At 56.5% G+C, this 56,988-nt stretch carries 52 protein-coding genes and 2 pseudogenes (1 of these 54 only partly in view); 29 read left to right on the plus strand and 25 right to left on the minus strand.

The features are described 5' to 3' along the window. The first annotated feature begins 560 nt into the window (after window positions 1-560). The 4 genes from ACR0BF_RS15690 (at window position 561) to ACR0BF_RS15705 (ending at window position 2,958) form a co-directional block, all read left to right on the plus strand. Window positions 561-1,318, plus strand: a protein-coding gene (locus ACR0BF_RS15690; RefSeq protein ID WP_480625278.1) for an IS5 family transposase whose coding sequence is annotated in 2 segments (ribosomal slippage) — window positions 561-885 and window positions 885-1,318 — 759 coding nt in all. Because the reading frame shifts where the segments join, the coding sequence is not laid out codon by codon here. Between the two features lie 155 nt (window positions 1,319-1,473). Continuing rightward, complete coding sequence (locus tag ACR0BF_RS15695) at window positions 1,474-1,923, plus strand: phasin family protein (protein WP_480625279.1); 450 nt, start codon at window positions 1,474-1,476, stop codon at window positions 1,921-1,923. A gap of 57 nt (window positions 1,924-1,980) precedes the next feature. Further along, entirely contained in the window at window positions 1,981-2,388 is a 408-nt protein-coding gene (locus ACR0BF_RS15700) for a universal stress protein (RefSeq protein ID WP_209508050.1), read from the plus strand. Window positions 2,389-2,502: 114 nt separating this feature from the next. Beyond that, complete coding sequence (locus tag ACR0BF_RS15705) at window positions 2,503-2,958, plus strand: hypothetical protein (protein WP_480520140.1); 456 nt, start codon at window positions 2,503-2,505, stop codon at window positions 2,956-2,958. A 143-nt stretch (window positions 2,959-3,101) separates the two neighbouring features. Here the strand turns inward: ACR0BF_RS15705 and ACR0BF_RS15710 are convergent. The 4 genes and pseudogenes from ACR0BF_RS15710 to ACR0BF_RS15725 all read right to left on the minus strand — a co-directional run bounded on the left by ACR0BF_RS15710 (window position 3,102) and on the right by ACR0BF_RS15725 (window position 6,986). Next, window positions 3,102-4,373: pseudogene (locus tag ACR0BF_RS15710) on the minus strand (IS3 family transposase). 52 nt (window positions 4,374-4,425) lie between these two features. Beyond that, a pseudogene (locus ACR0BF_RS15715) lies at window positions 4,426-4,587 on the minus strand (transposase); the annotation flags it as partial. A gap of 178 nt (window positions 4,588-4,765) precedes the next feature. Then, entirely contained in the window at window positions 4,766-6,055 is a 1,290-nt protein-coding gene (locus ACR0BF_RS15720; RefSeq protein WP_480474648.1) for a nucleotide disphospho-sugar-binding domain-containing protein, read from the minus strand. Window positions 6,056-6,062: 7 nt separating this feature from the next. Further along, entirely contained in the window at window positions 6,063-6,986 is a 924-nt protein-coding gene (locus ACR0BF_RS15725; protein ID WP_480474650.1) for a GntR family transcriptional regulator, read from the minus strand. Window positions 6,987-7,164: 178 nt separating this feature from the next. Here ACR0BF_RS15725 and ACR0BF_RS15730 point away from each other — a divergent pair, with 178 nt between their 5' ends. The 8 genes from ACR0BF_RS15730 to ACR0BF_RS15765 all read left to right on the plus strand — a co-directional run bounded on the left by ACR0BF_RS15730 (window position 7,165) and on the right by ACR0BF_RS15765 (window position 14,574). Then, the gene (locus ACR0BF_RS15730; protein ID WP_480606425.1) at window positions 7,165-8,235 is read left to right on the plus strand and encodes a polyamine ABC transporter substrate-binding protein; all 1,071 of its coding nucleotides are present in this window, start codon (window positions 7,165-7,167) and stop codon (window positions 8,233-8,235) included. A gap of 78 nt (window positions 8,236-8,313) precedes the next feature. Next, window positions 8,314-9,168 (plus strand): ABC transporter permease, encoded by an 855-nt coding sequence (locus ACR0BF_RS15735; RefSeq protein ID WP_480606428.1) that lies wholly within the window; start codon window positions 8,314-8,316, stop codon window positions 9,166-9,168. Next, window positions 9,168-9,950 (plus strand): ABC transporter permease, encoded by a 783-nt coding sequence (locus ACR0BF_RS15740; protein WP_480520132.1) that lies wholly within the window; start codon window positions 9,168-9,170, stop codon window positions 9,948-9,950. The genes ACR0BF_RS15735 and ACR0BF_RS15740 overlap by 1 nt, the downstream gene beginning before the upstream one ends. 44 nt (window positions 9,951-9,994) lie before the next feature. Next, entirely contained in the window at window positions 9,995-11,008 is a 1,014-nt protein-coding gene (locus ACR0BF_RS15745; RefSeq protein ID WP_480625280.1) for an ABC transporter ATP-binding protein, read from the plus strand. A gap of 24 nt (window positions 11,009-11,032) precedes the next feature. Further along, on the plus strand, window positions 11,033-12,319 hold the full coding sequence (locus tag ACR0BF_RS15750; protein ID WP_480474660.1) for a glycosyltransferase: 1,287 nt from the start codon (window positions 11,033-11,035) through the stop codon (window positions 12,317-12,319). Continuing rightward, window positions 12,316-12,681: a cupin domain-containing protein gene (locus ACR0BF_RS15755; protein ID WP_480625281.1), complete on the plus strand. Its 366-nt coding sequence runs from the start codon at window positions 12,316-12,318 to the stop codon at window positions 12,679-12,681. Before ACR0BF_RS15750 ends, ACR0BF_RS15755 begins: the two co-directional genes overlap by 4 nt. Beyond that, on the plus strand, window positions 12,678-13,022 hold the full coding sequence (locus ACR0BF_RS15760) for a cupin domain-containing protein (protein ID WP_480474664.1): 345 nt from the start codon (window positions 12,678-12,680) through the stop codon (window positions 13,020-13,022). The genes ACR0BF_RS15755 and ACR0BF_RS15760 overlap by 4 nt, the downstream gene beginning before the upstream one ends. A 34-nt stretch (window positions 13,023-13,056) precedes the next feature. Then, window positions 13,057-14,574, plus strand: a complete 1,518-nt coding sequence (locus ACR0BF_RS15765) for an aldehyde dehydrogenase family protein (protein ID WP_480625282.1) — start codon at window positions 13,057-13,059, stop codon at window positions 14,572-14,574. Between the two features lie 410 nt (window positions 14,575-14,984). Here ACR0BF_RS15765 and ACR0BF_RS15770 read toward each other — a convergent pair whose 3' ends face one another. Beyond that, window positions 14,985-15,863, minus strand: a complete 879-nt coding sequence (locus tag ACR0BF_RS15770; RefSeq protein ID WP_480625283.1) for a LysR family transcriptional regulator — start codon at window positions 15,861-15,863, stop codon at window positions 14,985-14,987. Window positions 15,864-15,959: 96 nt separating this feature from the next. On the opposite strand from ACR0BF_RS15770, the gene ACR0BF_RS15775 reads away from it, so the two are divergent. Next, complete coding sequence (locus ACR0BF_RS15775; RefSeq protein ID WP_480625284.1) at window positions 15,960-17,267, plus strand: aminotransferase class I/II-fold pyridoxal phosphate-dependent enzyme; 1,308 nt, start codon at window positions 15,960-15,962, stop codon at window positions 17,265-17,267. Between the two features lie 41 nt (window positions 17,268-17,308). Here ACR0BF_RS15775 and ACR0BF_RS15780 read toward each other — a convergent pair whose 3' ends face one another. The 5 genes from ACR0BF_RS15780 to ACR0BF_RS15800 are packed head-to-tail and all read right to left on the minus strand — an operon-like array spanning window position 17,309 to window position 23,075. Further along, window positions 17,309-18,328: an Ldh family oxidoreductase gene (locus ACR0BF_RS15780; RefSeq protein ID WP_480606446.1), complete on the minus strand. Its 1,020-nt coding sequence runs from the start codon at window positions 18,326-18,328 to the stop codon at window positions 17,309-17,311. A gap of 11 nt (window positions 18,329-18,339) precedes the next feature. Next, window positions 18,340-18,969: a DUF3726 domain-containing protein gene (locus ACR0BF_RS15785; protein ID WP_480555326.1), complete on the minus strand. Its 630-nt coding sequence runs from the start codon at window positions 18,967-18,969 to the stop codon at window positions 18,340-18,342. Then, the gene (locus tag ACR0BF_RS15790) at window positions 18,966-20,654 is read right to left on the minus strand and encodes a hypothetical protein (RefSeq protein WP_480625285.1); all 1,689 of its coding nucleotides are present in this window, start codon (window positions 20,652-20,654) and stop codon (window positions 18,966-18,968) included. The genes ACR0BF_RS15785 and ACR0BF_RS15790 overlap by 4 nt, the downstream gene beginning before the upstream one ends. Window positions 20,655-20,658: 4 nt before the next feature. Further along, complete coding sequence (locus tag ACR0BF_RS15795; protein ID WP_480625286.1) at window positions 20,659-21,633, minus strand: membrane dipeptidase; 975 nt, start codon at window positions 21,631-21,633, stop codon at window positions 20,659-20,661. Further along, window positions 21,633-23,075, minus strand: a complete 1,443-nt coding sequence (locus tag ACR0BF_RS15800; RefSeq protein ID WP_480474675.1) for an aldehyde dehydrogenase family protein — start codon at window positions 23,073-23,075, stop codon at window positions 21,633-21,635. The genes ACR0BF_RS15795 and ACR0BF_RS15800 overlap by 1 nt, the downstream gene beginning before the upstream one ends. A 103-nt stretch (window positions 23,076-23,178) precedes the next feature. On the opposite strand from ACR0BF_RS15800, the gene ACR0BF_RS15805 reads away from it, so the two are divergent. The 3 genes from ACR0BF_RS15805 to ACR0BF_RS15815 all read left to right on the plus strand — a co-directional run bounded on the left by ACR0BF_RS15805 (window position 23,179) and on the right by ACR0BF_RS15815 (window position 28,640). Continuing rightward, entirely contained in the window at window positions 23,179-24,084 is a 906-nt protein-coding gene (locus ACR0BF_RS15805; RefSeq protein ID WP_480474676.1) for a LysR family transcriptional regulator, read from the plus strand. 96 nt (window positions 24,085-24,180) lie between these two features. Then, window positions 24,181-27,456, plus strand: a complete 3,276-nt coding sequence (locus ACR0BF_RS15810; protein WP_480625287.1) for an ATP-binding protein — start codon at window positions 24,181-24,183, stop codon at window positions 27,454-27,456. A 20-nt stretch (window positions 27,457-27,476) separates the two neighbouring features. Next, a complete protein-coding gene (locus ACR0BF_RS15815) occupies window positions 27,477-28,640 on the plus strand; it encodes a hypothetical protein (RefSeq protein WP_480474678.1) in 1,164 nt (387 codons plus the stop codon). Here the strand turns inward: ACR0BF_RS15815 and ACR0BF_RS15820 are convergent. Both ACR0BF_RS15820 and ACR0BF_RS15825 read right to left on the minus strand, forming a co-directional pair. Continuing rightward, on the minus strand, window positions 28,637-32,236 hold the full coding sequence (locus ACR0BF_RS15820) for a flavoprotein (RefSeq protein WP_480555318.1): 3,600 nt from the start codon (window positions 32,234-32,236) through the stop codon (window positions 28,637-28,639). The two genes, ACR0BF_RS15815 and ACR0BF_RS15820, sit on opposite strands and share 4 nt — an antisense overlap. Window positions 32,237-32,554: 318 nt before the next feature. Then, entirely contained in the window at window positions 32,555-34,132 is a 1,578-nt protein-coding gene (locus tag ACR0BF_RS15825; RefSeq protein ID WP_480625288.1) for a DUF5928 domain-containing protein, read from the minus strand. Window positions 34,133-34,275: 143 nt separating this feature from the next. Here ACR0BF_RS15825 and ACR0BF_RS15830 point away from each other — a divergent pair, with 143 nt between their 5' ends. Further along, on the plus strand, window positions 34,276-35,094 hold the full coding sequence (locus ACR0BF_RS15830; RefSeq protein WP_209599235.1) for a sulfotransferase family protein: 819 nt from the start codon (window positions 34,276-34,278) through the stop codon (window positions 35,092-35,094). A 128-nt stretch (window positions 35,095-35,222) separates the two neighbouring features. Here ACR0BF_RS15830 and ilvD read toward each other — a convergent pair whose 3' ends face one another. Then, entirely contained in the window at window positions 35,223-37,055 is a 1,833-nt protein-coding gene (gene ilvD / locus ACR0BF_RS15835; RefSeq protein ID WP_480520104.1) for a dihydroxy-acid dehydratase, read from the minus strand. Between the two features lie 108 nt (window positions 37,056-37,163). On the opposite strand from ilvD, the gene ACR0BF_RS15840 reads away from it, so the two are divergent. From ACR0BF_RS15840 to ACR0BF_RS15855, 4 genes are all read left to right on the plus strand, one after another. Next, complete coding sequence (locus tag ACR0BF_RS15840) at window positions 37,164-37,727, plus strand: helix-turn-helix domain-containing protein (RefSeq protein ID WP_480625289.1); 564 nt, start codon at window positions 37,164-37,166, stop codon at window positions 37,725-37,727. Next, window positions 37,724-37,993 (plus strand): CBU_0592 family membrane protein, encoded by a 270-nt coding sequence (locus ACR0BF_RS15845; RefSeq protein ID WP_480520100.1) that lies wholly within the window; start codon window positions 37,724-37,726, stop codon window positions 37,991-37,993. Before ACR0BF_RS15840 ends, ACR0BF_RS15845 begins: the two co-directional genes overlap by 4 nt. A gap of 93 nt (window positions 37,994-38,086) precedes the next feature. Then, entirely contained in the window at window positions 38,087-38,941 is an 855-nt protein-coding gene (gene sseA / locus ACR0BF_RS15850; RefSeq protein ID WP_480488175.1) for a 3-mercaptopyruvate sulfurtransferase, read from the plus strand. After that, window positions 38,941-40,125: an amino acid aminotransferase gene (locus ACR0BF_RS15855; protein ID WP_480625290.1), complete on the plus strand. Its 1,185-nt coding sequence runs from the start codon at window positions 38,941-38,943 to the stop codon at window positions 40,123-40,125. The genes sseA and ACR0BF_RS15855 overlap by 1 nt, the downstream gene beginning before the upstream one ends. A gap of 72 nt (window positions 40,126-40,197) precedes the next feature. Here the strand turns inward: ACR0BF_RS15855 and ACR0BF_RS15860 are convergent, their stop codons facing one another. Together ACR0BF_RS15860 and ACR0BF_RS15865 are read right to left on the minus strand one after the other, a co-directional pair. Further along, entirely contained in the window at window positions 40,198-41,523 is a 1,326-nt protein-coding gene (locus tag ACR0BF_RS15860; protein WP_480474686.1) for an ammonium transporter, read from the minus strand. Between the two features lie 33 nt (window positions 41,524-41,556). Further along, complete coding sequence (locus ACR0BF_RS15865; protein ID WP_117871083.1) at window positions 41,557-41,895, minus strand: P-II family nitrogen regulator; 339 nt, start codon at window positions 41,893-41,895, stop codon at window positions 41,557-41,559. A gap of 259 nt (window positions 41,896-42,154) precedes the next feature. Between ACR0BF_RS15865 and ACR0BF_RS15870 the strand changes: the two genes are divergently transcribed. Further along, window positions 42,155-44,317 (plus strand): transglycosylase domain-containing protein, encoded by a 2,163-nt coding sequence (locus tag ACR0BF_RS15870; RefSeq protein WP_480625291.1) that lies wholly within the window; start codon window positions 42,155-42,157, stop codon window positions 44,315-44,317. Window positions 44,318-44,393: 76 nt separating this feature from the next. Here ACR0BF_RS15870 and leuB read toward each other — a convergent pair whose 3' ends face one another. Then, the gene (gene leuB, locus ACR0BF_RS15875) at window positions 44,394-45,497 is read right to left on the minus strand and encodes a 3-isopropylmalate dehydrogenase (RefSeq protein ID WP_480555310.1); all 1,104 of its coding nucleotides are present in this window, start codon (window positions 45,495-45,497) and stop codon (window positions 44,394-44,396) included. A gap of 91 nt (window positions 45,498-45,588) precedes the next feature. On the opposite strand from leuB, the gene ACR0BF_RS15880 reads away from it, so the two are divergent. Next, a complete protein-coding gene (locus ACR0BF_RS15880; protein ID WP_480474688.1) occupies window positions 45,589-46,116 on the plus strand; it encodes a redoxin domain-containing protein in 528 nt (175 codons plus the stop codon). Between the two features lie 3 nt (window positions 46,117-46,119). Here the strand turns inward: ACR0BF_RS15880 and ACR0BF_RS15885 are convergent, their stop codons facing one another. Beyond that, window positions 46,120-47,013, minus strand: coding sequence for a LysR family transcriptional regulator (locus ACR0BF_RS15885; protein ID WP_480494501.1), 894 nt, complete (start codon window positions 47,011-47,013; stop codon window positions 46,120-46,122). An 84-nt stretch (window positions 47,014-47,097) separates the two neighbouring features. Between ACR0BF_RS15885 and ACR0BF_RS15890 the strand changes: the two genes are divergently transcribed. Continuing rightward, window positions 47,098-48,000: a Rossmann-fold NAD(P)-binding domain-containing protein gene (locus ACR0BF_RS15890; RefSeq protein WP_480625292.1), complete on the plus strand. Its 903-nt coding sequence runs from the start codon at window positions 47,098-47,100 to the stop codon at window positions 47,998-48,000. Here the strand turns inward: ACR0BF_RS15890 and ACR0BF_RS15895 are convergent. Beyond that, on the minus strand, window positions 47,997-49,025 hold the full coding sequence (locus tag ACR0BF_RS15895) for an endonuclease/exonuclease/phosphatase family protein (RefSeq protein ID WP_480625293.1): 1,029 nt from the start codon (window positions 49,023-49,025) through the stop codon (window positions 47,997-47,999). The genes ACR0BF_RS15890 and ACR0BF_RS15895 overlap by 4 nt on opposite strands. After that, window positions 49,022-49,852, minus strand: a complete 831-nt coding sequence (locus tag ACR0BF_RS15900; protein WP_480606478.1) for a hypothetical protein — start codon at window positions 49,850-49,852, stop codon at window positions 49,022-49,024. The genes ACR0BF_RS15895 and ACR0BF_RS15900 overlap by 4 nt, the downstream gene beginning before the upstream one ends. A gap of 104 nt (window positions 49,853-49,956) precedes the next feature. On the opposite strand from ACR0BF_RS15900, the gene ACR0BF_RS15905 reads away from it, so the two are divergent. After that, window positions 49,957-50,160 (plus strand): hypothetical protein, encoded by a 204-nt coding sequence (locus ACR0BF_RS15905; RefSeq protein ID WP_480474697.1) that lies wholly within the window; start codon window positions 49,957-49,959, stop codon window positions 50,158-50,160. A 24-nt stretch (window positions 50,161-50,184) separates the two neighbouring features. Here the strand turns inward: ACR0BF_RS15905 and leuD are convergent, their stop codons facing one another. The 4 genes from leuD to ACR0BF_RS15925 are packed head-to-tail and all read right to left on the minus strand — an operon-like array spanning window position 50,185 to window position 52,954. After that, window positions 50,185-50,790 (minus strand): 3-isopropylmalate dehydratase small subunit, encoded by a 606-nt coding sequence (leuD, locus tag ACR0BF_RS15910; protein WP_480625294.1) that lies wholly within the window; start codon window positions 50,788-50,790, stop codon window positions 50,185-50,187. Between the two features lie 41 nt (window positions 50,791-50,831). Continuing rightward, window positions 50,832-51,374 carry an HdeD family acid-resistance protein gene (locus ACR0BF_RS15915; protein ID WP_480520084.1) on the minus strand — a complete coding sequence of 181 codons (543 nt, stop codon included), beginning with the start codon at window positions 51,372-51,374 and terminating at the stop codon, window positions 50,832-50,834. A 37-nt stretch (window positions 51,375-51,411) separates the two neighbouring features. Beyond that, window positions 51,412-52,815 (minus strand): 3-isopropylmalate dehydratase large subunit, encoded by a 1,404-nt coding sequence (leuC, locus tag ACR0BF_RS15920; RefSeq protein WP_480474700.1) that lies wholly within the window; start codon window positions 52,813-52,815, stop codon window positions 51,412-51,414. Window positions 52,816-52,858: 43 nt separating this feature from the next. Continuing rightward, window positions 52,859-52,954: an isopropylmalate isomerase gene (locus ACR0BF_RS15925; protein WP_245220657.1), complete on the minus strand. Its 96-nt coding sequence runs from the start codon at window positions 52,952-52,954 to the stop codon at window positions 52,859-52,861. A gap of 115 nt (window positions 52,955-53,069) precedes the next feature. On the opposite strand from ACR0BF_RS15925, the gene ACR0BF_RS15930 reads away from it, so the two are divergent. The 4 genes from ACR0BF_RS15930 to ACR0BF_RS15945 all read left to right on the plus strand — a co-directional run bounded on the left by ACR0BF_RS15930 (window position 53,070) and on the right by ACR0BF_RS15945 (window position 55,948). Further along, window positions 53,070-54,422, plus strand: a complete 1,353-nt coding sequence (locus ACR0BF_RS15930; protein WP_480555305.1) for a mechanosensitive ion channel family protein — start codon at window positions 53,070-53,072, stop codon at window positions 54,420-54,422. A 164-nt stretch (window positions 54,423-54,586) separates the two neighbouring features. After that, window positions 54,587-54,946 (plus strand): ribosome silencing factor, encoded by a 360-nt coding sequence (gene rsfS / locus ACR0BF_RS15935; protein ID WP_480625295.1) that lies wholly within the window; start codon window positions 54,587-54,589, stop codon window positions 54,944-54,946. 44 nt (window positions 54,947-54,990) lie between these two features. Continuing rightward, window positions 54,991-55,461, plus strand: coding sequence for a 23S rRNA (pseudouridine(1915)-N(3))-methyltransferase RlmH (gene rlmH / locus ACR0BF_RS15940; RefSeq protein ID WP_480520078.1), 471 nt, complete (start codon window positions 54,991-54,993; stop codon window positions 55,459-55,461). 1 nt (window position 55,462) lies between these two features. Then, entirely contained in the window at window positions 55,463-55,948 is a 486-nt protein-coding gene (locus tag ACR0BF_RS15945; RefSeq protein ID WP_480520076.1) for a flavodoxin family protein, read from the plus strand. A gap of 3 nt (window positions 55,949-55,951) precedes the next feature. On the opposite strand, the gene ACR0BF_RS15950 is transcribed toward ACR0BF_RS15945, so the two are convergent. Together ACR0BF_RS15950 and ACR0BF_RS15955 are read right to left on the minus strand one after the other, a co-directional pair. After that, the gene (locus tag ACR0BF_RS15950) at window positions 55,952-56,299 is read right to left on the minus strand and encodes a hypothetical protein (protein WP_480625318.1); all 348 of its coding nucleotides are present in this window, start codon (window positions 56,297-56,299) and stop codon (window positions 55,952-55,954) included. Between the two features lie 35 nt (window positions 56,300-56,334). Then, window positions 56,335-56,988 carry the 3' portion of a DUF599 domain-containing protein gene (locus ACR0BF_RS15955; RefSeq protein ID WP_480606580.1) on the minus strand. Its footprint extends 57 nt past the window's final position, so 654 of the gene's 711 nt are visible here — the last part of the coding sequence; the start codon falls outside the window, past its right edge — the gene reads right to left on this strand; it ends in the stop codon at window positions 56,335-56,337.

Raw genomic sequence — 56,988 nt, forward strand, 5'->3', positions numbered from 1 at the left:
GGCAATGACCTCACGAGGGTAGCGAAAGCCCTTCAGACGCGGCATGCTGGATGGAATGTTCATTCATTGCATTTAGTCGTCGTCGAAATGCCAGACAACTTGGCAATACCGCAGTTAGTCCAGCCGACACGATAAGAAAGGTCGCAATTACAATCGATATCGAAATCGTCAGAATGGCACGGCCATGCCGAACCAAGTTCTCTCGGGTTAAAGATCCTCCAAGAAGAAACGCGACCATCGTCAAGGCCACAATGGATACCTCGTCGAACCAAATGGCAACGTCGAGTGGGATCAACCCCATCCCGGCGTTCCCTGCGATCAGACCGAGGAAAAGTAAGGTTGTAACACGAGGAAGATGCGTGGCCCTGCCAAGCTGGTCGGCCGCCAATCCGGCAAGGAAGAGGACACCAAGGGTAATCAGAAAGCCGGCAACGTGCATAGAAAACCAAGCGTTAAGTTCATGTCTAGACTACTCTAACTCCAACTCCGCCTACTAGGGTCAGGATGCATTGATTTCCCGAGTGCTGCGTGATTCACGGCTCCGAAAACAGAGCGGTGACATGAGCAGTCTTTTCTGGCTGACCGACGCACAGATGGCGTGTCTGAAACCCTACTTTCCAAAGTCGCACGGTAAGCCAAGGGTCGACGACAGGCGGATTCTGAGCGGGATAATTTTCATCAACCGCAATGGGTTAAGGTGGCGCGACGCTCCTGAAGCCTATGGTCCACACAAGACGCTTTATAGCCGTTGGAAGCGCTGGAGCGAAAAGGGCATATTCGCGCGGATGATGGTGGGGCTAGCTGCCGAGCACGGCGAACAGAAGACAGTCATGATCGACGCGACCTACCTGAAGGCACATCGAACAGCGACCAGCATGGCCGCTAAAAAGGGGGGCGCGGTCGCCTGATTGGCCGGACCAAAGGTGGTATGAACACCAAGCTTCACGCCATTTGCGACAGCCAGGGACGACCGCTCGACCTCTTCATCACCGCCGGACAGGTCAGTGACTATATCGGCGCACGGGCATTGCTGGGCGGTTTGCCAAAGGTCGAATGGCTGCTCGGAGACCGAGGCTACGACGCCGGCTGGTTCAGAGATGCGTTGAAAGACAAAGGGATACGCGCCTGCATCCCTGGACGAAAACAGCGCAAGAAGATCGTGAAATACGACAAGCGCGGATACAAACGGCGCAACCGCATTGAGATCATGTTCGGCAGGCTCAAAGACTGGAGACGCGTGGCAACCCGCTACGACAGGTGTCCCAAGGTCTTCCTCTCGGCCATCGCGCTCGCAGCCGTCGTCATCTTCTGGTTATGAATCCTGACCCTAGGAACCGATGTCGGAGAGATTGCGAGTGTCCCGTCGCAGCTTTAGCCGAAGGTCCTAAAAATAAGGGATATTGATCTGTATTAAGGCGAAAGCGCGCCGCAGGTGGCAAAATAGCTCATTCAGAAAATGCGGAGGAATTTTCGATGCCGACAAAGAAATCCAACACAAATAGCCCGACCTCACTTTTGGATGTTTTCAAGCAAATGCAGCCGCCCATTTCTGGCAATCCGGCCTTCGGTGCCCAGATCGAACAATTTTGGGACGCGCAAGAGAAATTGCTCGAAGAAACCGAGGCCTTTGCGCAGCATTGGTTCGAACGGCGTCATGAGGCGGTCCGGACGGCTCTAAAAGCTGCACGCAATGTGTCTTCCGCGAACCCGTCCGATCCTTCTAAAGCCTTTCAGAGCATGGCGGAGTGGCAGCGCCATTCGACGGAGCGGTTGGTTGCTGACGCTCAGGAATGGTTCGAAACCGTGTCCCGTTGTGCATCTTATGTCGCTGAAACCGAAGTTGAAGCTGTTGAGAAAACAGTTGATGATGTTGTAGCCGCTACAAACGGCGCGGGGAAATCTTCAAAGTCTGAGCCTGTGTAGGTTTCCTGCTGCCGAGGAACCAAACTGGAATCATTGGAGCAGTAGATAGGAGGTCAAATGTACAAGAATATCCTGATCCCGGTTGCTCTGGACCAAGAATACGACACACAAGCGTCGTTTGAAGCCGCGCGCCAATTGGCTGATGCGGACGCTGTATTCACTGTGATACACGTCCAAGAGCCAATTCCGGCGTATGTAGGGTCTCAGATTCCCAGCGAAGTACTTGCCAATACGCGGCATGAAATCCTGGAAAACCTGCATCAAACTGCTTCTGAAATTCCAGGCGCGAAGGCTCGGCTCATCTCTGGGCACGCGGGTAGGGCTATTGTAGACTTCGCAAATGAGAGCGACGCGGATTGCATCGTCTTGGTTTCGCACAAGCCTGGTTTTGAGGACATATTCTTAGGTTCCACTGCGAACAGAGTCGTGCATCACGCAAGGTGTTCGGTTCACGTAATTCGTTGATCCAAGGTTAGCGACACAACCATATAACTGTATTCTACCGTAGGCTACATCCTATCATCCCGAACCAAACGCCATCTCCATTTTTGTATCGATAACCAAAAATGGAGTTGGGAAATGTCACAGTTTCGGAAACTGATTTCTCTTAGAGGAACGTATCCCTCCACTACAGCATCTACTCAAGATCTCTTTTTGCGTGCAGCTGACTTCGCAAGACGCAAAGACCACCCACTGTGGATCGATGTGAATGGCGTTTCGAAGGCATACGTTGCATTTGAGCAGGCTCTTGAAGATGCATTGATCAATGCAGCCTGCGAGACAAATGAAACTAGCCCAGAGAGATTACGCAAATTCTTCGGCGATTTCGTTTCGAAATTTGCCTTGGCTTGCCCTCGCGGGGAAGAGTTTTTGCCCGACATCGCTCGCGTCCTTTTTAAAGATAGCGAACTTAAAAATTCATTGGCTGCAACAGCTATATTGAAAGTTCGCGGCCGCGATTGCCAATTTCAGGAAGACTTTCATAGCGCCGGGCGCCAAGTCTATGGGGGCTACGATCCGCAGTTCGGACAGTGACGCAAGCGATGCAGTCTCTGGAACTACCTGCAAGTTACGTCGATTTATGGGTCATAATTTTATTGAAGTCGTTACTTGTGCGTTTCCAGACGGTTCAAAAGGGCTGAACCGCCTCGGTTTTCCCGGAGACCGATTACTCTGTTTCAGGCGGCTTTATCGGACTCATTGCACTGTTCATAGAATGTCTCCTCGGCTTCTACTGGCGAGATGTTTCCGATGGGTTGCAGCAGGCGGCGGTTGTTGAACCAGTCGACTCATTTGAGGGTTCCCCATTCGACAGCATCGGCGGTTTTCCACAGCCCTAACCGGTGGATGACCTCGGCTTTGAACAGGCCGATGATCGTCTCGGCCAGAGCATTGTCGTAACTGTCGCCGGCGCTACCGACCGAGGGCTCTATCCCGGCCTCGGCCAGCCGCTCGGTATAGCGGATCGACACATATTGGCTGCCCAGGTCGCTGTGATGGATGAGATCGTCACCTAGTCGCCGTTCATAGAGCGCCTGTTCGAGGGCATCCAACACGAACAGGGTCTGCGGGGAACGTGACGCTCGCCAGCCAACGATCCGGTTGGCGAAGGTGTTGATCACGAAGGCCACATAGACAAATCCCTGCCAGGTCGAGACATAGGTGAAGTCACTGACCCGGAGCGTGTTTGGGGCCGGTGCCCGGAATTGCCGGTTCACCTTGCCGCGCGGGCATGGCAGTGCCTTGCCCGGCCGCGTTGTTTTCTGGGCCTTGCCGCGAACAACGCCCTGTATGCCCAACTGTCGCATCAGCCGTTCCACCGTGCAGCGTTCCACATCGAAGCTTTCGCGGCGCATCTTATGCCAGACCTTGCGCACCCCGTAGACCTTGAAGTTCTGATCCCACACCCTGTGCACTTCGCGCCGCAGGACGGCATCCCGTTTGGCGCGGTCAGATGCACGATCCGGATCACGGACAACGGCCAGATGGTCGTAGAAGGTCGAAGGGGCGATCGGCAAAACCCGGCAGATCGGCTCGACCCAATACTCGGCCCGGTGATCGCCCCCTCTCGGGACATTGCGTCCCGCAATGCCTAGCCGGGCAGTGGATATACCCGATCATCGTTTCAGTGGGCGGTCGAGCTCCGCCTGAGCAAGATACGCGCTGGCCTTTTTTAGGATCTCATTGGCCTGACGCAGCTCCCGCACTTCGCGTTCCAGTTCCTTGATCCTGGTCCGCTCTTCCGACGTCACACCATCCCGGCGGCCAAGGTCAGTTTCCTCCTGCTGAACCCAACGCCGCAATGTGTCCCGGCCACAGCCGATCTTCGGCGCAATCGCCTTGATCGCTGCCGCCTGACTCTCATAGCTGCCTTGATTGTCGAGCACCATCCGCACGGCCCTTGCGCGTGTCTCAGGTGAATAGTGGTTCGCTCTGTTGTCTCTTTCCATGGCTCCAATCCTTCCTCGATTTGGAGCCTCCGGAAAACTCGGAGCGGTTCAACGGTCGGCCAGTCGAATTATAGAACAGAACAAGGTGTCGACGGATATCAGACAGTTCGACGAACCGGTCTATACCTCGAAGAATATGGTCTTGCGGAACATGATCCTCAATCGAGAACTCGTAGAACTGTGACCCTTGTGTTTGCTGCCTTGGCCCCTTCATCGCTCATTCTCCCGTTCAGTACGGAAACTGAATCAGCGACTTGTGCGTCAATCAACGAAGAGTTTTTCGCCAGAATAAGCCCAAAACCGACACTTTAGGTTCAGTGACTACGAGTTCGTTGCGATGTTCCCTTCCATCCTTAATTACAAAACGGATGACCGACGGGACAAAACTAGATTCAGTTAGGTTTTACACAATCCAGAATTTTCTGAGCAGCTAACTGAACCGACTTTCTCAACCGCATGAACTCTGAGTTCGCAGCCAGCCGGGCCTTTAGCTCCGCGTCCCCAAGTAGTCGGTTAATCGCATTCTCCAACTGCTCCGGCGTCCAATCCCACCGATTTAACCTGAGTCCGACACTGGTTTCAACTGCTCGCTGGGCGTTATCGTGCCCGTCCCAGCAATAGGGGAGGATCAGCGACGGGGCCCCGAAATACAGCGCTTCGCAAAAGCTGTTGTTACCGCCGTGGTGAATAAACAGATCGCATTGTTCAACCACGGAAGGCTGCGGGAACCATTCCTGCAGATGAACATTGTCTGGTACTCTGGAATAGGCATCGATCTGGGCCCCGACATTGACCAGAAACCTCATGTCCATTGTCTTGAATACGTCGAACAGGCTTTCAAAGAATGTGACATCCATAGCACCCAGGCTACCAAAACTCACATACACCAGAGGCCCGTCGTTACGGGGCATCTGAGGTACACGGTAGGGACCTTCTTGGCGTACGCAGCCTTCGAGGAAGGTGAATTGTCCAGGACTCAGCGCCTGATCACGATCGTGGCGAATTATCGATGGCGCCAAAAGAAGGTTTTGATGCGGTGATGTTTCTAGGAACTCACCATTAGGCAATAGCTCAAGTCCCCGATCCTGGCGAAATTTGTTGTAGCGAGCATGAATTGGGCCAAGGGTCTCCAGGTACTGGTCCCGGAATGCCGCGCACCCGGCCACGTCAGATGCCGGCAGGCCGGACAGGTACGGCGGTAGGCAGTTGTCTGGCAACTCGGTTTCCGCGCATGAAATGACCCTGACCCATGGGCGCTCGGATCGTACGATGGCTGGGAACATGATGACGTTGTCGAGAACGACGACATCCGGGTTGATCCGCTCTAGCGCCGTTTCCAACCCCTGCTCAACCGATTCCGCAGTCTCGACGATTGCGCTCCAAACGGGCTCTACATAGGTGGCCAGTTGGTCAGTTGGGAGCATGCTAAAATGCGGTAGGTGATGACTCAGGAATTCCTGCCAATAGGTCTGGGTTTCCTCTTCTGTCAACTTTGATTGAACTGGGACGGCGAACTCGTCAAAACCGTAATCTGCGAATACGCCACCAAAGCCACCGTGGGTCAGGAAAACGGGGAGTGCGCCCATTGCGCGAAGCTCCTGAGCGATCCCCACACAATTCAGTGCAGCCCCAAAACTAGCTTCAGGGAAAAAAGCGATTAAAGGTGCTTCCTCGCGGTTCATCATTCACTCATCGGATTGACCCGCGGGTCGCTTGGACAAGCGCCGGCGCGCCACGATTGGCGACGCTGGGTCTTTGGTTCATTGAAAGCCGCAAATGAACCCTCATCTGATCCGCCGCAAGATCGAAATGACCCTGCTCGATGAAATCAAGTATGCGCAGATGTTCCTCAAGCGCCTGCCTCATCCGAAAGTCGATCATACCGAACGATCCGCCTGGCAGGTGGCGCAACCCATGATGGGCAATGAGAGCAGAAGCTAGATACTGGTTGCCGGACGAACGAGCGATAAGCTTGTGAAAGGCAAGATCCGCGTCTTGGAATTCCTGGCTGTTGAAGGAGTTTTCCGACTGCGCCAGAAGCGCTTCGGTTTGGGTGCGGACCAGATCGGCGCGCTTGGTGTCCAACTTGAAACCGTCGGACAGAATGGCCTGCGGTTCCAGTATTAGACGAAATTCGTAGCTCTCAATCCGTCCTGAACGGTCTCCGGGCATGCGAGTGAACACCCAGGATTGGCCTTCGGCTTTCTGAATCACGCCTTGGGCTAGGAGAGCTTCGAGCGCACGCTGTGCAGCGCTGCGGGAAACTGAATATCGCCGGATCAGGTCTGTGACATTGATGGCGCCGTCCAGGCGTCGGGCTCCGCGATCTCGTAGGATGTCACCAGCGAGATCGGCACCTGCTCCAACCGAATGCTGGTTGAGTATCGAATGCCCCTTTTCGGGTTCGCATTCTAGGACAAACCCACCTTCTGCCGCTTTGCGTGCCATCCCCTCTTTTTCCAGTAGCCTCAATGCGGATCTAACTGGAGTGCGAGAGACGCTGCACGAATCAGCGAGGGTTTTTTCCACCAGCCTGTCGCCCTGATGCAAGTCGAGATCCATCGCAACGTCCAGTATTTTTTGAGCAAGTTTCAAGTGTTTGCTTGGCGACATAACAAGGCGGCTTTCGTCATTCTTAATTAATATACAATAAAAACGGTACTTTAAATGTCTTCATCGGGCCACACAAAAATGATTCAAAAAATTGTTGAGTTTTATTTAATCAAAAAATACCGTGATTGCATCACATATCTCGCCCCAGAAGCGAGCGCGGATGTCAAGGGAGGAAGACATGACCAGCAAGTTCACCAATTCGTTCCGTTTGCCATTTGCTTGGCTCACAGCCGGGGCGGTCTGCGCTCTCAGCGTATTCGCCGGAGCGGCCCAAGCAGAAAAAATCGTGATCTCGAACTGGGACGGTTACATGCCGCCGGACCTGCTGGAGAATTTCACCAAGGAAACCGGTATCGAGGCCGAGCTTTCGGTGCATGGCACCAACGAAGAAATCATGGGCAAAGTCGTAGCCGGTGGGGGCAAGGGCTATGACGTTCTTTTCGTCTCGTCGCCATTTGCCGAAGCATTAAACAACTTGGGGCTGGTGGCTGCTATCGACCACGATAAGGTTCCGAATGCGTCCAACTTGTATGACGAAGCTAAAGAACTGGCTCATGATCCGGGCAACAACTATTCAATGCCATACGCTTGGGGCACGACGGGCTTATGCTACCGGTCAGACCTGATGGCAGAGCCGACTTCGTGGAATGATCTGCTCAAACCCTCTGACGACCTGAAAGGCAAAGTGACAATGCTCTCGACGGATCGTTGGCTGATGGGAGCTGCCGCGCTAGCCCTCGGAAAGTCGCTGAACGATACGTCGGATGAGACGTTGGCGGCTGCAAAGGACCTGCTGGTTGCGGCGAAGCAGGATCTGCTGGCCTACGACGATGCAACTTTTTATCTGAAGTTGGTATCGGGCGAGGCAACGATGGTTCACGCCTGGGATGGCTGGTGTAACTACGGCATTGGTGAGAACGCAGACATCAAGTATACGATCCCATCAGAAGGATCGGATCTGTGGGTAGATGCGCTAGTCATCACGGATGCATCTGAAAACAAAGACGCGGCGCATGCCTTTGTGAACTATGTCTTGGGCGCGGATGTCGGTGTCTGGGTTGCCAGTAATATCCTTTACAAAACGCCGAACAAGGCTGCGATGGCGGCGCTGGACCCGTCCTTGATCGAAACCTTCCCGAACATGGGAATGTCGCCTGCAGACCTTACCAAGTACGAGCAGTTGCGCGATCTCGGCAATGGCCAGAAACCCTTTGCACGTACCGTGACCGAAATTATGGCCGCACAATAAGTGATCAAACCCTGAGCAAAACCCGACCCGAACAAAGGGTCGGGCCGATACGATATCACTCCACAGATTGCCAAGTATATGACCAATCGACTGAAATCGGTGATCTTGCTGGGGCCGGGCCTGGGTTGGCTTGCGCTTCTTATGGTGGTGCCGTGTGGTCTTATTTTTACCTATGCGTTCTTTGAACGCGGTATCTATGGCGGCATCGACTACGTCTTTACGTTTGAAAATTTTGTGCGGGCCGCCGACCCACTATACCTCGGAATCTTCCTGCGCTCGGCCAAGATTGCATTTCTGGCCACCATAATCGCGATCCTCATCGCCTATCCGGCGGCCTATGCCATCACGCTGGCGCCGCGGCGTTGGCAGACCGGTTTGCTGATCTTGGTGATCCTGCCGTTCTGGTCCAACTACCTAATCCGCACTTACGCCTGGATCGTGATGCTGAACCGCGAGGGCTTGATCAATAATACTCTCCAGGGGGCAGGCTTGATCGATGAGCCGCTGTCTCTGCTTTATAACAATTTCGCGGTGATCGTTGGACTTGTCTACAACTACACCCCCTTTGTGGTTCTGGCGATCTATTCATCGCTGAACCGCATAAATGTCGAAACCATAGAAGCCTCGGAAGATCTTGGAGCGCCCGCTTGGATCACTTTCTACCGGGTGATACTGCCACAGACCGTTCCCGGCATCGCGGCAGGTGGTGTTTTTGTTTTTGTGCTGTCGATCGGTAATTTCATAACGCCCGATTTGCTTGGTGGCGGGCGACTTCAGATGGTTGGAAACCTGATCTATGACCAGTTCCTGAGCGCCCGCGACTGGCCGTTCGGAGCAACGCTGTCGATGTTCCTGATTGCGATTATGATGGGGCTTTTGTTCGCACAGGCGGTATTGGCCAATCGCGCAGCGGGACAGAGAGGGCAGGACTGATGCGGGGCCGATCCAACATGGGCCTGAAGCTGCACCTGGTATTGTTTTATACCTTTCTCTATGTGCCGATCCTTGTGCTCATGGCGCTAAGCTTTAACCGGGCCGGACTTCCAACTGTATGGACCGGGTTTTCGTTGGAATGGTACGGCAAGTTGTTTGCCGCGGATCCAATACTGTCGGCGGCGCGCAACACGCTAATCGTGGCCTTAATCTCGACCGTTCTGGCGACATTAATCGGCACGCTTTTGGCGGTCGGTGTCGAAACACGGCGTAATTCTTCAGTTCTAGACGCGGTTCTGTTCGCGCCGATGATCATCCCGGACATAGTTTTGGCCATCGCGCTGTTGTCCTTTTTCACTCTGCTCAACATGACGCTCGGGCTTCATTCGATCATTCTGAGCCATGTCGTGTTCAACATTGCGTTCGTTGTCGCCGTGGTGCGAACGCGGATGCGCAATTTCGACCATTCGATACTTGAGGCCAGTGCCGACCTTGGGGCCAGCGAATTCACCACCTTTCGTCGCATTCTGCTGCCCGCCATCGCGCCGGGGGTTATTGCTGGGGCGCTGCTGTCTTTCACCCTGTCTGTGGACGAATTCATTATTGCCTTTTTCACCGCCGGTGCCGGGCAATCCTCGACCACGTTGCCGATGCAGATCTACGCAATGATCCGATTTGGCGTCACGCCGGAAATCAACGCGATGGCTACCATCGTCATGTTTGTATCGTTCACGCTGGTCTTCTTCGCGCAGCGTGCCGACAAAGAGGTTTTCAGCCGATGAACCAAGCGATTCAACTCAGGAATATAACCAAGAGATACGGTTTGGTGACTGCGATCGACAACGTTTCGCTGGATATTCGCGACAACGAATTTTTTGCACTTCTGGGCCCATCGGGTTGCGGCAAGACCACACTGTTGCGGACGCTGGCCGGGTTCGAAACACCACAGGAAGGACAGGTAATCGTTGCCGGGCAGGACGTGACAAATATACGCCCCAGCAGGCGGCCCCTGAACCTGATGTTCCAGTCCTATGCCTTGTTTCCGCACATGAGCGTCGAAAAAAACATCGCCTATGGGTTAGAAATGGAGAAATTGCCCAAGGACGAAATCGCAACGCGAGTGGCCGAGGTTCTCGAAAGTGCGAAACTTTCGGGCTTCGCAGGGCGCAAGCCGGATCAGCTTTCCGGTGGGCAGCGACAGCGGGTTGCTTTGGCGCGCGCGCTGATCAAAAGGCCAAAGGTCCTGTTGCTGGATGAGCCCCTTTCAGCTCTGGACAAGAAACTGCGAGAAGAGATGCAGCTGGAGCTCAAACGGTTGCAGCACGAGGTAGGGATTACATTTCTGATTGTGACCCATGACCAGGAAGAGGCCTTGGTCATGGCCGACCGGATCGCTGTCTTGCATGACGGTAAGCTAGCGCAGGTCGGTACTCCTCACGAGCTCTACGAACAACCCGGATCGCGCTTTGTTGCAGATTTTATCGGCGTGATGAACTTTCTGGACGGAAACGCCGTCGACGGCGGTGTCGATGTCGACGGGGCGGGAATGCTGAGGGGTGTTTCCGAGCTGCGCGGTGCTGCCACAATTGCTGTGCGCCCGGAACGGGTCAACCTGATGCAGACCGCCCCTCAAGATGGACGCAACTGCCTTCCCGGCATTGTCGAAGAAGTCGCCTATCACGGGTCAGACCTGGGTGTGTATGTACGCGTTCGCGGCGGGAGGAGCATCCTTTCCGCCCGAGTGCCCGCCAGCCAAGCCGACCGTGAAAGTATCCAGCCGGGTCAGGATGTCCACTGCGTATGGGACGCCAAACATTCCCGCATCCTGCCCAACTGCTAAGCCAAATCTAACCGGAGACCTACAATGTCACAGAAAACCATCGCCTTCTTCCCCGAAGCTGCCTTTGGCCCTGCGCTGAATTCGGTTGGCATCGCGCAGGCCTGCGAGAAACTGGGCCATAAGGCCGTATTTCTAAGCGATCCCGGCTTTGTCGAGGTATATGAAGGTTATGGGTTTGAGGCGCATCCTGTTGCCCTGTCCGAGCCGATGGAACCCGAGGCGATGGCAAAGTTTTGGGAAGATTTCATCAACGGTCACATCCCAAATTTTCGCAAAAGCCCGATTGACCAGATCGATAACTACGTAAAGGATTGCTGGGAGGCGATCGTCGACAGCGCGAAATGGGCGCAAAAAGATCTGCCCGAGGTACTGGCAAAAATCAAACCAGATATGATCTGCGTGGATAATGTCATTATGTTCCCAGCCATCAAGCAGTTCGGCGTACCGTGGGTGCGGATCATCTCATGTTCCGAAAACGAAATCCCAGACCCGATTGTGCCGCCGCACTTATCGGGCTGCCGGGTGGATGACCGCGAGGGCATGGAGGCCTATGAGGCAAAGTTCCACGAGGTGATCAAGCCGATCCACGACGACTACAATGCGTTCCTGGCCAGATGCAACGAAGACGCCTATCCGATCGGAGAGTTTTTCGAAGCGTCGCCCACAATGAACCTTCTGCTTTATCCCGAGCCGGCAAAGTACGAAAGGCAGAACCCACTGGACCCGAACAGATTCCAGTATCTCGAAGGTTGCGTACGCGAAGAAGAACCCTTTGAGGTGCCAACGTTTAAGTCCAACAATGACAAACCACTTCTCTATGTATCTTTCGGGTCGCTTGGCGCAGGTGACACCGACCTGCTAAAGAGGATCATTTCGACCATTTCCAAGTTGCCCTACCGGGCGCTCGTAAATGTCGGGGATTACATGGACGAATACACAGACATTCCCGACAACGTGCACATACAGAGCTGGTATCCCCAGCCTTCAGTAATTCCGCAGGTTGACGCGGTGATACATCATGGCGGTAACAACTCGTTCACCGAGTGCCTGTATTTTGGCAAAGCAGCAATCATCATGCCCTATGTCTGGGACGGCCACGATAACGCCACTCGTGTTCAGGAAACAGGCCACGGGTTCGGGTTTCACCGATACGACTGGACCGATGATGAATTGGCTTTTGCCCTCGACAAATGTATCAACGATCCAGGAATGCAGGCGAAGATGGCGGCAACCTCTGCTCACATGCAGTCACGGCATGGCCCGACCAAGGCAGCTGGCATTCTCGACGACATCCTGAAAGCTGCGGAATGAGCAGCGCCCCGCATCTTTCCGAAATCTCGACCCGCACCGACCTTACGGACTGGGGATTACAGCCGGACATGATTGAAGGCCAGTCGCATTCATCGGGCTTGCTGGTTCACAAAGGCCCGGACAATCGGCCGGAGATCGGCGCATGGGTCTGTACTCCAGGCCGTTGGCGCCTAACGATCCCGCGTGACGAGTTTTGCTATTTTGTGCAGGGCCGCGCGGTGTATCAGTCGGATGCAGGCGAAAGCATCGAAGTTACGCCCGGAACGGCCGTACTATTCCCCGCCGGTTGGGTAGGGGAATGCACGGTCGTGGAAACATTGCGCAACACTTACTACCTAACGGATCGCGAACCTGAATCATGACCACGCCAAGTATGCAAAACCCGCTCCAGCAGACTGACCTTGTCGATTGGGGGGTAATCCCGACGATGATTGAAGGGCAATCCCGCACGTCGGGAAAGCTGATCCACAAGGGGCCTGACGGCCGGTCCGAATGCGGCCTTTGGGTCTGCACTCCCGGTAAGTGGGAATGTCACGTCACCAAGGACGAGTTCTGCCACTTTCTGGAAGGCCGCTGTACCTATGTCCATGAAAACGGAGAGGTAATTGAGATTACGCCCGATACGGCGGCCTTTTTTCCGCAGGACTGGAAAGGCGTATGCACTGTCCACGAGACGGTCAAGAAAGTGTACATGATCCGCTAACGGCGCAATGCCTTTTAAACAAGGGGGCTGCCCAATGCGTGACCCGTTCAAATCCAGCTACTACCTAAACCCTCGGCATGTCCCATTGGAGGGTAGTGGGACCACGCTGGTCAACCCGTCTACCTTGCAGCCCGTCGGGGTTTTTGGTGAACCGTCGCCGCAGATCGTGGACCAGGTTCTGGATCGGGTCAATGCGGCGCAAAGGAAATGGTCTGCAACGGACTGCAAGTCTCGCGCGCGGGTATTGCATCAGATCGCCAACGAGATCGAAAGCGGCGACATGACTGAGGTCGCCCTTTTGATGACATTGGAAACGGGCAAACCTTACCCTGAATCGATCGGCGAGATTGCGAATATCCCGCCGGTTTTCCGGTACTATGCCGAGATGGCGCGCAATGACGCGGGCAAGATCGCGGGCACCATGCAAACTGGATCTTTTCAGTATCAGACATACGAGCCCTACGGCGTGTCCGTGCATGTGGTTCCATATAATTTCCCCCTCATTCTTGGCTGCTGGTCGATGGCCGCATCACTTGCGGCAGGTAACGGTGTTGTGTTGAAAGCCTCACCCGCAGGAACTTTGTGCACGATGGCGTTCATGGAGTTTTTTCAGGCGCTGCCACAAGATCTTATTGCTTGCGTGCCGGGCGGGGCAGACGTGGGTAAACAGTTGATTGCCAGCCCCAAAACCCATGTGGTCGCCTTTACAGGGTCCGTGCCGACAGGTCGTGCAGTCGCAGTGGCCGCAGCAGAGAGTCTAAAACCGGCAATTATCGAGGCTGGCGGGAGCGATCCACTTATCGTCAGTAAACACGCCGACATCGCGGTCGCTGCTGCCGGAGCAGTGACTGCTGCCTTTTTGCAGTCGGGTCAGGTTTGCACATCGTCTGAACGGATTTTTGTGGTCGATGATGTATATGACGATTTTGTCGACGAGTTCGTGGCCAGAACCCGGAAACTGCGCATCGGCGACGGCATGGGGGTGGCGGAAATTGGACCTCTGGCCTCCAAGGAAGCGCGAGATAAGGTCGTGCGGCTGGTGCGCGATGCAACGGAGAAAGGCGCGGTGGTTGAAGTAGGAGGCTGTATCCCGGATGATGCAGGGCCAGGTTGGTTTTTCGAACCAACGATCCTGACCGGCGTGACGGCGGACATGTTGCTAACTCAGGAAGAGGTCTTTGGGCCGGTCGCTTCGGTCATTCGGGTTAGCGACTTTGACCAAGCACTTGAACTGGCAAACGCGTCGCAGTTCGGCCTTGGCGGATGCCTGTTTACCAGCGACTTGGAGGAGGCATTTCAGGGGGTGAATGAACTACAGGTGGGGATGGTTTGGGTCAACAACCCGCTGGTGGACAACGATGCCTTGCCTTTTGGCGGTATCAAGAATTCTGGACTTGGACGCACGCTAGGCCTTCAGGGACTCGAGGCATTCAGGCGATCCAAGATGGTCGTGATCGACCCGAAGGCGAAGGAGGCGGACTGGTGGTATCCATATCCCGACGACTGGTTCTATTCAGATGACGTACAAGGCGGGAGAAAGCACACCGGCTAGGGTGATCGGTGCGACCTGATCGACTCTACAACGGATGATGAGCTAACGGCAGGATTGTCCCGCCAACCGGAACTGCAAAGTCTATTTTAGAATGTCCAGTTCGGGTAGTCCGCGGCCCTCCGGCACAAGCGGGCCAATGGCTGAAAAATCCGCAAGACATCTTCAGCGCTTTTCTACTGTGGGTCTGCCATCCGTCCCAATAAGGTCATTTATCTAAACAACCGGGGCATGTGTACTGGTTGTCCGTTAGATTAATAGTTCCTCTGACATTCGACATAGGCCAAATCCGGCTCCCGCAACCGGGTCGAATAATCTCAACACAGGCCGTTCAGACTACAATTGATCCACTCGATCAATTGCTTAACGTCCTCATCTCGTCAGCCTCATAACCCGAAAGTCAGTGGCTTCGGTCAACGGGACAACCAGGCGACAATCTGGTCCGTTTCCGGTCTCCTGCGCGTGCGTTGTGGCATTTGAATCACCAGTCCTCGGTTGGTTCGAAACGACTTGGTATGCGCAACGATCAGCTCGCCCGTGGCCAGGGCGTCTTCGATCAGGCACAGGTGTCCCATCAGTATTCCTGCGCCCGCCTTGGCTTCCTCTACGGCCAGACTGTAGAGGGAGAATTGAGCACCACCTTCGGCATTATGCAGGTCATAGCCAGAGTGCTGGGCCCATTTGGTCCAATCTTCACTCCACACCAGATCGTGCAGCAACGGTAAATCCCGAAAACCGTTTGCGCCGCATATTTGGTCCTTAAGCGTCGGGGCACAAACCGGCACGATCTCGTCCGGGCAAACAACCACCTGATTTGCCGTGTCGTTCGGTGGAGCGAAGAAGATTGACAGGTCGAACAGTTCGCGCCCAAGGCTCGGCGGCGCTTCCAGCGCTGTGACGGAAAAACTGATGTCGGGAAAATGAGATCGGATCTGGCGTAGCCTTTTGGGGAGCCAGAGTTGAGCAATGGCCGGCAAGGCAGCGATATGAAAATCTGCATTGGGTTTAAGGTTGCGCAGCGCCTGGGTCGCGTCGGCCAATTGGTCAAAAGCCCGGGTAAATCCAGCAACCAGCGATTGCCCCTCGGGCGTGAGTTCTACGCCTTGTGCGTTGCGTCGGAAAAGGGGTGCACCGGCCCAGCTTTCCAGCGTTTTGATGTGTTGCGAGATGGCGCCCGGTGTGACGTTCAACTCTTCGGCCGCGGCGACAAAGCTGATGTGGCGCGCCGCCGCCTCGAAAGCGCGCATTGCGTTCAGTGGGGGCCCTTTGGGGCGCTTTGGGGAAACGCTCATCATCATAGCCTTAGTTTTTCTACGCCAAGAAATAACAATTCTGCTTTGCGAAGTCACGCAGCAGCGGCCACAGTGGAAGAAACAGGAGGATGTCAGATGACACTTGCACATAGAGACTGGGTGCCCGCCGCAAGCGAAACGCTGGTTCAGAGTATCTCAACAAAGACAGCATCAGCATCGTCCGGCGACCTACTGGGCCGGATCGCGCATCTGGCAGAGAAAAACCGCCGCATTCACGAGAAAGAGTGTTTCAACCTTAACCCCGCGACAAATGTCATGAACCCCAAGGCCGAGGCGCTTTTGTCGTCGGGTATCGGATCCCGGCCATCGCTGGGCTATCCCGGTGACAAATATGAAATGGGGCTGGAAGCAATCGAAGAAATTGAAGTCATCGCGGCCGAGCTTTGTGCAGAGGTCTTTGATGCCCGATTTGCAGAGGTTCGCGTGCCGTCGGGCGCAATTGCAAATCTTTATGGTTTCATGGCGACTTGTAACCCAGGGGATACAATCATCGCTCCGCCTGCAACGATCGGCGGCCATGTGACCCATCATACTGCGGGCTGTGCAGGGCTGTTCGGGCTACGCACGATCGAGGCCCCGGTTAACACAAAAGGTTACACCGTCGATCTGGACCAGCTGCGCGATCTGGCGCGGGTTGAGCGCGCCAAGCTGATTACGATCGGTGGAAGTCTGAACCTTTTTGAACACCCTGTTGCCGAGGTGCGGGCCATTGCGGACGAAGTTGGCGCGAAAGTCATGTTCGATGCCGCGCATCAGTGCGGGATAATCGCGGGGCGTGCATGGTCGAACCCGTTGAATGAGGGCGCGCATTTCATGACCATGAGCACCTATAAAAGCCTTGGTGGACCAGCAGGTGGATTGATCGTGTCGAATGATGTCGACATCGCCAAAGCATTGGATGCCATTGCTTTTCCCGGGATGACGGCCAATTTCGATGCCGCCAAAACGGCTGCGCTTGCGGTTACGATGCTGGATTGGAAAGATTTTGGCCAGGCGTACGCAAACGAGATGATTGCACTGTCAAAAGCACTTGCCGCCGCGTTGGATGCGCGGGGCGTTCGCGTTTATGCGGGTGCGGAAGGCTTCACCAATTCGCATCAGTTCGCGGTTCTGGCAGAGCCCTATGGCGGAGGGCAGGCCGCATCAAAGAAACTTCGCGAAAGCGGGTTCCTTGCGTGCGGCATCGGATTGCCTGTCAAGCCGATTGAAGGGGACTTGAATGGGTTGCGGATCGGCACTCCTGAATTGGTTCGCTGGGGCATGACCTCTCAAGATGCCGAGCGCCTCGCCGATTTGATCAGGCGAGGACTGGACGGCGAGCCTGTTGCTTTGGAAGCCTCTGCCTGGCGCAGTGAATTCGACACGCTGCATTTCGTGAACTAGGCGCAAGCGGCCACCACAATCGCCCGGTCTGGTGGCTGCTCTTAACTGTTTTCCTGAATAATCGCCTCAATTCTGGCCAATGAAGCAGAGTTGACGGCGACACCTTTTTGACCTGCCGCAAAGCGACATGCACGGCGCCCATCTCCGGGCAAGTGCGCGCCGTCCTGATTTCTGATCGACGCGACCAAGTCCGAAATTGCGTTTGAAAACAGTCCATTTGACGAAACCGCAGGGTCAATAGCGATGAAGAACTGCCCGGTTTTCGGTGGACCCCCGACCGTCCCCGAGAACGGAGAGGCATGCAGCCCAAGTGTAGACCCCGTCAAAGCGGCCGCCATGATTTCAGTCAGCAAAGCGATACCCACACCTTTGTATCCGCCGGATGGGGCCATGCTTCCTTTCAGACCGACATTCGGGTCTGTTGTCGGGTTTCCATCCGGGTCCAGCGCCCAGCCGACCGGAATGGCTTTGCCTTCTCTGGCGTGTTTCATCACTTCGCTTTTGGCGATGGTGCTGGCGCTCTGGTCGATCAGCAACGCGGGTTGTCCGTCTGGACCCGGTACCGCAACAGAGAACGGGTTGGTGCCGACAACGGGCTTCGATCCACCCGAAGGAGCAATGGATGCAGGTGCATTGGTGAATCCAAGACCAACCAGGCCCGCCTGCGCCAGTCGATACGTGTGATAACCCAACACACCGCAATTGTAGCTGTTGGTGATCGCAAGGGCCGCGATGCCCTGTTCGCGTGCCGCCGTGATCAATGCTTCGAAGCCCAGGTCAATGGCTGCATGTGCGAACCCGGTCGCAGCGTCTACACGGATAAGGCCGGGGCGCGGGGTTTCCAGCGTCGGTACTGCCTGACCGTCGACCTTCCCGCATTGTACATGTTCACAGTAGATCGGGATATAAGCCAGACCATGACTGGCCACCCCATCTGCTTCGGTTGCCGCCGTGGCCACGGCCAGAGGGCGCGCGTTTTCTTCACTTGTGCCAGCGGCAACCAACGCGGTGAAGGACAGCTTTTCGATTTCGGCAAGCGACAGGGTTTGGGTCTCGGTCATCTGATGATCCTTCAGTCATTGTCCGACAGGCCGGAACCAGCGCCAAGCAGTCGGGATTCTTCAGTTGCAGGGGCATATGTACGGTGCGCCATGGAGTTGAGAATCTGCCACACCTCTGCATTTGGGGCGGCACGGCTTTGCAGAGGACGACTGTTTTGAATGTGGCCGCCCTCAGTTATCTCAACATGATCAGCGCGGTCTAAATTGCAGTCTGCGCAGCTTAAATGAACACCATCAGTTATCGCAGCATACCCGTCAAAGGTGACTTTTACTGTCGTTCCCAGTTTTTTGGCCCCCGCAGCGACAAAGGGCAGCAACAGCAGCGGTGCCGCGAGATTTGAAATCGAAATGGTGCCTTGGGACAGGACGGTCGGTGAATCCGATATCGCAGCTCCGGTCATCAGGGGGCACAGGTCTTGTTGGCCAACCCATACTCCGTTCTGAAGCACAGGAATGTGGCGTTCCAGACAGGGCGCATATTCACGTTTGAGCAGTTGGGCCAGAATGGCGGGCCCGTCGAACCCTTGGCCGTTTAGCCACCGGGTGGCTTTCGCAGCCTCTTCCGCCACGCCCCAGGCATATCCGGCCCCACGGGTTGCGCGTTTGGCTGTTGCTTCGACTTCGTTCAATGAAAAGGTCATTGCGCAACCTCCGGATAAACCCACAAATCTGCGTTCGCGGTATTTAGCTCATCGGGGTAGGGGGCGCCGGCATACATGCAGATGCGGACCCAGCGATCTGAACGAGGGTCGAAATGCGTTGCGCCAAAGAAGGATAGTTTTGCGCGCAACATATCGATGGGCATCACATTCGCGCCGATTGTGTTGTCATGGATCTCACCATATGGCGCGACACGGCTGATTTGTGCGCGGCGTACGGTGTGGCGGTGCTCAGGGTGGCGCATAAGAAACTCTGCTATCGGCGCATCATCCGGCCACTCTTGCAAAGCCTTGAAAGCCATCGCCGCATCACGCGCGGGCGCGAGCGGTTGTTCATAGTCTGCAATCGGTTCTTCAAACCGTTCACCCAGTCGGGGTTCCAGTTTCTCTTCCGAAACGTACCAGGCCCGCGCGCAGTTTTTCGGATCACTCCAATCAAGGTCCAGCGCCCAGTCAAAGCTTTGGCGGATCAAGTCGCGCACATCGGATACCCGCATCGCTCCATCAATCACCTGTGCAGCCGCATTTGTGTCCGCCATGCAGCTGGACAGCCCGTCCACGACATCTCCGTAAGGCTCAAGGATCAGCGAGGCCAGCAACTCCTGGCCTTCTTCGCTGAGCGCAGTTTCCGACCATCGGATCATGCGATCCCACGGATGGTCTCGTGTCAGGTCGTCTGTAGCCAGAAATACGTCGATCGAATTCAGGTCGTCCTTTAGCGCAGCGAGTTTTTCAACCTGTATCGGGTGTTCAGATTGCCACCACGTGATTGACTGTTTGCTGCGCGCGAAAACGTCGCGAAAGACACGCGCGTCTTTTCCGGTTGCTGTCTCAATTGACCGCACGCGCGAGATGGCCTCTTCCCGCGCCATGATCCAGTTGTTGAACAGAACGGGATGGTTCACGATGAACGGCGCCATTCCCAAACCTGTGGAATTGCCGATGCCCAGCCAGCGTGCGATTTCAGGATCAAGCGCGGCGGTCTGACCCCCGCCTTTGACCTGTGCCATAAATTGCACCAGATCGCGTACAAAAACTCGGGTCAGATAGACTGACAGCATTTCGATCTGGAAGGGACCACTGACCTCATTCCGGTCCGCCGTTTTCTCACGATCCGCAGCGCCGAATTTGCCCGACCCATAAACAGCCGTGGTCCTCATCAGATAGCCGACCTGATAAATCTGTTCCAGGTCCGGTTGCTGGCCCGCAGCCAGACGATCCACCACATGAGCCCAGAGTCGCACGGAACGGTTGGCGCGTGACAGTGACAATTCGGTTTCGCTGACACGCCCTGCCTCTTGCAGCGGTACGTTCAGGGACAGGCGATCTATGTCTTCTGGCGTGGGGATGCCATCGAACAGCGCAAAGGTGGCGTCCCACGCTTCGGCAATAACCCGGTCTGACCGTTGATCGGCAGGCAGGTCATGGGCAAAGGCGACCAGCGAATAGGCGCGATCGGGGCCTTGCGCGGTATAGACCGCATGCCCGACACCTTTGTCGTCAATTTCAAATGCAGGGCGCGAAAATCTCCAGTTTTCATCGGCCATGCGGCGTGTCAGTTGCCGCATAAAGCTGAGCCGACATTGGTGTAGTGATCCCAGTCGTGACAGTCGCATGACCATAGCGGGGTCACGTCTGGCGATCTCTGTCTGCGCGTGTGGTTCCATTTGGTTACCTTTGTGGGACGAAGTTCTCGGCAAAGAACCGATACCAGTTCCTGCCCATGATCCCGGCCACTTCGTCATCGTTCAGGCCGGTCGCGCGTAACCCTTGTTCGATGTTTCCAAAGTCTCGGTTGTCCTGAAACCAGCCCGGCATTGGTGGAAACCCCGGGGCCGAGGCCGAGCCTTCGCCATAGTCGATTTCTTTTGTCCACCGCCCCACACGCATCCATTCAACGATGCTGTCAGGCTGATCCTGGCACAGGTCAGTGCCGATCCCCAGATGTTCGGCCCCATATTTGTCCGCAGTGCGGGCGATCATCTCGCAAAAGCTCTCCAGAGTGCAGTCGGACTTGTCCTTCAGGTGGTGAGGGTAGACCGAAAAACCCAGCATCCCACCGTTTTCAGTCACGGCGCGGATGACATCATCTCGCTTGTTGCGCAGGGCCGGGGACCATTCGTGCGGATTGGCATGTGTGATTGCGATGGGCCGGTCCGAAATCTCAGCCGCTTCGATTGTGGACCGGTCTGCCGAATGGCTCATATCCACCACAAGGCCCACGCGGTTCATCTCTTTGATCACCTGCTTGCCCATTCTGGTTATGCCGGTGTCTTCGGCCTCATAACAACCGGTCGCAAGCAGGGATTGGTTGTTATAGGTCAGTTGCATGAACCGCGCGCCCAAATCATGCAGAATTTCAACCAGCCCGATATCGTCTTCAATGGGCGACGGGTTCTGAAACCCGAAAAACACTGCGGTCCGGCCCGTTTTACGGGCTGAGTCTATATCGCTGGCCCACCGGCCCTTCATGATCAGATCTGGGTACTGCTCAAACCAACGGTTCCATTTCTCGAAATTCAGAACCGTTTCGCGAAAGTTCTCATGATAGGAGATGGTGACATGGATCGCGTCCACGCCCCCTTCGCGCAGCTGGCGGAAGATCTTCTCCGACCAGTTGGTATATTGCAGGCCGTCGATCCGCATCAGACCGGGCCTGCGCTGATATAGGCGGTTTTGACGGTTGTATAGAACTCGGCTGCCGCCTTGCCTTGTTCGCGCGGTCCGTACGAGCTGTCGCCCCGGCCACCGAATGGTACGTGGTAATCGGTGCCAGCGGTGGGCAGGTTAACCGTCACCACGCCGGTGCGCGCGTTGCGGCGGAAATGGGTGGCGCGGGCCAGTGATTTGGTCACGATGCCTGAGGTCAGGCCGAAATTGGTGTCGTTGACCACGCTCAGCGCCTCGTCATAGCTGCCGACCTTGATGACGGATGTAAGCGGTGCGAACATTTCTTCGCGATTGATGCGCATGTCGTTGGTGGTGTTCAGGAACACGCCCGGCGACATGTAGAACCCGTCATGGGGCATCTCCAGGCGCTGACCGCCACAGGCCAGCTCGGCCCCTTCGGATTTGCCCAGGTCGACATAGGTGAGGTTTTCATTCAATTGCTGCTGACTGACGACGGGACCCATCTGCACGCCCGCTTCCAGCGCGTGACCCACTTTCATTGCCTGCGCACCGGCAACCAGTTTCTCGACAAAGGCATCATGGATGCCCGCGTGAACTACCAGACGCGACGAGGCGGTGCATTTCTGACCGGTGCCACCAAAGGCCCCGCCCAGAGCCAGCGTCACCGCCAGATCCAGATCGGCGTCGTCCATCACGGCCAGCGCGTTTTTAGACCCCATCTCCATTTGCACTTTGGTCAGGTTCTGGATTGCTGCGGCGGCGATACCTTTGCCTACGGGCACCGATCCGGTGAAGGAAATCGCATTGACCTTGGGGCTTTCCACCAGACGTTGCCCAACCGAACGGCCCGAGCCCATCACAAGGCTGAACAGACCTTTCGGGATATCCTGCCGTTCGATGATTTCAGTCAGGGCCACAGCCGAGGCGGGGGTGATGTTGGCGGGTTTCCACACAACCGCGTTGCCATAGCACAACGCCGGGGCAATCTTCCACGAGGCCGTTGCAGTGGGGAAGTTCCACGGGCTGATGATTGCGACAACGCCAACGGCTTCGCGGCGCACATCCACTTCGATATCGGGGCGTACGGAATCGGCGTTTTCACCGATCTGGCGCAGACACTCGGCAGCGTAATACGTGAAGAACTGACCGGCCCGGTAAACCTCACCCTTGCCTTCGGCCAGCGGCTTGCCTTCTTCGCGGCTCAGCAATGTACCCAGTTCTTCGGCGCGGGCCATCAGTTCGTTGCCGATGGCGTTCAGGACGGCCTGTTTCCGCTCCAACCCGTAGGCAGCCCATTCGGTCTGCGCGACGCGCGCCTGATCCAAAGTCGCCTCAAGCTGATCGGCGCTGGCCTGTGTGAACATGCCAACCAGATCGCTTAAATCCGAAGGATTGCGGTTTTCAATTTCGCTTTCGCCCGCCAGCCATTCGCCGGCAATCAGGTTCAGTTTGGTCACGTCAGGCCCCAAATTCGCAAATTTCGATTTGGGTAAGGATGGAACTTTCGACTAACATCAGTCAAACTCAAATAACTTTAGTAAACTTCAGAAAGTTTGAAGTATGGCGATGAAAGTCGAGATGCTGCGGTGTTTTTGTACCGTGGCCCAAACCGGAAACCTTGCCGAGGCTGCCAGCCGTCTGGGTCGGACACAATCCGCCGTCTCAATGATGCTGAAACAGTTTGAAGATCATCTGGGCAAGAAACTGTTTGAAGGTGAACGGAAAAATCACCTGTCGCCGCTGGGTCAGCAGGTTCTGGACCTTGCGCTCAAACAGGTGCGCGATTTTGATCAGACTGTTCTGAACATAGAAATGGCGGCGCAGGCGGAACATGGGTTGATCCGTATCGTATCCGTGCCGTCTGTGGGGGCTTTGGTCTTTCCCGCCTTGCTGGGACATATGGCTTCACGCTTTCCCGGATTGAAGATCGAGTTGCGAGACGGGGATTCGCAACAGGTTCTGGACGCCGTTGCCGGGGATAAGGCGGATATCGGCATTGCATCCGGCCATCATCCCCTGAACGGGGTCAGTACCGAGCCTCTGTTTCAGGATCAGTTCGGACTCGTTGCAGCTTCTGATCATCCGCTTATGACACAGGCCAAACCGCCCGAAATCCGTGACCTGATGGCGGCACCCTTCGTGCGAAACGCCTTGTGCGACATCATTGAATCATCCTCGTTCAAAAAGATTCTGGACCGGGCCGAGGTTACTATTCACAACACGCACTCGCTGATCACAACGGTCAGGGCAGGCCAGTGGATCACGGTCCTGCCGCAGACCGTCGCGCAATTCATCCCGGACGCGGTCGCCTTTCGCCCGATTTCAGATTTGCCGGACAAGCGAGAGGTATATCTTTACCGTCGGGAAAGAGCCCGCTTCCGCGAGATCACCCAGGCCTGCTGTTCGTATATCCTGTCGAGCGGTTTCGGAAACACTGGCTTGGTGCAGGAGCCAGTTTTGGATTAACCCTGCTCAAAAACACAAATTAATTAGGTTCTAGCAGACTCGAAGCGGCTCACATGCTAGGTTCCAGGATGAAGCGGGGGACTTCAGAGGGGCAACATGTCTCAGGACCTTAGGGGCTGGCTGAGCGCAATTGGATTAAACGAGTACGCGCAGGCCTTCGCAGACAACAAAATCGATTTCTCCATCCTGCCTGATTTGACGGCCGAGGATTTGATCGAAATTGGGGTGACGGCCGTCGGTGATCGGCGGCGGCTGCTGCGCGCCATAGAACAGATTGATACCAGCCAAACATCAGCAGAGCCTGAACCTGCTGCACAGCTCGAGCCCGCGCGCCGACAGGTTACAGTGATGTTTGCCGATCTTACCGCATTCACGAAACTATCCAGTGAGCTGGATGCAGAAGATCTGCATGCGCTGCTGAATCAATTCTTCAGCAAAGTGGACAATGTCGTCGAAAAGTATGGTGGTCGTATAGACAAGCATATTGGCGATGCGGTCATGGCCGTTTTCGGAGCGCCGATTTCACATACCAATGACACCGAAAGGGCGGCGCGTGCTGCTGCCGAGATACATGCAGTTCTACCGACTTTGTCACCACCGCTTTCCTGCCACATCGGTATTGCGTCAGGTCAGGTCATTGCCAGTACGACCGGAAGTCAGTCGCATACAGAATACACTGTCACAGGGGATGGGGTAAATCTGGCGTCCCGTCTGACGGATATTTCCGCAGGCGGCGAGACTCTGGTTTCACATGACATTCAGCGCGCGTTGGGACCGCTATTCGTTGGCGAATCCCTTGGTGTGAAGGCCATCAAAGGGCTGAATGATCCCGTTGAAATTTGGCGTCTGGATCGATTGGCCCGGAACATTCGCACACGGCGTCATAAGTTCATCGGGCGCGAGCGGGAGTTGTCGGTGTTCTCGGCCACATTTGACCGATGCAAACGTCACGGCAAGGGCGAAGTCCATGTGATTCTGGGTGAGCCCGGGATCGGGAAAACCCATTTGTCCGAGCAAGTCGCTGAACTGGCATCCGGACAGTCCTACACGATCCACAACGGTGTCGTGATGGATTTCGGCGCGCGCGAAGGGCATTCAGCCATTCAGATGGTCGCCCGCAGCATTCTGGGTCTTGACCCGTCGGATGGCGCGAAAACGGGTGCCGCAGCGGCCAGGGACGCAATCGCCAGGGGCTGGGTGAGCCCCGCGAACGCCGCGCACCTCAACGCGCTGCTTGAGCTGGAGCAGGACTCCGGTCTGGCCGAGGTGTTTGCGGTGATGGACAACAAGACCCGCTTGCGCGGAAGGCGGCAGGTCATTGAAGAGTTGCTGTCGGCCAGCAGCCGGGAAGCCCCCCTGCTGATCCAGATCGAGGACATCCACTGGGCCTCGCCCGAGATCCTGGTGACCTGCTCTCATATTGCGGCGGCGACGCGGAATATCCCTTGCGTGTTGATGATGACCAGCCGGGCTGAAGGCGACCCGATTGACCGGGACTGGCAAATGGCAACCGATGGCGCGCCGGTGTCCAAGATGGAACTGGCGCCGATGGGCGAGGAACAGGCCAGACTGTTGGTCGAAGAATTCACGGCCATCGACCCCGAGTTGCTGGAAACCTGTGTCAAACGCGCCGGGGGCAATCCGCTGTTTCTTGAACAGTTGTTGCGCAATACAGATGTACTTACCCAACAAAGCGTGCCCGGCAGTATTCAGGGGATCGTTCAGTCCCGACTGGATACACTGGATCGAACCAGCCGCGCCGCCATTCAGGCAGCATCGGTACTGGGGCAACGGTTCTCGGCAGAAGTGCTGAACTTCATTCTGGGTGAAGGGCATCTGGATACGACCAGCCTGATCCGATCCGCGCTGGTCCGAGAGGCAGGGCCTGACCTCATGTTTGCCCATGCGCTGATCCGGGATGGATCCTATGCAACGTTGGTCAAATCCGAGCGTGCGCGCCTGCACAGACAGGCCGCCAAGTGGTTCGAGGATCGCGATGCGACCCTATGCGCGCAGCATCTGGACCGGGCTGGGGCGAATAACGCCGCACAGGCGTATCTGGACGCGGCGGAGAAACTGATCCAGGCCTTCAGATTTGGCGATGCCAGCCCATTGATCGAACGCGCTCTGGAACTGCCGTCCCCCGCAGGTGTCCGGTTCGATCTGCTTTGCGCTCGGGCTGAGACGCACAGGCTTCAGGGTCTGTCTGGCGACGCACTGCGAGAATTTCAGGAAGCTGCTCGCGTTGCCGAAACCGATGAGCAAATCAGCCGCGCGCATATCGGGCTCGCGCAGGCTGCGCGGCAAGCCAGCCTGTATCAGGACGCGCTGGAGGCACTCGATATGGCTGAAACCGCCGCCGAGCGTTGCGGGTCAGAGCGGGATGTGGCGCAGATCAATTATGTGCGCGGTAATGTCTTTTTCCCTCTGGGTCGGGACAAGGAAGCGCTAAGCGCCAATGAACGCGCCCTGACGCTTGCCCGCAAACTTGGATCTGCCCGCCTCGAGGTTGGGGCGCTAAGCGGATTTGGTGATGCAAACTTCATGAAAGCCACCATGAAGACAGCGACAGGCTTTTATATGCAAGCTGTTGAACGAGCGCGCGAAAAAGGGCTGGTCCGCGATCTGGCCGCCAATCTGCACAATCTCAGCGTCGCGCGCAGTTACACCGGGGACGTAGCACAGGGCAAGGCGGACGCCATTGAGGCCATCGAAGTCTCGCAAACGTATTTTGCCTTTGTTCCGGAATGCGTTGCACAGACCTGCCTTGGCGTGGCCGAGACCTTTTTGGGCAACCTTGATCAGGCACTGGAAGCGTTCAGTGTTTCAGCTGAAATTGCGGAACGCGTCGGTGCAAAACGCCTAGAGGCGCAGGCCCTTGAACATCTGGCGCGAACGCAGGTTTATGCCGGAAAGTTGGACCACGGTCGGGAAACAGGTCGTCGCGCGGTTGAAATCGCGCTTGAACATGGGCGGAACTTTGTAGGGCCCAAGGCCTTGTCGGCCCTGGCAATGGCCGAGGCCAACCCTGATGAGCAAACGCGCTTGTTGAACCTGGGGTCTGAGATCATTTCCGAGGGATGTGTGGGTCACAGTCACCTTCACTTTTACTCGGACGCCTGCGCCGTCATGCTGGCGCGCGGCGATTGGGACGCAGCACTTGAATATGCGGATGGGCTTGCAGCCTTCACGACCACCGAGCCTTTGCCAATGGTCGATTTATCCATTTGTCAAACACGACTTTTGGCTGAAAGCGGACAGCAGAACATTCCGCCAATACAACACGGGGGGTATGCCGATCTGGCAACGCAGTTTGCCGCTATGGGTATCACGCAATCCCTTCTGGGTTCAGTGGGGTTTCTGGCTGATTAGGTGACACGGCAGGAGGCTGAATGAGCGTTGAAAGAAAGGTGTGGCTGATTTCTGGCTTGTTGACCCTTGGGCTTGGGGGTCTCTTGCTCAAACTTTGGATCGAACTGAATCATTTTGAGGGTGATCCCACTCAACTTCCGGATCAGGCATCAGTGGACGCGTATCTGGAAAAACTGGATGCCGTGCCGGATTACCGCGTTAAAACGGGGATCTTCTTAAAATCATTCAGCTTTCTTGGTGCCAGCGACGTGCAGGTCACCGGTTACGTCTGGCAGCGCTACATCACAGGTGTTCATGATGAGATCCGTCCGGCCGAGGGTGAGATCGGTTTCCTTCTGCCGGAAGCGGTCGATACAGCAAACGGACTGATCGAAGAGGCCTATCGGCTGCCGCAACAAGATGGGTTGCTGATCGGGTGGTATTTTGAACAAACCCTTCGGCAGAGTTTTGACTACACCCGCTACCCCTTTGATCACAAAACGGTCTGGGTGCGCTTCTGGCCCGCATCTTTTGACATCAATGTTGCGCTGGTTCCTGACTTTGAGGCTTATTCCGCGACTGGCCCGGATGATATTTTCGGCATCGACAGTCAGATCGTGATGGGTACGTGGGAACGTGAGAACACCTATTTCGACTATAAGTTGTCAAGCCTGGATACTACGTTGGGCATCGCTCAGAACGCCTATCAAACCAACATGCCCGAGCTGCATTATAACTTTGTCATCAAACGAAATTTCGCAAACGCGTTCATCGTGCACATGGTCCCGCTGCTTGTCGTGACAATGCTGCTGTTTGGGGCGCTGATGACCGTCACGCGCCGCGAGGGGCTGGCCGATCGGCATGACTTCAGCACGTCCAGTGTAATCGGAACCTGCTCGGTTCTGTTTTTCGTGATCCTGTTGGCCCATGTGCAGCTGCGTGAAGGGTTCGCAGGTTCTCCTGTGATCTATATGGAGTCGTTCTTTTTCCTGATGTACTTCATGCTGCTGGCAGTTTCGGTCAATACATACCTGTTTGCGTCCGACGTTGAGACGTCGTTGCGGATCATCCACTATCGGGACAACCTTATTCCCAAGGCCGGGTTCTGGCCGTTCGTCCTGCTTTGTATGGTGGTGATCACGGCCTATAATCTCAGTTCCAAGGAAAGCCCGAAACCGCCACCAGTCAGCACAGCGGAAAACTAGATAGCCGGCTCGAATCCGGGCTTGGGTTCACCCTGCGCCATATCCAGTGTGTAGTCGCTGATAACATCTGATTTTCCGTCACGCCAGTTTTGCATGTACTTTTCAGGATCGGCGATCACATAGGCGTAGGCGGGTTTCATCACCCCATCCAAGATCACGTTGATCTTCTTGCGGATATAGACGTTCTTGGACGACCCCGGACCATGATAACCTTCCAGCTTATCCAGCTCGTGCAGGCCCGATTCCGTCACCCGGTAAACCTCTCCGCTTACTTGTTTGCCCATGCCCTGCTGATCGACAAGGGTCGCCATTCGGTGCAGGAAGCCACAGTTCGGATTGTCGCAGAACGGTTCATTTGGAACGATCAGGGGCATTGGTTGCCGCGTGCGGGCAGGCCCGACAAAGTCATTCAAGACCCGGCTGTGTGCCTCATGGTTCGGGAACCCCTGTTTCAGGGAGCCGTATGTGAAATACAGATAGGTGGGTTCCTGAACGGCAATAAAGGTTTCGTCACGGCCCTGTTCCGCGTCTTTTATCTTAAGGTTGTGGTCTCGCGCCCAAGCATCCAGCATGGTCCGTATCTCGGGCGGGATATCCATGCCCTGAACAAATTTAATGCACGAGGTTGCATCCATGCCTTTGGCGCGCAACAGGATGTCGACCATCCTTGGGGCTTTGTTCATCACAGCCACATGCAATGCCGTGAAACCGTGATCGTTGACGATATTGACGTCGATATCGCGGTCGATCAAATCCTGTGCCGCTTCATAATCTGGCTTGCCCAGATCGTGACCGCCTTCGTTCAATTCGCCTTCGCCGCCAGCCGCATAATGCAGCAATGAATCGCCGTGGGCTTCGTCAACAATATTGATACCTACGACACCTTCATCGATGGCGCGGAACACACGTTTCCATTCATTGATGTCATCGGCGGCGGCAGCCTCCCGGGCCCATTTGCACACGCGGTATTTCTGGTCGTCCAGTTCTTCGAATGCCTCGCCCAGTGCTTCCATGATCTGGTCAGGCGTGGCCATCATACCAATCCCCATCCGGCCGTTGGACAGGCGGCCCTCCCGTGGGCCTATGAAATCGATGCCCAGTGTCTTCAGCCTTGCGACATTGTTCTGGGTGGTGATGTTGTTCCACATATTCGTGTTACAGGCCGGGCACAGGATCACGGGCTTCTTCTGGTACTGCCACGCCACAAAGACAGAGGTCAGAAGGTTATCGGCGATCCCGTTTGCCACCTTTCCCATGGTGTTGCAGGTGATGGGTGCGACGATCACGCAATCGGCCCAGTCACAAAGCGCCAGATGCGACGCACGCACTGGCATGTCGAATTCCATGTAACGGAAATTCCATTCATCATCGTCGCGGTAATAGTCGTTATGGGTGATCTTGGCGTCGATCCGTTCAGCGCCGAAGTCCCGAAAAAACTTTTCAGCCGAAGTGGAAGGGATCAGTTTGACATTGTGTCCGGCGTCGACGATGCGCTCAACAAGTTCTGGTATCTTGTCTGCCGCCGATGACCCGCAGGCACAAAGCAGCACGTTGCGTTTGCCGCTGCTTACCTCGTTCATCACACCTTTGGGATAGCCGAACATGTTCTTATTCAGGCTGGGTGTCTCTTCAAGCTTAGAAACGGGAAGACCTGCTTCGATCATGCGGTCCTGAAGGTGACCTGCCTTGATCATGTCCACAATGTCTTCCAGCTTTTCGCCTTTGCTGATGCACTGGCCTTGGAAAAACAGGTAGGGAACTTTGGGTTTTTCACCTAAAGATATCAGCTGACGTCGCATCTTTATCGCGTTGGGGTCGCGACCGCCCACATCCACCTGCTTTACGCTGGTCGCACCGATGTTCGAAAGAACACTTCTGAGCATGTAGGACCACGGGTCTTCATCTTCATAAAACAGAACCATGGGGTTGTTCCGGATAATGCTGGCGACATCGCCGGGATCTTCGGGCGGCTCAACTGTTTCGATCACCAGCAAAGCCGGGTCCTCCAGATCGCGCAAGCCGCGGAAGATGTTGCCACGAGGGGCTTGCCAGACCTGTGACGTTGCGGGGCTCATGTCGACGATCGTCACAAGGTCGGCTGCTTCATCATATGCGATACACAGGCACCAGAATTCTTCGAGCAACGCGGTTTCCCGGTAAACGTTTACCGGCGGGCGGATGGCTTCGATCCCGGTTACCCGATTAAAGTCGATATTGATCATCAGGTGACGGTCCGTGTTGGCGTCCAGGCCCTGTAGTTGCATCTTGAACCAGTCTTCGGGGGTAAGGATCGATGTGTCCTCGCGCGTTCCGAAACTGCGAAGTGAACTGCTCAGGTGTATGTTTTCAGCCGCGTTCAGATATTTCTGGGCCATGTTGTGCATGTCCGCGGCCGTGGCCACCCGTGAGACAACATCCGTGAAAGAGGCTTCGGTGGCCCGCAGCAGCTCGTCTTCGTCCACCTTGTCATCGCCGTGAATGGCCAGGCTTTCCACCAACACACCTAAGGAGTTCATGTTCGGAGTGGCGCGGCGGAACAGGTTGCGCCGTTTCTTGGGGTCTTTTGCCAGATAGAGCGTGCTGTCGACATAGTTGCATCGTTGCTTGAATGTCTTCAGATGCGTCTTGACCGCGGCACGCGCCGAGAAGCGCAAAATGCCACGCGACCGCATCGAGGTTCCGTCACGGTCCGACATCGCCTTCCAAAGCCGGTCTGCGGTTGTAACCCAAAGTTTGCCGTATTTTTCAGGATGTACGTCCATCATGTGCACCAGCCCAGTGCTTGGGTTGCACTTGGCGATGACGGCAAAATGCCCGCCCGGCATATTCGCTTTGCCATGGGCGACGCCGACCTGAAAATTCGCCACCAGAATATCATTGTCACCACCCAGCCGGTTGGATTCGTCAATCGCATCCAGCAACAGCTGCACGTTTGTCGTGTCCTCGTCCATGAAATAGGCCTGAACCTGAACACTGTCCCGCAAGCCCTGCGAATGAATGTAGGTACAGGCGACGTCAAACAGCTCACCCAGTGAGATACCGTCATTGACGACGAAAGACGAAGGCAGCGCGCATTCACGGAAAATGTCGTTCACTTCGCAACTGAAGCCCAACGCGGACATGCTGAGGGCGGCAGCCGTCACGCTGCAACAATTGATCGGCTGCTGGAAGTTCTGCAATTGAACACTGACCAGATCGCCGAACATCGTGGCGAAGCAGGGTTGCCGGATTTCCTCTGGTATCTGACGCCAGTTCTCGCTGGACAGAAAAGCCACCCGCGATCCGTCCAGCGCGAGCGCTTCGAGGCTGACGGGAATGTCTGATATCTGAAGGTGCTCTTCATAGAAATAGTCACCGACATCCGCGCTGGCCAAAGGATTACCGTTCTGCCGCAGCTGAACCACACCGCGCAGAACAACATACATGCCGCTTGCTGGCAGAACTGTGTTGTCGGTCACCTCGATACATTCGAAATGACGGTTGATGACTGACGGGTCGGCAATCTTGGCCTCGCCCGGCAGAACCTTGTATATCAGGTTCCAGTCTGCGTCATTTGGGATATATGATCTGGATGTTTCAATTTGATCTATAAGCACAACTGTTCCCCCCGGAGTTGCGTTTCAAATGTCTAATTGCGGCCAGCAGGGGCTTTCGGGTTTTCGATGCGCAGATACCCGTCATTCAGAATTAAGGACGCGTCTGTTTTTGCCTTTCACTGGCCAGGGCCGGCCTGCCAAAGAGAAAAAGTATAAGCAAATTGGCCCAATTGGCTGCACAGTATCCGATTTTTGAATAAAAATCACGATGGCAGTGATGTTGGGTTTTAGGCTGTCCTTTCCGACAGGCAAATATGCGGTGCACCCAATGCAGCAAAGGGGGCCGAAAAGCTGTCGGATGTCAGGCTGACTTTCCGTTTAGTCGGCGAACAGGTAGTCCAGCCGCATCACCGCGTCGGCCTTTTCTTTGTCCACCCCAAGAAATTCGGATATGACAGCTATGTTTTCGGCGCGCTGGGCGGTTTCCCGCAGTCGCAGGTAATTGTCCAAACCGGCGGCACGGATTTGTTGGGACTCGTAACTCAGGTCGTTGCGAAGTGTCGGCAGCAGATGGGAAACAGTCTCAACCGGGCTGTTGTCACCCGCCAATCCGACGCGCCGCGCGTGGCCAATCAGGTATTCGTCCGAGTATTCGCATTCGATCTCAAGCACATGGGTTTTGGCCTGATCACCGCTGAAATCCTGAACAACGTCCAGATTGGCCGGGTCGAGGCACAGAACCAACTGGTCTGATCCGAAACTTTCGAAAAGCATTCGTACAACGGCCCGCCGATGGCGCGAGCGCTTGGTCAGCGTCGTTTCAATACCGCCCAGATCAGGCAGTTGGGTATCCCCTTCGTTAAACAGGTATTCGACGCAGGGGATATCTGTTTCAGACGCGATCTGATCGACCAGCCTTTTGGCGACATGCCACTTTTTGCACACGATCACAAACAGCTCTCGGTCGGGGCCCAGAACACTTCCGGCCTCCCAGAAGCGTTGCCTGAACCGGTGCCCGATGCGCCCCCGGCCAGCCAGAAACGCATAAAGGCTACGCCCCTCGTTCGAGATGGGAAAGTCGATGCCCTCACTCGCATAAAGTGAGCCGAGACGCTCTTTCAGCTCATGCGCCTCTGGGCTGATCTTGCGGGCAAACAAATAGTCCTGACCCAGAAGCATGTCATAGTGATCGTTGTAGAACGTGACGGGCATTCCATAATCCGAAAACATCAGAAATGTCGGTGTACGGTTTTCGATTTCACCCTTCGGGATCAGGTGGCGTACCAGCGTTTGAAAGAAGGTTTCATCGGGTATCCAGGTGGTTGCAAAAAACCGGATCACGTCCCTGCGCTGTCGCAGGAAGTCCAGAATCATCTCGACCGTTCGGCGGCGAAGACACCACCATTGGCTGCCGATCATAACCTGAAGGTCTTCGGGAATCTGCCGCGTCAGCCCAAAACGCCTCTGCGTTTCATAGGCAGTGTAGAACAGTTTTGGCTGGGTGCGTTCATTGAAATAATGGCGATAGATCAACCGATCTTCTTTCATGCCGGTCTTGATCCAGTCACTTTCGAAAAAGTCGTGGCATTCGATGAAATCCTTGTCGTGATCATCCAGAAACCGATGAGTGTATTCTGCGGTTTTGATCGCCATGCAATCACCGGACAGCATGTAAAAATGCGTGGCGCGGGGGAAGGTTTCGACGGCAGCCTGCAAGGCGTTCAGCGTGGCCTGCACCAGCGACCATTCTCCCCAGCCGCATTTGATGCGCCTTTTAGCAAAGGTCACGTTCGGATTTTGATCCAGCGCGGAACGAATGCGCCCGTAACCTTCGGCGCTGGCACGGGCGTCAAAGTGGATGGCCATGCAATCGCCCGCAGCGGTCAGCTGTTCGGCCTGTGCAATGATTGCATCAGGGTCCTTATGGCATAGCAATATATAGGCAATCTTCGCCATCGAGGTTAGGTAATTTCCGTTTCTGCCCGGTTTCAACCGTGATACTGAGGATGAGCGATTGAATAAACAGAATAATTTTGGTTCCTTGTTATCAAAAGCTGGCATATCGGTTTGAGACCAGACCAGCGTAGGAGGCACAGCAGATGGGTTTTCCCGGTACCTGGATGACCGAGAGCGAAAGCATGGTGTACCGCGTTGTGCCAAAATGCGCCTGCTCGACCATTGGGCAGATCATGTATTATTCGGATCACGGTCAGTTCTTTGACGGTGACATCCATGACGCCAAGGATGGCATGCACAAATGGGCCTTTGATCAGAGCCAGGACCTGATTTCCAAAAATGTGCGCGATCACGCCTCGTATTCCTTTACCTGTGTGCGCAACCCGTACACGCGTATTCTGAGCTCGTTTTTCGACAAGATCTGCGGGATCCAGCGCAACGGCAAACGGTATCGTGGCAATCTGGTGCCGACGCTGATCTACAATTACGGGATCGAGGTGGGCGGTGACGATGGCAAGGGAGAGTTTGACCAAATCGCCAGCTTTCGCCGGTTCCTGCTGTTTGCGCGTGATACCATCCGCTGGCGGCGTCCGATGGACCCGGACATTCACTGGTCAGCCATGTCTGGTCACGTGTCGACCTTCATCGTGAACGGTGGTCGTTATGATCGGATCTTCTGGACCGAAGCGTTCAACGACGGGATGCAGGGTGTCTTGGACAATACAAAGCTGAAGCATTCTGTTTCGCTGTCCGAAATACCCCGGTTCAACGAATCCGAAGGCCACGGACCCAAGCGCGCGCATCCGGTTGAAGACTATTTCGACGACCTGTCGATGCATCTGGTCTATGAGATCTACAAGCAGGATTTTGAGCTGTTCAAATACGATTTCGAAAACCCGGCCAACAAGATGCCGATTGGCGAAATCGATCTGGATGAAATTCACGCCAAACTGGGCGATTGATCCTTAGGCAGGATGACCCGTCCATCGTCAACGTTTCTTGCGAAACATTTAATCTGGTTGCGCCCGGGTGCGCCTGTGCATGATCGACTTACCGGTCTGCCGCGTCAGCAGACCGGTAATCTATCAGTTTAGACCTGACGCACGGCTCCTTTCGCCGCGCTGGTGGTCAGTTTCGCATAGGCCTTCAGCGCAGTAGACACCTTGCGTTTGCGCGGCGCAGCAGGCACCCAGCCCTTTGCGTCCTGTGCTTCGCGCCGGGCCGCAAGCTCTTCATCTGAGACGGCCAGATGGATCGAGCGGTTGGGGATGTCGATTTCAATCGTGTCGCCATTCTGTACCAGACCAATCTCTCCGCCTTCGGCCGCCTCGGGCGAGACATGGCCGATCGACAGACCGGAAGTGCCGCCCGAAAACCGCCCGTCGGTCAGCAGGGCGCAGGCTTTGCCAAGACCCTTCGACTTCAGGTAAGACGTTGGGTACAGCATTTCCTGCATACCCGGACCGCCACGCGGGCCTTCATAGCGGATCACCACAACATCGCCCTCTTTCACCTTGCCGGTGAGAATGTCGCTAACAGCCTGATCCTGGCTTTCGCATACATAGGCCGAGCCGGTGAATTGCAGGATATTGGCATCCACACCAGCGGTTTTCACGATACAGCCGTCGCGGGCAATGTTGCCGAACAGAACCGCCAGACCGCCATCCTGACTGAATGCGTGTTCCTTGGACCGGATCACGCCGCCTTGGCGATCGGTGTCTAGTTCCTTGAACCGGTTCGACTGGCTGAACGCCTGTGTGGTGCGAACTCCGCCGGGGGCGGCCTTGAACAGCTCCTGTGCTTTGGGATTGTTGGCGATGGTGATGTCCCAGTTGGCAATCGCCTCGCCCATCGTGGCCGAATGCACTGTGCTGCATTCGTTGTGCAGCAGGCCCGCGCGGCTGAGCTCACCCAGGATCGAGAAGATACCACCGGCACGGTGGACGTCTTCCATATGCACGTTCTCGGTATTGGGAGCGACTTTGCAGAGGCAGGGAACACGACGGCTGAGGCGGTCCATATCGGCCATGGTGAAGTCAACTTCACCCTCATGCGCGATGGCCAGCAGGTGCAGCACCGTGTTGGTCGATCCACCCATGGCGATATCAAGGCTCATGGCGTTTTCGAACGCTTCAAAGGTGGCAATCTCACGGGGCAGAAAGCCTTTTTCGTCCAGATCGTAATGGCGCTTGGTGATCTCGACGATGCGGCGGCCAGCCTCAAGGAACAGCTCTTTGCGGTCTGCGTGTGTCGCCAGAGTCGACCCATTGCCCGGCAGGGCTAGGCCCAGCGCTTCGGCCAGACAATTCATCGAGTTCGCGGTGAACATGCCCGAGCATGAGCCACACGTGGGGCAGGCGTTTTCTTCGATGTGCTGAACCTGTTCGTCAGTGAACTTGTCATCTGCGGCGGCGACCATAGCGTCCACAAGGTCAATCTTCTTGGCTTCCAGATCGGCGATGTCGATCTTGCCCGCTTCCATCGGACCGCCCGAAACGAAAATGGCCGGGATGTTCAGACGCATGGCGGCCATCAGCATACCCGGGGTAATCTTGTCGCAGTTCGAAATGCAGACCATAGCGTCCGCACAATGGGCGTTGACCATATATTCGACCGAATCTGCGATCACTTCGCGTGAGGGCAGCGAATACAGCATTCCGTCATGGCCCATGGCGATGCCGTCATCCACAGCGATCGTGTTGAACTCTTTCGCCACACCACCTGCTGCTTCGACCTCGCGCGCGACCATCTGGCCCAGGTCCTTCAGATGCACGTGACCCGGCACAAACTGGGTGAACGAGTTGACGATGGCGATGATAGGTTTGCCGAAATCGTCATCACCCATACCTGTGGCCCGCCAAAGGCCGCGTGCGCCAGCCATATTGCGGCCATGGGTAGAGGTTCTGGATCGGTACAATGGCATGATGCTGTTTTCCCTGTTGCCTCGGGTTGCATAATTCGGGGTTCGTACGTTATAGCGCACGTAGCACATGTGCGTTATAACGTACAAGGTAAATCGCAGAGCGCGGGTATGGCTATGGACGACATTACGCTGAAATTACGGGATGTGCGGGCAGCCTCGGGGTTGAGCCTGTCCAGAGTCGCCGAAATGACCGGTGTCAGCAAAGCCATGCTGGGCCAGATTGAACGCGGCGAATCAAGCCCAACGATCGCCACGCTTTGGAAAATCGCCAAGGGCTTTCAGATACCGCTCAGCGGGTTGATCGACACGACTCTGGGCGATCCATCGGTCTTTCAGACTGTAACCTTTCCCGGCAGTATCGAGGTCAAGATTGTCTTTCCCTTCGATCCCGCGCTGGGTGCCGAGACCTTTCATGTGAACCTTGCCGCGAACCAAAGCCACGAATCCCCGGCTCATGCCGCCGGGGTGACCGAGGAAGTATTTGTCCTCAGCGGCACTTTGGAAATTCTGCGTGGCGAGGATTGGGTGCCCTTGCAGGCCGGGCAGGGGTTGCGCTTTGCTGCGGACCTGCCGCACGGGTATCGCGCCGGTTCGCAGGGGGCCGCGTTTCTGAATATGCATCACTATGCGCAACACACTGAATCTCCTGAAAACGGCACGGCCCAGACATGACGGCTATTTTTGACACGCTTACCATCGTGGATGCCATCGGCTCATTCGGGGCGCTGATCGTGGTGGCCGCGTATTTCGCGACGCAGATGCGGATGATGAATTCCGATGATCTGGCCTTTCCGATGTTCAACCTGCTGGGGTCTGTCTTGATCGTCTTTTCGCTGCTTGAGAATTTCAATCTGGCCTCGATGCTGATCGAAGGGTTCTGGATTGTGATCAGTGTCATCGGCATCATCCAGCATTTCCGCCTGCGCAAGGCGCGATAAATCCAGCGGTTAACAAGCGCTAGCGCTATCCAGCCTTGAACGCCCATGCCACGGGGTATAGGGAAACCCCAAGCTCGCTTAGGGGAGGCTTTGATGCAGGACGATCCAAAAACCCTCGTATCCACCGAATGGCTGGCCGCGCATATGAAAGACCCGGATCTGCGGATTCTGGACGGGTCGTGGTATTTGCCCGCGCAAAACCGTGATGCCAAGGCCGAATATGATGCCGGGCATATCCCCGGAGCACGGTTCTTTGATATTGATGAGATATCAGATCACCGTTCCGACTTGCCTCATATGGCGCCACCGGTCGAAAAATTCATGTCACGCCTGCGGGCCATGGGTGTCGGTGATGGTCATCAGGTTGTGGTTTATGATGGTGCCGGGCTGATGTCCGCAGCGCGCGTTTGGTGGCTGTTCCGTCTGATGGGTCAGGAAAACATCGCGGTTCTGGATGGGGGTTTGCCAAAATGGCAGGCCGAGGGGCGCGAGATCGAGGATCTGCCTCCGGTCATTCGCGACCGCCACATGACCGTTCGCGTGCAAAACCAGCTTGTCCGGGACGTCACGCAAGTTTCCGCCGCCGCCAAGCTGGCGGATCACGAAATCATCGATGCCCGCTCGGCCGACCGATTTGCCGGAACCGCACCCGAGCCGCGCGAAGGGCTGCGTTCGGGCCATATTCCGGGCTCGCGGAATGTGCCCTTTGGGCAGTTGTTGAACGCCAACGGAACAATGAAGTCGCCCGAGGACTGCCGCGCCATATTCGAGGCTGCAGGCGTCGATCTGTCTAAGCCGGCTATCACCTCTTGCGGTTCGGGTGTCACGGCCGCCATTCTCAGCCTTGCGTTGGAACGCATGGGCAAGAAAGACCACTCGCTTTATGACGGCTCCTGGGCTGAATGGGGTGCCTTCCCGACCCTGCCCGTCGCAACCGGAGAGAACTGATGTTCGAGAACCTGAAACCGCAGCCCGCCGACAAGATTCTGGCGCTGATGCAGATGTACCGCGAAGACCCGCGCGATCAGAAAATCGATCTGGGTGTTGGTGTCTACAAGAATGCCGAAGGCGTGACGCCGGTGATGCGCGCGGTGAAAGCCGCCGAACAGCGTATCTGGGAAGAGCAGGAAACCAAGGCCTATACCGGTCTGGCCGGTGATCCGGCCTATGCGGATGCGATGATCGGATTGATCTTGGGTACTTCTGTGCCACGCGGCAACATCGCCGCAGTGGCGACACCCGGAGGCACCGGTGCCTGCCGTCAGGCGTTCGAGTTGATCCGGATGGCGAACTCTTCGGCACGCGTGTTTGTGTCGAACCCGACCTGGCCCAACCACCTGTCGATCCTGAATTATCTGGGGATGGAAACGGTTCAGTATCGTTACTTCGATGAAGAGACCCGGGGCGTCGATTTCGACGGGCTGATCGCAGACCTGAAAACCGCCAAAGCGGGTGACGTGGTTTTGCTGCATGGCTGCTGCCATAATCCGACCGGTGCCAATCTGAACATGGTGCAATGGCAGGAGGTCGTGAACCTGATCAATGCGCTGGGCCTCGTTGCGATGATCGACATTGCCTATCAGGGTTTCGGTGACGGTCTGGAAGAGGATGCGCAAGGCGTGCGGCTGGTGGCCTCATCGGTCAAGGAATGCCTGATTGCGGCGTCATGTTCGAAGAATTTCGGCGTCTATCGTGAGCGCACCGGGTTGCTGATGGCCGTCAGTGACAACGCGGCTGAAACCGCATTGAATCAGGCCACACTGGCGTTTTTGAATCGCCAGAACTACTCCTTCCCGCCGGACCACGGCGCGCGCGTGGTGACGACCATTCTTATGGATGAGGCGTTGCGGGCAGACTGGGCAACTGAGCTGGAAGAGGTTCGCCTCTCCATGCTGGGCCTGCGCCAGCAACTGGCTGACGAGTTGCAGCGTCAGGCCGGATCCGACCGGTTTGGGTTCATCGCCCAGCACCGCGGCATGTTCTCACGCCTTGGGGCGGCACCGGAACTGGTCGAGAAACTGCGCGTTGAACACGGTATCTACATGGTCGGTGACAGTCGACTGAACATTGCCGGGCTGAACGCAGTGACTGTGCCGATTTTGGCCAAAGCAATTGTGGATGTCGGGGTTTAGACGCCGACGCGACATTCGAAACGAAAACCCGGGCGCGAACGCCCGGGTTTTTTTGTCAGGTGAAGGCAAGGCTTAGCCTTTCGAGAATTCGGGATATGCTTCCATTCCCAGTTCAGCCATGTCGAGGCCGTTGATCTCATCCTCTTCGCTGACACGAATGCCGACGGTGGATTTCAGGATTGTCCACAGGAACAGTGCGCCGACAAAGGTGAAAACGCCGTATGCGGCGATGCCCAGTAGCTGCGCGCCCAGACTCGCGTCACCGTAGAAGACGACGGCGATGGTACCCCAGATGCCACAGAACAGGTGAACCGGGATGGCACCGACAACATCATCGATCTTGAACTTGTCCAGCATCGGGACCGCGAAGACCACGATGATACCACCCACGGCACCGATCCACAGGGCACCGAACAGGGTCGGGGCCAGCGGCTCGGCCGTGATCGAGACCAGACCCGCCAGCGCGCCGTTCAGCACCATCGTCAGGTCGGGCTTCTTGTACAGGACTTGGGTCAGGACCAGCGCTGCAACCGAGCCCGAAGCAGCCGCCATGTTGGTGTTGGCGAAGATGCGTGACACGTCCGATACATCGCCCACGGTTCCCATCGCCAGTTGCGAGCCGCCGTTGAACCCGAACCAGCCCAGCCACAGGATGAACGTCCCCAGGGTTGCCAGCGCCAGGTTAGAGCCGGGCATCGGGTGAACTTTGCCATCTTTGTACTTGCCGATCCGCGGGCCTAAGATAAGGGCCCCTGCCAGCGCAGCCCAGCCACCGACCGAGTGTACGATGGTCGAACCGGCAAAGTCCGAGAAGCCCTTGGCATCCAACCAGCCGCCACCCCATTTCCACGAACCGGAAATCGGGTACATGATGCCTGTCAGCACGATGACGAAGATCAGAAAGGGCCAAAGCTTGATCCGTTCCGCCACGGCGCCCGACACGATGGACGCAGTCGCGGCCACGAACACAAGCTGGAAGAAGAAGTCCGAACCGACCGAAGCATAGTCCAGTGCCGCATCCGCCGGCGCAACACCAACCGCATCAAGCGTTGTGGTCGAGAAGAACGGGCCAAGCCAGCCCGTGATGGACCAGCCGTCGCCGGGATACATCAGATTGAACCCGATCAGCCAGTACATGATTGCGGCAAATGAAAACAATGCCACGTTCTTGATCATCTGCATGGCAACGTTCTTGGATCGTACTAGACCGCCTTCCAGCATGGCAAAACCTGCGGCCATGAAGAAAACAAGAAAGCCCGCCATCAGAAACAGCAGCGTGGTAAAGATATACTGGGTGTGCTGTGCCGCTTCGCCGGTTGCGGCGGCCTCTTGCGCAAGACCCATCTGCGGCAGCGCAACAATGGCGGCGGCAGGGATGAGAGATTTCATCAGGTTCATTGTCAGTCCTCGAATGATTGTGAATGGGCGCGCTTACAGCGCGTCCTCGTTGGTTTCCCCGGTACGCACACGCAGCGCCTGTTCGACATCGAGGACAAAAATCTTGCCGTCACCGATCTTGCCGGTCTTGGCGGTTTTGGTGATCGTCTCGACGATCTGGTCGGCCATTGTCGCAGGCACCACGATCTCAAGCTTGATCTTGGGCACGAAGTTCACCGCATATTCGGCCCCACGATAGATTTCGGTGTGACCGGACTGCGAGCCGAAGCCCTTGATCTCGGTTACCATCATGCCGCGCACGCCAGCCTCGGTCAGAGCTTCGCGCACCTCCTCCAGCTTGAACGGCTTGATTGTCGCAATGATCAGTTTCACGTCTTTCCCCTCTGGTTGTCCGGTGGGACCGGCTTGTTTGCACCTGCAGAAAAAAAGCGCGCCGCGACGCAGTAAGAAACGCTTTCGGGGTCAAAACCTGCCGGGAAGTAATGCAAAGTTGCACATTTTTTGCACAACTTGGGCATTGTGCCCAATAAATGAGCGCTATAGAGAGGGGAAATTCCGGAAATTCGGACCTCTACATACTGCGGTTGTCGAGGTATGGTGACCAAAAAGTATAACCGGGCAGAGTTTGAGCATGACTGAGTCCAAGCGCCGCAAGCCGACATTGGTCGCGGATAAACGGTACCCTTCGAAGGGCCGAAAACTGGCTGCGACCAAAAGCACGGCGGGCAAGAAATCGACGGTGCGCAAACCGACCACGCGCAGGAAAACCCGCAAGTCATCAGGGGGTAAAGGCGGTGGTATCTTTCGCCGTTTGTTCCGATGGATCTGGCGGTTGATCTGGGGATTGACCTGGCGTGTCGGTGCGATTTCGGCCATGCTGCTCGCGCTGGCGGTGGGTATCGTTTACGCCACGTTGCCGGATGTCGATGCCTTGCTGGATGGGCGCGCGCGGGGTTCCGTGACCTTGCTGGATCGTGACGGCAAGGTCTTTGCCTGGCGTGGCGATCAGTTTGGTGGCGTGATCACGGCCGATACCGTGTCTCCGCATCTCAAGAACGCAGTCATCGCAACTGAAGACAAGCGATTTTACCGGCATTTCGGGGTCAGCCTGCGTGGCGTCGCCAGCGCGGTCAGCATCAACCTGAGCGAAGGGCGCGGGCCTCTGTCCGGGCATGGCGGGTCGACCATCACGCAACAGACCGCGAAACTGCTGTGTCTGGGTGTTCCCTATGATCCCAGCGATTGGGATTCCGAGGCCGCGTATGAGGCCGACTGCCGTCAGGGTTCCTTGTGGCGCAAGGCTAAGGAAGCCGTCTATGCGCTGGCAATGGAGGTGAAATACTCCAAGGACGAGGTTTTGACGATCTACCTGAACCGTGCCTTTCTTGGCGCAGGCGCGCGTGGGTTCGAAGCCGCAAGCCAGCGCTACTTTGGAAAATCCGCCGCCGAGGTTTCGCCCGCAGAGGCCGCGATGCTGGCTGGTCTGCTGGTTGCGCCTACACGCTATGCACCGACCAACAACCTGCAACGGTCTCAGGATCGGGCGCGGCTGGTGATCGGTCTGATGGAGGATCAGGGATATCTGACCGCCGCACAGGCCAGCGAAGCGCGTACGCGACCGGCGCAACTGTCTGAAGCGGCAGCTGCCCGAGCGGGCGGTTACTTCGCAGATTGGGTTGTTTCGGAACTTCCCAGTTATTTTGGCGACAACACAACCGAAGATGTTGTAATCCAGACGACTTTGGATCAGCGGATTCAGCGATCGGCGGAAGAGGCTTTGCAATTCATCTTTCAGGAAAAGGTGCGGGAAGGTTCCAAGGCGCAGGCGGCCATCGTGGTCATGTCCGCGGACGGAGCGGTAAGAGCCATGGTCGGCGGCCGAGAAACACGGGTTGCCGGGGTGTTCAACAGGGCCACCATCGCCAAGCGCCAAACCGGTTCGTCCTTCAAACCTTTTGTCTATGCCACCGCGCTGGAACTCGGCTATTCCCCGCTGGATACGGTGATGGATGAACCTTACTGCGTGGACATTCCCGGGTCCGGACAATGGTGCCCCAAGAACTATACCAACAAGTACTACGGGCGGGTGTCACTGGCGGATGCGTTGAAGAACTCGCTGAACATTCCGGCGGTGAAAGTTGCTGAGATATCGGGCTTGGATAACGTCCGCACGGTGGCCAGTGGTTTTGGGATTGCCAGCGATCTGGCGCAAGGGCCTGCCCTGGCGCTGGGCGCGTCGGAAAGCACGCTGATTGAGATGACGGGGGCTTATGCAGGTATTCTGAACGGTGGCTCTGCCGTCGAACCTTATGGCCTGACCGAGCTGAAGCTGCTGGGTGATGAAGCACCTGTCATGGTCACGACAACCGGTATCGGTGAACGGGTGATCAACGACGCGGCCGCCAAGCAGCTGACATGGATGATGGAACGTGTAGTGTCCGAAGGCACAGGTGGACGGGCAAAGTTGCCTGGCTGGCAGGTCGCGGGCAAAACAGGCACGACCCAAGCGGCGCGGGATGCGTGGTTCATCGGTTTTACTGCGGACTATGTAACCGGTGTTTGGATGGGCTATGACGACAACACGCCCCTGTCTGGTGTGACCGGCGGCGGTTTGCCCGCGGAAATCTGGAGAGAAACCATGCTGCGTGTCACCGAAGGGATGACACCGACACCCTTGCCGATGATGGCACCAGCACCGCCGGTTCAGGTCGCACAGCCACAGCCACGCCGAAAGCGCGGAGGTTTTGCCGAGGACATCAACAATCTGCTGAAGAATATTTTTGGCGGAAACTAGAGCCTTCTTTGATGGAAAAAACGAAAAAGGCGGTGCACTGGGCACCGCCTTTTTGCCATTTCGCTAATTGCGTGTTTCAGACGCTGGCATCCAAGGCCGCAAGGATCGCGTCGCCCATTTCAGTGGTTGATACGGGCTGAACGCCCTCCTCTGCGAGCAGGTCGCCGGTGCGTACACCATCGGCCAGTACTTTCTCGATCGCGGCCTCCAGACGATCCGCTTCTTCGCCCTGATCAAAGCTGTAGCGCAGGGCCATGGCAAAGCTCAGGATACAGGCGATCGGGTTGGCTTTGCCCTGACCCGCGATGTCCGGAGCCGAGCCGTGGACGGGTTCATACATTGCCTTGGGTCGACCATTGGCCATCGGTGCGCCCAGAGAGGCCGAAGGCAACATGCCCAGCGACCCGGTCAGCATCGCGGCGCAGTCGGACAGGATGTCACCGAACAGGTTGTCGGTCAGGATCACATCAAACTGTTTCGGAGCGCGCACAAGCTGCATCGCGCCGTTGTCGGCATACATATGGCTCAGTTCAACTTCGGGGTAGTCCGCTGCGACGCGGGTGACGACTTCGCGCCACAGGATGCCCGATTCCATCACGTTGGCTTTTTCCATCGAGCACAGCTTTTTGTTGCGGCGCATTGCCAGTTCAAAAGCCGAGCGCGCGGCACGTTCGATCTCGGATTCGGTGTAACGCTGGGTGTTGATGCCGACGCGTTCGTTGCCTTCCTCGAAGATGCCGCGCGGCTCACCGAAATAGACGCCCGACGTCAGTTCGCGGACGATCATGATGTCGAGACCGGCAACGATGTCTTTCTTTAGCGACGAGAAATCGGCAAGCGCGTCAAAACACTGCGCGGGGCGCAGGTTCGAATACAGGTCCATTTCCTTGCGCAGGCGCAGCAGGCCACGCTCGGGCTTCAGGCTGAAATCCAGATCGTCGTATTTCGGACCGCCGACAGCGCCCAGCAAAACCGCGTCAACCTCTTGCGCCTTTGCCATGGTCTCATCGGAGAGAGGCTTGCCGTGGGCGTCATAAGCGGCACCGCCCACCAGATCCTCGCTCACGTCAAATTGAAGACCACGATTGGCACCGAACCAATCGATGATTCTGCGCACTTCGGCCATAACTTCTGGGCCAATTCCGTCTCCGGGCAGGATGAGGAGCGAGGGGTTGGGCATGAAGGGTCTCCTTGCGTTTTGTTGCACAGGCCCTAGCGTCTGCGCAGCATCGGGTCAATGAGACAGACCTGTCAAAACACAAGGAAAATACATGCTGACACCTGGAAATCCGGTTCCTGCACTGAAAATTGAAACCGTCGCCCATGGCAGTTTCGACCTTGAGACCAACAAGGGCGAAAACGGAACGCTGGTGATTCAATATCGCGGATTGCATTGTCCGATCTGCATCAGACAGATGACCGAGGCCGAGGCGGCGCTGGACGATTTCGCGGCGCTGGGTGTCGAGATTATCATGATCACCACCGATACCGCCGAACGTGCCGCTGAAACCGCCGCAAAAGCCAATGTTTCCCGCTTGCGCGTAGGCCACAGCCTGCCCCTGTCTGAGGCGCGGGAGGGTTGGGGGCTGAACATCTCGACCAAGCGCGAAGGCAGTGCCGAACCAGACCTGTTTGCGGAACCCGGACATTTTTACATCGCACCTGACCGGACGCTTTATTTTGCGTGGCAACAGACCACGCCTTTTGGACGTCCGTCGATGTCGGATATCGCGGGTGGTCTGAAGTTCACTTTGGGCAATAACTACCCGGCGCGCGGAACGTATACGGGCCCTCTTTGATCCTCAGAGGCTGGCTTTGAGCCCTTCTGCCAGCAAGTCCCAGACCCTGCGGATACGTGGGGTCTGGCGCATGGCCTGCGGCGCAGCCAACCACACGGGCAGAACCGGGATTTCAACATCCAGAGGCAAGATTTCGACATCCGGGTCGGCTTCGGCCATCTGGACCTGGCTGAAGCCAATGCCGCATCCTGCGCGGATCAGTTCCCAATAGGCGCTTTGCAGATCGCAGCGGGTCGCAAAACTGTTGCGGCTTGCGGGCCACCCTTTTTCGCGCATGGCCTTGATGATTTCCTGATTGGCGTCAAACCCCACTAGGTCGTGGGAAAAAAGTTCTTCGGGTGTCTTGGGGCGTCCCCTACGGTCGAGATAGGACTTGGCCGCGCAAAAGCATAGCGGCACCTCCCCCAGATATCGCGAAATGATATCCATCTGCGCCGGGCGATACATGCGAACGGCAATATCCGCCTCGCGGTATAACAGGTTTTCCGTGGTGTCTGTGGCGACCAGCTCAAGTTGAATGGCGGGTTCCTGCCTTCGGATATACGCCAGAATCGGTGGCAGCAGGTGATGCGACGCGAAGACCGAAGCGGTGATGCGGACCGAGCCTTCAAGTTGCTGCGACTGCCCTGCGGCGGCAAGGCTGAATGCAGTCATGGCGCTGTGCATTTGCTGCGCCATCGGCAAAAGCTGGGAACCTGCCACGCTCAGTTTCAGGCCGCGCGCGTGCCGGTCGAACAAGGATACGCCCAGTTCGGTCTCAAGGCTTTGTACTTGTCGTCCCAATGTGGGCTGGCTGCGATCAAGATGCCGTGCAGCGGCGGACAGGGACCCCGTTTCGGCCACGGCCAGAAAGCTCTGGATCAGAGACCAATCCGCATGTGTCAGTGCTTTATCCATTCAAAATTGAATACACATTCTGCATTTCTCGGCAATTCAATACGTGCATTGAATGGATAGATTGGTCTGAAACAGGAGGCATCAATGACACAAACTGCACTGATACTCGGCGCATCGGGCCGGTTTGGGCGCAATGCTGCAAAGGCGTTTCGGAATGCAGGCTGGGCCGTGCAGACATTCCGTCGCGGGTCCGGTTCTCTTTCCCAGGCGGCTAAAGGGGTGGATGTCATCGTAAACGGGTGGAATCCGCTCTATCCTGATTGGGCGCGTGAAATGCCCGACCTGACCAGACGTGTGATAGACGCCGCGTCCGAGACTGAAGCCACTGTATTGGTTCCCGGCAACGTCTACGTTTTTGGACCGGACACGCAAGGCCCATGGTCCGGGATTACACCGCACTTGGCCACCAATCCACTTGGCCGCATCCGGATTGATATGGAGGAGGCGTATCGCGCTTCAACCGTCCGTACGATCCTTCTGCGTGCGGGCGATTTTATTGACACAGAGGCATCAGGAAACTGGTTCGATCAGGTCATGATCAAGCATCTGTCGCGCAATCAGTTCGTGTATCCCGGAGACCCGGAGGCCCTGCACGCCTGGGCCTATCTGCCAGATCTTGCACAAACTGCAGTCGCGCTGTGTGAAATCCGAAAGGATCTGCCGCGGTTCTGCGATGTTCCTTTCGCTGGCTATACTCTGACCGGAACTGAGATCGCGCAGTCTTTGTCGAGAGTGACAGGACGGGACATATTCGTGAAGCCGATGCAATGGTGGCCATTGCAACTGGCGCGACCATTCTGGCGCATGTCCTCACACCTGATTGAAATGCGGTATCTGTGGCAGGTGCCGCACCAGTTGGACGGATCGTACCTGACCGAGTTGCTGGGTTCTGTGTATCAGACAGATCTGGATGATGCATTGCGTTCTGCGATCTCTCCCAGCCTTGTGGCTTTGCCCTATGCGAACGGAGAGTCGGTCACGCCTTAAGGCAGGGTGACGTCAACCCAGACCAATCGGTGCCTGCTGGCACGTAGGGCAGATTCGTATAGCTTGCTGCCTTCTTCCGGCCACGTCACACCGGCGTCCGAAATGCGCAGGTCGGCGGACGGCAACACATAATCCACGCGCATTTCACCCGTGGCCTTCCAAGCGACCGTTGAGGTCGAGCCTGACGGGTCTTTCGGCAGCGGGTCTTGCAGACGGGGATGGGCCAGAAGGGACTGAATGGCCTGTTTACGGCCCTCCCCACGCGTTGGGTCAAGGTTGGCATCGCCGGCGATCAAAAAGGGACTTTCGGGGACTGGCCCCAGTTCACCGTTCAGTAAAACGGACCAGAGCCGGATCTCATCCTGATTGCGCAAGCCATTTCGATCCTCGGGCCCATCGAAAACGGGTGGCGTCGCATGAAAGGTCATCAAGTTGAGCCGCCCATAAGGGGTTTCGATCGGTACAACCCAGTGTGCGGTCGAAGACAGGCGTTGTATCTGATGTGCCGCGTCAGACGGGAAGGGGTGCCCGTTTACGCCAGGCAGGGTGGCGCCCGGTAAACTGCGCCACAACAGTTCGGAATAATCCTGAACCTCGGCGGTGATAATTTCGTATCGCGACAACAACGCCAACCCACCCTGACCGGTGAACTGCCCCCAGCCTTGCGCGTCGCCGGGGCCTTGGGTCTTGTCATCACCGTCCAGATCAAGCGAGGTTTCCAGGCCGGCATTGGGTTGTGTGGCAAGGTAATATCCATAATCAAGCCCCGCGTTGCGCAGTTTCCCAATCAGGGCGATTACAGCGGTATTGTTCAGATCCCAGTCGATACCCTGAAGGGCGATTATGTCAGGGCGCGCCGACGCAATAACGTCGACAACGGCCAGAACCTGCGCGTCATCGCGTTGAATGTCGCGAAGCAACAAACCGGGACCATTTCTGCTAAGCTCGGTATTATAGGTGGCAATGCGCACGACTTCTGCCTGTGCCGCAAAGGGCAGCCATAGCAGACACAAGATGCGGATCATGCGGTCTGTGTTGACTCGCTGGTCGAATAGGCGCGGCGTTTTTCCATGATCAAGCCCGCGATCCTGAGGGTCGCCATGCCGCGAATGATCATGCTGGCGGGCAGGAAGGCCCATGCGCTCATGGTCCAGATCAAGGTCTGTGGATTCCCGAGGGAGATCGGGGCGATCACACTGCTCATCAACTTGATGATCGCCGGAATGAGGAATGGCAGCAGAATGCCGATACAGATGTTCAGGCGGCCATCCCTTTGAAGGCGCGTAACGACATCACCCCCTTTGGTCGGGTCAAACAGCGGCAAGTTAGTCCACACATTGAAGGCGCCATTGCCGGTTGGCCATCCCCGAACCCTGACCGCATAGGCAAAGCTGACAATCGTGACCAAAGCCGCAACATAAGCCACGCTGGCCGTGATGCGGACCAGTTCGATCAAGGCGTGGCTGGCATCCGGGGGTAACATCAGCACGATGAGGCGCACCGGAGAATAGGGGAAGTCCACCACATTTGCGACAGCCAGGCCAACCGAATAAGAGAATGTGGTCAGCTGCGTTGGTTCAAAGGCGTTTTTGCAGATCAGCGTCAGAAAGGTGACCATCGACATCAGGCCGACAAACCGAAGGCGATTGACCGGGGGCGCGTCGCGGAATTCGATAAAGCTGGGAAATGCGGAATTGTATTCGGCAAAGGTCAGGATAAACGCGAGGATCGCGAGAAAGACCAGTATCTCGGTCCCGTTCGTAGATGAGACAGGCAGGTACAACGCAGGTGTCAGCACCATAAGTGCAACAAGTATACCGCGTATAGCCGCCCCTGTTGTGCGCGCAATCACTATCCGAACCCTTTTTCAAACCGGATCAGCCGATCTTTGTCGACTTGTTTCCAACTTGCGCCCGTCGCTTCGTCTGACGTTGACGGATCCTCTTTAGCGCCAACATGAACGATAAGCGGCATTTTGCTCAAGCCGAGGTGCAGAAAACACGTGATTTCGGGCAAAAAGATGGCGCAACTGGTGCGGTATTGCATCATTTTCGACGCAAATCCGACGTGTATCTCAAATTGATACCCACATGTTGTGGTTTTCAAAAAATCAACCCCAAGAATGCGAGCGGGGCCGCCTTGGCGACCCCGTCAGGTTGAGTATCCACAGATTCGCCCCCAGAATCACACCCAGGGACGGGCCTGACTGGCGTGATCCTCGAACTTGTCGATGTGATGATCTTTTTCCATCGTCAGCCCGATATCGTCTAGACCATTCAGCAGGCAGTGCTTGCGGTGAGGATCGATTTCGAAATCGATCACGATGCCGTCCGATGTGGTGATCTGCTGATCTTCCAGATGTATGGTCATGCGGGCGTTTTCGCCTTTATGCGCATCATCCATCAGGATCGCGTGGTGTTCTGCCCCGACAACGATCGGCAGAATGCCGTTCTTGAAACAGTTGTTGAAGAAGATGTCGGCAAAACTGGTCGAGATCACGACCTTGATGCCGAAATCCTTGATCGCCCAGGGCGCGTGTTCGCGCGAGGACCCACAGCCGAAGTTGTCGCCTGCAACCAGAATCTCGGCCTCGCGATAGGCGGGCTTGTTCAGGACGAATTCTTCATTCTCCTGACCGTCATCGTGATAGCGCATCTCGTCGAACAGAACGATGCCCAGGCCGGACCGTTTGATGGTTTTCAGGTGCACTTTCGGGATGATCATATCGGTGTCGATATTGATCAGCGGCATTGGGGCGGCCACCCCGTGGACTTTTTCAAACTTATCCATGTTCACACTCCTGCGGGAGAGGGCCGCGCCCAGGCCCCGCGTTAAGCTTGTTTCGTTTCTTTTGGAGCGTCCTTGACGAAGAACGCCATGAAGACAAGGCCGAGCCCGTTAAAGATCATTTCGATCCCCAGCAGGATGCCCAGCAATTGCAGCAGCACCGAAGGATCCATCGCGGCAAAGCGCCAGATCAGGATCGCCAGAACAATTGACATGATGCCCGAGACCAGCGTCGCCCAGAAATACTGTGTTCCGCGCATCTGGAACGATAGGATCACTCGGGCAATGCCGCCAGCCATGAACAGGATCAGGCAGACGGTTGCCAGCGTCAGCGTTCCTTGCAGTGGGTGATCCAGAAAGGACCAGCCCAGAAACAGCATCACGACACCCATGATAAATGACAGTATCTTGTTGCCGGTCCCTTCGACTGTGAAGCCGCCAACAACCTGCAATGCGCCAGAAATCAGCAGCAATACACCTGTGACCACCGTCACGGTAATTGATGCCACGACCGGTGCGCCCAGCACAAAGATGCCGAACATGATGGACAGAAGTCCAAGCAATAGCCATTTTGTCCAGTCACTCATGTCTTCAATCCCTCAAATATCCAGTTATGAGGGCAGCTTACATCATTTCACGGACGTCTGTCAGCCGTCCTGTGATTGCCGCTGCGGCGGCCATTGCCGGGCTCAGCAGGTGGGTACGCCCGCCCCGGCCTTGACGGCCTTCGAAGTTGCGGTTCGAAGTCGCGGCGCAGCGTTCACCCGGTTGCAACTGGTCGGGATTCATCGCCAGACACATCGAACATCCTGCCAGACGCCATTCGAAACCGGCTTCTTTGAAGATATCCGCCAGACCTTCTTCTTCGGCCTGCGCGCGGACCAGACCCGAGCCCGGAACGACCATGGCGCGTATGCCGTCCTTGATCTTTTTGCCCTTCAGAATCTCGGCGGCAGCACGCAGGTCCTCGATCCGGCCGTTGGTGCACGAGCCGATAAAGACAGTGTCGATCTCAACTTCGCTCAGCTTCTGGCCGGCTTTCAGCCCCATATATTCGATGGAGCGGCGGGCCGCGTCGACTTTGCCACCTTCGAAATCTTCGGGGTTCGGGACGGTTGCGGTGATCGGCAGAACGTCCTCGGGGCTGGTGCCCCAGGTCACGACCGGCGCGATGTCTTCGCCGCGCAGGGTGATGACCTTGTCGAAATGCGCGCCTTCATCAGTAAAGAGCGTTTTCCACCATGTCAGAGCCGCTTCCCATTGCGCCCCTTTCGGCGCGTGAGGGCGACCTTTGACGTAGTCGAACGTTGTTTCATCCGGCGCGATCAGACCGGCACGAGCACCGCCTTCGATTGCCATGTTGCAGACGGTCATGCGACCTTCCATCGACAGATCACGGATTGCTTCACCGCAATACTCGATGACATAGCCGGTACCGCCAGCGGTGCCGGTCTCACCGATTACGGCCAGAGTGATGTCCTTAGCGGTCACGCCCGGTTGCAACTTACCGGTGATTTCCACCTTCATGTTCTTGGACTTCTTCTGGATCAGCGTTTGCGTTGCCAGAACATGCTCAACCTCAGACGTACCGATACCGTGAGCCAGCGCGCCGAATGCACCATGGGTCGCTGTGTGGCTGTCGCCGCAGACAACGGTCATACCCGGCAGGGTCCAGCCCTGTTCCGGGCCAACGATGTGGACAATGCCCTGGCGCACGTCATTCACCGGGTAGTAGTGAATGCCGAAATCCTTGGCGTTCTTGTCCAGCGCTTCGACCTGAATGCGTGATTCCGGGTTTTCGATCCCGTTCACGCGGTCCGGCGTGGTCGGCACGTTGTGGTCCGGTACGGCGATGGTCTTTTCCGGCGCGCGCACCTTGCGGCCTGCCATGCGCAGCCCTTCAAAAGCCTGCGGGCTGGTGACTTCGTGCACCAGATGGCGGTCGATATAAAGCAGGCAGGTTCCATCATCGGCTTCGTGCGCGACATGGGCATCCCAGATCTTGTCATAGAGTGTCTTGGGGGACATCGGTCCTCTCCCGTATGAAATGAGAAATAGCTGGCGAGTTGGCTCAGGCGACGGATAGGCGCGCCAGAACCGTGCGGGCAGCGCCAAAGAACCGTTCACGCAAGCGCGCGCGATCTTCCAGATTCTGAAGTTGGGCCACATTGAGTCTCATGCGGTTCAGATATACCGCGCCCTTCCGGCAATCAAGGTTCAAAACCGGTGTCAGGCTTGCATCACTCCGCATTGCTGTTCAAGCTGGCCCGCAGGAGACGTGCATGAACCAAGACCTGATCCCAAGTACGCTGACTGACCTCTATAACAACATGGTTGCGGCTTTTTCCGCGCAATTTGCAAAGCTGCTTGATCTGATCGTCACGCCGGGCTGGCGACAATATCAACTGCTCATCATCCTGTTGCTGTGGGCGCTGGCTTTGCTGCTGAAATTCCTGACCCAGTCTAGATGGGATGCCTGGGCCCGTTCACGCACGGGATGGCCGAAATGGCGGCTCCGGGTTCTGGTACAGTTGATGCGGCGGTTGGCGCTGGTCTACTTCATCCTGCTTTCGTGGGCATTGTATCTGATCATGCAGCAGCTCACCTGGCCGTCGCGCAGCTATATCATCGGGGTGATAGCTACGCTGGCGGCGGCATGGCTGGCAATAGCACTGGTCGCGAGACTGGTCCAAAACCGCACGCTTCGCCGGATTTTCAAGTGGGCAATGTGGATCTACGCAACGCTAGTCGCGCTGAATCTGACAGATGATGTCGCGGGTTTTCTTGACGGAGTGGCGATTTCCATCGGGGACCTGCATATTTCGGCCCTTGGTATTCTCAAAGCCACATTGCTGATTGGCATCCTGCTGACACTGGCCCGTATCGGCACGCGCGCAGCCGAACGCGCATTGCAAAGCAATGACGACATAACCCCGTCCATGCAGGTGCTATTGTCAAAAGGCATACAGGTTCTGCTTTACGGGGCAGTCTTTATGGCTGCGATCCGAACGTTAGGGTTCGATCTGACCGGCATCGCGCTTTTGTCCGGCGCCATCGGCGTGGGTATCGGGTTCGGTTTGCAAAAAGTGGTGTCGAACCTGATATCGGGGATCATCATCCTGATGGACCGCTCGATCAAGCCGGGCGATGTGATCTCGTTGGGGGATACGTTCGGTTGGATCAACTCGCTTGGCGCGCGATATGTGTCGGTCGTAACACGGGACGGGCGCGAGTACCTGATCCCAAACGAAGATCTGATTACCAACCAGGTGGTGAACTGGTCGCATTCCGACCGGTTCGTGAGATTGGATCTGGATTTTGGTACCAGCTATGACGACGATCCGCATAAAGTGCGCGCAACCGCAATCATGGCGGTAAAGGCGGTTGCCCGGGTCCTGAGCGGCGGCAAACATGAACCGGTTTGCCACATCACCGGATTTGGTGACAGCAGCGTGGACTATGTGCTGAGGTTCTGGATCAGCGACCCGACAAAGGGGCTGACCAATATCCGGGGCAACGTCTATCTGGCGCTTTGGGACGCATTTAAGGAAGAAGGTATCTCGATCCCCTTCCCGCAGCGCGAAGTCCGGCTGTTGTCGGACGGCGCAACTGCGCAACAGATCATCACAGAGTAAGCGTCTGTGTACGCCCTGCCGCGTGCATTCATTGAAATGTTGCATTCCCCTTGCTACCTTATTAGTACCCCGGCGCCGGGGTTTCACGGCGTGCAGCAAAGGAGGACTATGTCCTGTCTCTACATACACAGGCGGGTTTGCCCGCCGATGATGGGGTCAACATAATGGCCCACTCTCAGTCAATCGGCGACAAGCTGCTTGAACGAATCCTTTCCTCACTTTCCGATGACAAGGCCGAAGACGTCGTGCAGATCAACCTGCAGGGCAAATCATCGGTTGCGGATCACATGGTGATTGCCTCGGGTCGGTCGACCCGTCAGGTTTCGGCCATGGCGGAAAAGCTGACGGATCGCATCAAGCAGGAATTCGGTTTCACCTCGAAGGTCGAAGGCAAGGACACCGGCGACTGGGTGCTGATCGATACGGGCGACGTCATCGTCCATATCTTCCGCCCCGAAGTGCGTGAATTCTATCAGCTGGAAAAGATGTGGCTGCCTCAGGGCGGCAGCGCCTCGGCGAACTGAGGCGCCATCCCGGCCTGCATTAACAGGCCGGAGGCGAGAGAAATATGCGTATCAGCATAGTTGCGGTCGGGCGATTGCGCGCCGGACCCGAGAAGACACTGCTTGACGATTACCTGACCCGTTTTGACCGGACCGGCCGTGCGCTGGGCCTTGGGCCTGCGCAGGTGATCGAGGTTGAAGACAAGAAAAACGCAGGCATGGCAGCCGAGGCCGCGCTGCTGCGCAAGGCCCTACCCAAAGGGGCAGTGTTGTGCACGCTGGATGAACGGGGGCGGGTCATGTCCTCGCCCGATTTCGCGAAGAAGCTGGGTGATTGGCGCGACGCGGGCCGGCAGGACCTGGCATTTGTTATCGGTGGCGCGGATGGAATCGACCCAGTTCTGCGGGCCGAGGCGGATTTTTCCATTTCATTCGGGTCAATGGTCTGGCCCCATATGCTGGTCCGTGTGATGCTGGCCGAGCAACTTTACCGGGCCGCGACCATTCTGTCAGGTGGCCCCTACCACCGGGTCTGACATGGCGCAGCTTCTGATCGTTTATCACTCCCGCACAGGCGGTGCCCGGCAGATGGCCGAAGCGGCGGCCGAAGCAGCGCGAGGTGAGGCTGACACAAAGCTTATGCCTGCCGATCAAGCCGGGCCGGAAGATCTGCTGGCTGCCGATGGCTACATCTTTTGCGCGCCAGAAAACCTGGCGGCAATTTCGGGTCTGATGAAGGAATTCTTCGACCGCTGCTACTACCCGGTGCTGGGAAAACTAGAAGGCCGACCCTATGCGCAGATGATTTGCGCAGGATCAGATGGCGAAAACGCCGCCCGTCAGATCGCACGGATAGCCACCGGTTGGCGATTGAAAGCTGTTCAGCCTCCGCTGATCATCTGCACCCATGCGCAAACGCCCGAGGCCATTTTGGCCGAAAAGACAATCCCGCAAGACCAGCTGGATCAATGCCGCGAGACAGGAGCCGCTTTGGGTGCGGGTCTGGCCATGGGTATTTTCTGAGGATCAATCCAGTTTGACCACTGTGGTGCCTTCATTCCATCCATCGACGATGCACCGTGCCTGAATTTGCACCTGTGTCATGCCTTCGGGAATGACCACCCCGCCCAGAGAGCGGGTAAAGGGTTGTTCGGTTTCGTGTGGATGGAGCAGGACGCGCATTCCCAACTCGTTTCCATCCATATCCAGAACACGCCAGCCGTCGGCGTAATGGTCCCAACCCGTGTCGGGATGCCGGATCGTCGCATCGAACCGCCATGTTTCGCCGTTCGCACTAGTGCGGACCTGTTCGATTGTTGGCGGGTCGGCAAGGGCAGGGCTGGCCATTAAGGCACAGAGAATCAAGTATCGCATCGCACCAGTGTAGCCAGTGAGGTAGCGCATCGGTATCACGTATCCGTGCTGGCGGCTCGAGCCATCAGTATTTCCCGGGAATGTGAGGCGAACTCGCGCCGATACAAGACGCCAAACGTGACCGCTGTGCCCAAAAATAGCGCGACAGGTCCAAAAAACCACGCCAGCGATGCCAATGCAAAATAGGTGGCGCGCAGGCCACGGTTGAAGCTGCGCGCTGCGGTGACACAGATCTCGGCCGCCTGACCGGCGCGGGGATAGGTTTGCGGGTCTTCGGGGTCATTGGGAACTGCAGCCATCAACACGGCGCAATACCCGAAAAGGCGGTGCGCCCACACATATTTCAGAAATGCGTTGGCCAGCAGCAATACGACGAAAAGGATCTTGATCTCCCAGACCATTGCCGGAACACTGCCGATGGCAAGGTCGATTGCGACGCCTGCCAGTCTTTCAGTGTTGCCCAGCAGGGCCAGCCCGCCCCCGATGGCAATCATCGTGGTCGACGCGAAAAATGTACTGCCCTGCCGCATGGCCGCCACGACTTGCGCGTCGAACATGCGCGGTTGGCGGGTCACCATCTCGCGCATCCAGTCGCGCCGGTAATCGTCCATCATGAGGGCTACGGATTGTCTCTGCGGCGACGGATGTTCGATTTTCCACCCGATCCACAGCCACGCACCCAGCAGCAG

This window comes from Ruegeria sp. AG7 (assembly GCF_056541545.1).

Bases quoted from the DNA above. Each gene is read 5' to 3' on its own strand.
- ACR0BF_RS15695 (WP_480625279.1), top strand. From the start codon at position 1,474: ATGCCGACAAAGAAATCCAACACAAATAGCCCGACCTCACTTTTGGAT.
- ACR0BF_RS15700 (WP_209508050.1), top strand. From the start codon at position 1,981: ATGTACAAGAATATCCTGATCCCGGTTGCTCTGGACCAAGAATACGAC.
- ACR0BF_RS15705 (WP_480520140.1), top strand. From the start codon at position 2,503: ATGTCACAGTTTCGGAAACTGATTTCTCTTAGAGGAACGTATCCCTCC.
- ACR0BF_RS15720 (WP_480474648.1), bottom strand. From the start codon at position 6,055: ATGAACCGCGAGGAAGCACCTTTAATCGCTTTTTTCCCTGAAGCTAGT.
- ACR0BF_RS15725 (WP_480474650.1), bottom strand. From the start codon at position 6,986: ATGTCGCCAAGCAAACACTTGAAACTTGCTCAAAAAATACTGGACGTT.
- ACR0BF_RS15730 (WP_480606425.1), top strand. From the start codon at position 7,165: ATGACCAGCAAGTTCACCAATTCGTTCCGTTTGCCATTTGCTTGGCTC.
- ACR0BF_RS15735 (WP_480606428.1), top strand. From the start codon at position 8,314: ATGACCAATCGACTGAAATCGGTGATCTTGCTGGGGCCGGGCCTGGGT.
- ACR0BF_RS15740 (WP_480520132.1), top strand. From the start codon at position 9,168: ATGCGGGGCCGATCCAACATGGGCCTGAAGCTGCACCTGGTATTGTTT.
- ACR0BF_RS15750 (WP_480474660.1), top strand. From the start codon at position 11,033: ATGTCACAGAAAACCATCGCCTTCTTCCCCGAAGCTGCCTTTGGCCCT.
- ACR0BF_RS15755 (WP_480625281.1), top strand. From the start codon at position 12,316: ATGAGCAGCGCCCCGCATCTTTCCGAAATCTCGACCCGCACCGACCTT.
- ACR0BF_RS15760 (WP_480474664.1), top strand. From the start codon at position 12,678: ATGACCACGCCAAGTATGCAAAACCCGCTCCAGCAGACTGACCTTGTC.
- ACR0BF_RS15765 (WP_480625282.1), top strand. From the start codon at position 13,057: ATGCGTGACCCGTTCAAATCCAGCTACTACCTAAACCCTCGGCATGTC.
- ACR0BF_RS15770 (WP_480625283.1), bottom strand. From the start codon at position 15,863: ATGAGCGTTTCCCCAAAGCGCCCCAAAGGGCCCCCACTGAACGCAATG.
- ACR0BF_RS15775 (WP_480625284.1), top strand. From the start codon at position 15,960: ATGACACTTGCACATAGAGACTGGGTGCCCGCCGCAAGCGAAACGCTG.
- ACR0BF_RS15780 (WP_480606446.1), bottom strand. From the start codon at position 18,328: ATGACCGAGACCCAAACCCTGTCGCTTGCCGAAATCGAAAAGCTGTCC.
- ACR0BF_RS15785 (WP_480555326.1), bottom strand. From the start codon at position 18,969: ATGACCTTTTCATTGAACGAAGTCGAAGCAACAGCCAAACGCGCAACC.
- ACR0BF_RS15790 (WP_480625285.1), bottom strand. From the start codon at position 20,654: ATGGAACCACACGCGCAGACAGAGATCGCCAGACGTGACCCCGCTATG.
- ACR0BF_RS15795 (WP_480625286.1), bottom strand. From the start codon at position 21,633: ATGCGGATCGACGGCCTGCAATATACCAACTGGTCGGAGAAGATCTTC.
- ACR0BF_RS15805 (WP_480474676.1), top strand. From the start codon at position 23,179: ATGGCGATGAAAGTCGAGATGCTGCGGTGTTTTTGTACCGTGGCCCAA.
- ACR0BF_RS15810 (WP_480625287.1), top strand. From the start codon at position 24,181: ATGTCTCAGGACCTTAGGGGCTGGCTGAGCGCAATTGGATTAAACGAG.
- ACR0BF_RS15815 (WP_480474678.1), top strand. From the start codon at position 27,477: ATGAGCGTTGAAAGAAAGGTGTGGCTGATTTCTGGCTTGTTGACCCTT.
- ACR0BF_RS15825 (WP_480625288.1), bottom strand. From the start codon at position 34,132: ATGGCGAAGATTGCCTATATATTGCTATGCCATAAGGACCCTGATGCA.
- ACR0BF_RS15830 (WP_209599235.1), top strand. From the start codon at position 34,276: ATGGGTTTTCCCGGTACCTGGATGACCGAGAGCGAAAGCATGGTGTAC.
- ilvD (WP_480520104.1), bottom strand. From the start codon at position 37,055: ATGCCATTGTACCGATCCAGAACCTCTACCCATGGCCGCAATATGGCT.
- ACR0BF_RS15840 (WP_480625289.1), top strand. From the start codon at position 37,164: ATGGCTATGGACGACATTACGCTGAAATTACGGGATGTGCGGGCAGCC.
- ACR0BF_RS15845 (WP_480520100.1), top strand. From the start codon at position 37,724: ATGACGGCTATTTTTGACACGCTTACCATCGTGGATGCCATCGGCTCA.
- sseA (WP_480488175.1), top strand. From the start codon at position 38,087: ATGCAGGACGATCCAAAAACCCTCGTATCCACCGAATGGCTGGCCGCG.
- ACR0BF_RS15855 (WP_480625290.1), top strand. From the start codon at position 38,941: ATGTTCGAGAACCTGAAACCGCAGCCCGCCGACAAGATTCTGGCGCTG.
- ACR0BF_RS15860 (WP_480474686.1), bottom strand. From the start codon at position 41,523: ATGAACCTGATGAAATCTCTCATCCCTGCCGCCGCCATTGTTGCGCTG.
- ACR0BF_RS15870 (WP_480625291.1), top strand. From the start codon at position 42,155: ATGACTGAGTCCAAGCGCCGCAAGCCGACATTGGTCGCGGATAAACGG.
- leuB (WP_480555310.1), bottom strand. From the start codon at position 45,497: ATGCCCAACCCCTCGCTCCTCATCCTGCCCGGAGACGGAATTGGCCCA.
- ACR0BF_RS15880 (WP_480474688.1), top strand. From the start codon at position 45,589: ATGCTGACACCTGGAAATCCGGTTCCTGCACTGAAAATTGAAACCGTC.
- ACR0BF_RS15885 (WP_480494501.1), bottom strand. From the start codon at position 47,013: ATGGATAAAGCACTGACACATGCGGATTGGTCTCTGATCCAGAGCTTT.
- ACR0BF_RS15890 (WP_480625292.1), top strand. From the start codon at position 47,098: ATGACACAAACTGCACTGATACTCGGCGCATCGGGCCGGTTTGGGCGC.
- ACR0BF_RS15895 (WP_480625293.1), bottom strand. From the start codon at position 49,025: ATGATCCGCATCTTGTGTCTGCTATGGCTGCCCTTTGCGGCACAGGCA.
- ACR0BF_RS15905 (WP_480474697.1), top strand. From the start codon at position 49,957: ATGAACGATAAGCGGCATTTTGCTCAAGCCGAGGTGCAGAAAACACGT.
- leuD (WP_480625294.1), bottom strand. From the start codon at position 50,790: ATGGATAAGTTTGAAAAAGTCCACGGGGTGGCCGCCCCAATGCCGCTG.
- ACR0BF_RS15915 (WP_480520084.1), bottom strand. From the start codon at position 51,374: ATGAGTGACTGGACAAAATGGCTATTGCTTGGACTTCTGTCCATCATG.
- leuC (WP_480474700.1), bottom strand. From the start codon at position 52,815: ATGTCCCCCAAGACACTCTATGACAAGATCTGGGATGCCCATGTCGCG.
- ACR0BF_RS15930 (WP_480555305.1), top strand. From the start codon at position 53,070: ATGAACCAAGACCTGATCCCAAGTACGCTGACTGACCTCTATAACAAC.
- rsfS (WP_480625295.1), top strand. From the start codon at position 54,587: ATGGCCCACTCTCAGTCAATCGGCGACAAGCTGCTTGAACGAATCCTT.
- rlmH (WP_480520078.1), top strand. From the start codon at position 54,991: ATGCGTATCAGCATAGTTGCGGTCGGGCGATTGCGCGCCGGACCCGAG.
- ACR0BF_RS15945 (WP_480520076.1), top strand. From the start codon at position 55,463: ATGGCGCAGCTTCTGATCGTTTATCACTCCCGCACAGGCGGTGCCCGG.
- ACR0BF_RS15950 (WP_480625318.1), bottom strand. From the start codon at position 56,299: ATGCGATACTTGATTCTCTGTGCCTTAATGGCCAGCCCTGCCCTTGCC.